The sequence below is a fragment of the Pseudomonadota bacterium genome (genome assembly GCA_018817425.1).
GTDB lineage: Bacteria > Desulfobacterota > Desulfobacteria > Desulfobacterales > RPRI01 > RPRI01.
The window spans coordinates 1-57,671 of the sequence record JAHITX010000069.1; the positions used below are offsets into that span (position 1 = coordinate 1).

At 38.0% G+C, this 57,671-nt stretch carries 54 protein-coding genes, 2 tRNA genes and 1 pseudogene (1 of these 57 running past the window's edge); 35 read left to right on the forward strand and 22 right to left on the reverse strand.

What is annotated here, in order from left to right:
• Nucleotides 1–134: 134 nt before the first annotated feature.
• Nucleotides 135–302, forward strand: a complete 168-nt coding sequence (locus tag KKC46_11950) for a hypothetical protein (GenBank protein MBU1054521.1) — start codon at nt 135–137, stop codon at nt 300–302.
• 504 nt (nt 303–806) lie between these two features.
• Here KKC46_11950 and KKC46_11955 read toward each other — a convergent pair.
• The 3 genes from KKC46_11955 to KKC46_11965 all read right to left on the reverse strand — a co-directional run bounded on the left by KKC46_11955 (nt 807) and on the right by KKC46_11965 (nt 2,635).
• Nucleotides 807–1,403 (reverse strand): DUF4124 domain-containing protein, encoded by a 597-nt coding sequence (locus KKC46_11955; GenBank protein MBU1054522.1) that lies wholly within the window; start codon nt 1,401–1,403, stop codon nt 807–809.
• Nucleotides 1,404–1,673: 270 nt separating this feature from the next.
• Nucleotides 1,674–2,084: a hypothetical protein gene (locus tag KKC46_11960; protein MBU1054523.1), complete on the reverse strand. Its 411-nt coding sequence runs from the start codon at nt 2,082–2,084 to the stop codon at nt 1,674–1,676.
• 74 nt (nt 2,085–2,158) lie between these two features.
• The gene (locus KKC46_11965) at nt 2,159–2,635 is read right to left on the reverse strand and encodes a hypothetical protein (protein MBU1054524.1); all 477 of its coding nucleotides are present in this window, start codon (nt 2,633–2,635) and stop codon (nt 2,159–2,161) included.
• A 565-nt stretch (nt 2,636–3,200) separates the two neighbouring features.
• Here KKC46_11965 and KKC46_11970 point away from each other — a divergent pair.
• Nucleotides 3,201–3,536 carry a helix-turn-helix transcriptional regulator gene (locus KKC46_11970; GenBank protein ID MBU1054525.1) on the forward strand — a complete coding sequence of 112 codons (336 nt, stop codon included), beginning with the start codon at nt 3,201–3,203 and terminating at the stop codon, nt 3,534–3,536.
• 85 nt (nt 3,537–3,621) lie between these two features.
• On the opposite strand, the gene KKC46_11975 is transcribed toward KKC46_11970, so the two are convergent.
• The 5 genes from KKC46_11975 to polA form a co-directional block, all read right to left on the reverse strand.
• Nucleotides 3,622–3,966, reverse strand: a complete 345-nt coding sequence (locus KKC46_11975) for a hypothetical protein (GenBank protein ID MBU1054526.1) — start codon at nt 3,964–3,966, stop codon at nt 3,622–3,624.
• A gap of 177 nt (nt 3,967–4,143) precedes the next feature.
• Complete coding sequence (locus KKC46_11980) at nt 4,144–4,794, reverse strand: hypothetical protein (protein ID MBU1054527.1); 651 nt, start codon at nt 4,792–4,794, stop codon at nt 4,144–4,146.
• Between the two features lie 953 nt (nt 4,795–5,747).
• Nucleotides 5,748–5,823, reverse strand: a tRNA-Phe gene (locus KKC46_11985).
• A 32-nt stretch (nt 5,824–5,855) separates the two neighbouring features.
• On the reverse strand, nt 5,856–6,632 hold the full coding sequence (locus tag KKC46_11990; GenBank protein MBU1054528.1) for a 16S rRNA (uracil(1498)-N(3))-methyltransferase: 777 nt from the start codon (nt 6,630–6,632) through the stop codon (nt 5,856–5,858).
• A gap of 123 nt (nt 6,633–6,755) precedes the next feature.
• On the reverse strand, nt 6,756–9,461 hold the full coding sequence (polA, locus tag KKC46_11995) for a DNA polymerase I (protein MBU1054529.1): 2,706 nt from the start codon (nt 9,459–9,461) through the stop codon (nt 6,756–6,758).
• Nucleotides 9,462–9,616: 155 nt separating this feature from the next.
• Between polA and KKC46_12000 the strand changes: the two genes are divergently transcribed.
• The gene (locus KKC46_12000; protein MBU1054530.1) at nt 9,617–9,841 is read left to right on the forward strand and encodes a hypothetical protein; all 225 of its coding nucleotides are present in this window, start codon (nt 9,617–9,619) and stop codon (nt 9,839–9,841) included.
• A 172-nt stretch (nt 9,842–10,013) separates the two neighbouring features.
• Here the strand turns inward: KKC46_12000 and KKC46_12005 are convergent, their stop codons facing one another.
• From KKC46_12005 to KKC46_12030, 6 genes are all read right to left on the reverse strand, one after another.
• Nucleotides 10,014–10,865 carry a VacJ family lipoprotein gene (locus tag KKC46_12005; protein MBU1054531.1) on the reverse strand — a complete coding sequence of 284 codons (852 nt, stop codon included), beginning with the start codon at nt 10,863–10,865 and terminating at the stop codon, nt 10,014–10,016.
• Nucleotides 10,866–10,873: 8 nt separating this feature from the next.
• On the reverse strand, nt 10,874–11,482 hold the full coding sequence (locus tag KKC46_12010) for an ABC transporter substrate-binding protein (GenBank protein ID MBU1054532.1): 609 nt from the start codon (nt 11,480–11,482) through the stop codon (nt 10,874–10,876).
• 31 nt (nt 11,483–11,513) lie between these two features.
• On the reverse strand, nt 11,514–11,960 hold the full coding sequence (gene mlaD, locus KKC46_12015) for an outer membrane lipid asymmetry maintenance protein MlaD (protein MBU1054533.1): 447 nt from the start codon (nt 11,958–11,960) through the stop codon (nt 11,514–11,516).
• A gap of 31 nt (nt 11,961–11,991) precedes the next feature.
• The gene (locus tag KKC46_12020) at nt 11,992–12,765 is read right to left on the reverse strand and encodes an ABC transporter ATP-binding protein (GenBank protein ID MBU1054534.1); all 774 of its coding nucleotides are present in this window, start codon (nt 12,763–12,765) and stop codon (nt 11,992–11,994) included.
• Between the two features lie 5 nt (nt 12,766–12,770).
• Nucleotides 12,771–13,574: an ABC transporter permease gene (locus KKC46_12025; protein ID MBU1054535.1), complete on the reverse strand. Its 804-nt coding sequence runs from the start codon at nt 13,572–13,574 to the stop codon at nt 12,771–12,773.
• Nucleotides 13,575–13,887: 313 nt separating this feature from the next.
• The gene (locus tag KKC46_12030) at nt 13,888–14,547 is read right to left on the reverse strand and encodes a Crp/Fnr family transcriptional regulator (GenBank protein ID MBU1054536.1); all 660 of its coding nucleotides are present in this window, start codon (nt 14,545–14,547) and stop codon (nt 13,888–13,890) included.
• A gap of 305 nt (nt 14,548–14,852) precedes the next feature.
• Between KKC46_12030 and fabG the strand changes: the two genes are divergently transcribed.
• From fabG to KKC46_12160, 26 genes are all read left to right on the forward strand, one after another.
• Nucleotides 14,853–15,587, forward strand: a complete 735-nt coding sequence (fabG, locus tag KKC46_12035; protein MBU1054537.1) for a 3-oxoacyl-ACP reductase FabG — start codon at nt 14,853–14,855, stop codon at nt 15,585–15,587.
• 20 nt (nt 15,588–15,607) lie between these two features.
• On the forward strand, nt 15,608–17,113 hold the full coding sequence (locus tag KKC46_12040) for an NAD(P)-binding protein (protein MBU1054538.1): 1,506 nt from the start codon (nt 15,608–15,610) through the stop codon (nt 17,111–17,113).
• Nucleotides 17,110–18,333 (forward strand): beta-ketoacyl-[acyl-carrier-protein] synthase family protein, encoded by a 1,224-nt coding sequence (locus tag KKC46_12045; GenBank protein ID MBU1054539.1) that lies wholly within the window; start codon nt 17,110–17,112, stop codon nt 18,331–18,333. Before KKC46_12040 ends, KKC46_12045 begins: the two co-directional genes overlap by 4 nt.
• Nucleotides 18,334–18,357: 24 nt before the next feature.
• Nucleotides 18,358–18,609 (forward strand): acyl carrier protein, encoded by a 252-nt coding sequence (locus KKC46_12050; protein ID MBU1054540.1) that lies wholly within the window; start codon nt 18,358–18,360, stop codon nt 18,607–18,609.
• A 304-nt stretch (nt 18,610–18,913) separates the two neighbouring features.
• The gene (locus KKC46_12055) at nt 18,914–19,543 is read left to right on the forward strand and encodes a 1-acyl-sn-glycerol-3-phosphate acyltransferase (protein ID MBU1054541.1); all 630 of its coding nucleotides are present in this window, start codon (nt 18,914–18,916) and stop codon (nt 19,541–19,543) included.
• Complete coding sequence (locus KKC46_12060) at nt 19,536–20,630, forward strand: SPASM domain-containing protein (protein MBU1054542.1); 1,095 nt, start codon at nt 19,536–19,538, stop codon at nt 20,628–20,630. Before KKC46_12055 ends, KKC46_12060 begins: the two co-directional genes overlap by 8 nt.
• A 12-nt stretch (nt 20,631–20,642) precedes the next feature.
• On the forward strand, nt 20,643–21,317 hold the full coding sequence (locus KKC46_12065) for an outer membrane lipoprotein carrier protein LolA (GenBank protein ID MBU1054543.1): 675 nt from the start codon (nt 20,643–20,645) through the stop codon (nt 21,315–21,317).
• Complete coding sequence (locus KKC46_12070; protein ID MBU1054544.1) at nt 21,307–23,727, forward strand: hypothetical protein; 2,421 nt, start codon at nt 21,307–21,309, stop codon at nt 23,725–23,727. The genes KKC46_12065 and KKC46_12070 overlap by 11 nt, the downstream gene beginning before the upstream one ends.
• A complete protein-coding gene (locus KKC46_12075) occupies nt 23,721–24,389 on the forward strand; it encodes a hypothetical protein (GenBank protein MBU1054545.1) in 669 nt (222 codons plus the stop codon). Before KKC46_12070 ends, KKC46_12075 begins: the two co-directional genes overlap by 7 nt.
• On the forward strand, nt 24,386–24,757 hold the full coding sequence (locus KKC46_12080) for a hypothetical protein (protein ID MBU1054546.1): 372 nt from the start codon (nt 24,386–24,388) through the stop codon (nt 24,755–24,757). The genes KKC46_12075 and KKC46_12080 overlap by 4 nt, the downstream gene beginning before the upstream one ends.
• Before the next feature lies 1 nt (nt 24,758).
• Nucleotides 24,759–25,259: an acyl-CoA thioesterase gene (locus KKC46_12085; protein ID MBU1054547.1), complete on the forward strand. Its 501-nt coding sequence runs from the start codon at nt 24,759–24,761 to the stop codon at nt 25,257–25,259.
• On the forward strand, nt 25,256–26,380 hold the full coding sequence (locus tag KKC46_12090; protein ID MBU1054548.1) for a beta-ketoacyl-[acyl-carrier-protein] synthase family protein: 1,125 nt from the start codon (nt 25,256–25,258) through the stop codon (nt 26,378–26,380). Before KKC46_12085 ends, KKC46_12090 begins: the two co-directional genes overlap by 4 nt.
• An 8-nt stretch (nt 26,381–26,388) precedes the next feature.
• A complete protein-coding gene (locus KKC46_12095) occupies nt 26,389–27,069 on the forward strand; it encodes a hypothetical protein (protein ID MBU1054549.1) in 681 nt (226 codons plus the stop codon).
• 102 nt (nt 27,070–27,171) lie between these two features.
• The gene (locus tag KKC46_12100) at nt 27,172–28,443 is read left to right on the forward strand and encodes a cobalamin-dependent protein (GenBank protein ID MBU1054550.1); all 1,272 of its coding nucleotides are present in this window, start codon (nt 27,172–27,174) and stop codon (nt 28,441–28,443) included.
• Nucleotides 28,443–29,816, forward strand: a complete 1,374-nt coding sequence (locus KKC46_12105; GenBank protein MBU1054551.1) for a lipid biosynthesis B12-binding/radical SAM protein — start codon at nt 28,443–28,445, stop codon at nt 29,814–29,816. Before KKC46_12100 ends, KKC46_12105 begins: the two co-directional genes overlap by 1 nt.
• A complete protein-coding gene (locus KKC46_12110) occupies nt 29,803–30,549 on the forward strand; it encodes a glycosyltransferase family 2 protein (GenBank protein ID MBU1054552.1) in 747 nt (248 codons plus the stop codon). Before KKC46_12105 ends, KKC46_12110 begins: the two co-directional genes overlap by 14 nt.
• Nucleotides 30,550–30,561: 12 nt before the next feature.
• Complete coding sequence (locus KKC46_12115) at nt 30,562–31,479, forward strand: lysophospholipid acyltransferase family protein (protein MBU1054553.1); 918 nt, start codon at nt 30,562–30,564, stop codon at nt 31,477–31,479.
• A 138-nt stretch (nt 31,480–31,617) separates the two neighbouring features.
• A complete protein-coding gene (locus KKC46_12120; GenBank protein MBU1054554.1) occupies nt 31,618–31,881 on the forward strand; it encodes an acyl carrier protein in 264 nt (87 codons plus the stop codon).
• 33 nt (nt 31,882–31,914) lie between these two features.
• Nucleotides 31,915–33,078, forward strand: a complete 1,164-nt coding sequence (locus KKC46_12125; protein ID MBU1054555.1) for a beta-ketoacyl-[acyl-carrier-protein] synthase family protein — start codon at nt 31,915–31,917, stop codon at nt 33,076–33,078.
• 17 nt (nt 33,079–33,095) lie between these two features.
• A complete protein-coding gene (locus KKC46_12130) occupies nt 33,096–34,139 on the forward strand; it encodes a beta-ketoacyl synthase chain length factor (protein MBU1054556.1) in 1,044 nt (347 codons plus the stop codon).
• 10 nt (nt 34,140–34,149) lie between these two features.
• On the forward strand, nt 34,150–34,860 hold the full coding sequence (locus KKC46_12135) for a hypothetical protein (GenBank protein MBU1054557.1): 711 nt from the start codon (nt 34,150–34,152) through the stop codon (nt 34,858–34,860).
• 24 nt (nt 34,861–34,884) lie between these two features.
• The gene (locus KKC46_12140) at nt 34,885–35,136 is read left to right on the forward strand and encodes an acyl carrier protein (protein ID MBU1054558.1); all 252 of its coding nucleotides are present in this window, start codon (nt 34,885–34,887) and stop codon (nt 35,134–35,136) included.
• A 5-nt stretch (nt 35,137–35,141) separates the two neighbouring features.
• A complete protein-coding gene (locus KKC46_12145) occupies nt 35,142–36,461 on the forward strand; it encodes a hypothetical protein (protein MBU1054559.1) in 1,320 nt (439 codons plus the stop codon).
• A 3-nt stretch (nt 36,462–36,464) separates the two neighbouring features.
• Nucleotides 36,465–37,652 carry an FAD-dependent oxidoreductase gene (locus tag KKC46_12150; protein ID MBU1054560.1) on the forward strand — a complete coding sequence of 396 codons (1,188 nt, stop codon included), beginning with the start codon at nt 36,465–36,467 and terminating at the stop codon, nt 37,650–37,652.
• Nucleotides 37,649–39,082: a B12-binding domain-containing radical SAM protein gene (locus KKC46_12155; GenBank protein MBU1054561.1), complete on the forward strand. Its 1,434-nt coding sequence runs from the start codon at nt 37,649–37,651 to the stop codon at nt 39,080–39,082. Before KKC46_12150 ends, KKC46_12155 begins: the two co-directional genes overlap by 4 nt.
• Nucleotides 39,076–40,509 (forward strand): acyl--CoA ligase, encoded by a 1,434-nt coding sequence (locus tag KKC46_12160; GenBank protein MBU1054562.1) that lies wholly within the window; start codon nt 39,076–39,078, stop codon nt 40,507–40,509. Before KKC46_12155 ends, KKC46_12160 begins: the two co-directional genes overlap by 7 nt.
• Before the next feature lie 12 nt (nt 40,510–40,521).
• Here KKC46_12160 and KKC46_12165 read toward each other — a convergent pair whose 3' ends face one another.
• Nucleotides 40,522–41,364: a hypothetical protein gene (locus KKC46_12165; protein ID MBU1054563.1), complete on the reverse strand. Its 843-nt coding sequence runs from the start codon at nt 41,362–41,364 to the stop codon at nt 40,522–40,524.
• Nucleotides 41,365–41,654: 290 nt separating this feature from the next.
• On the opposite strand from KKC46_12165, the gene KKC46_12170 reads away from it, so the two are divergent.
• A tRNA-Pro gene (locus KKC46_12170) sits at nt 41,655–41,731 on the forward strand.
• Nucleotides 41,732–41,832: 101 nt separating this feature from the next.
• Here KKC46_12170 and KKC46_12175 read toward each other — a convergent pair.
• From KKC46_12175 to KKC46_12200, 6 genes and pseudogenes are all read right to left on the reverse strand, one after another.
• Nucleotides 41,833–44,859, reverse strand: a complete 3,027-nt coding sequence (locus KKC46_12175) for a transglycosylase domain-containing protein (GenBank protein ID MBU1054564.1) — start codon at nt 44,857–44,859, stop codon at nt 41,833–41,835.
• Nucleotides 44,860–44,866: 7 nt separating this feature from the next.
• On the reverse strand, nt 44,867–45,895 hold the full coding sequence (locus KKC46_12180) for an ADP-ribosylglycohydrolase family protein (GenBank protein MBU1054565.1): 1,029 nt from the start codon (nt 45,893–45,895) through the stop codon (nt 44,867–44,869).
• A gap of 421 nt (nt 45,896–46,316) precedes the next feature.
• Nucleotides 46,317–47,086: pseudogene (locus KKC46_12185) on the reverse strand (hypothetical protein).
• A gap of 60 nt (nt 47,087–47,146) precedes the next feature.
• Entirely contained in the window at nt 47,147–48,481 is a 1,335-nt protein-coding gene (locus tag KKC46_12190; protein MBU1054566.1) for a putative DNA binding domain-containing protein, read from the reverse strand.
• 11 nt (nt 48,482–48,492) lie between these two features.
• Entirely contained in the window at nt 48,493–51,171 is a 2,679-nt protein-coding gene (locus KKC46_12195) for a phosphoesterase (protein ID MBU1054567.1), read from the reverse strand.
• A gap of 23 nt (nt 51,172–51,194) precedes the next feature.
• Nucleotides 51,195–51,332, reverse strand: coding sequence for a hypothetical protein (locus tag KKC46_12200; protein ID MBU1054568.1), 138 nt, complete (start codon nt 51,330–51,332; stop codon nt 51,195–51,197).
• Between the two features lie 292 nt (nt 51,333–51,624).
• Between KKC46_12200 and KKC46_12205 the strand changes: the two genes are divergently transcribed.
• From KKC46_12205 to KKC46_12225, 5 genes are all read left to right on the forward strand, one after another.
• The gene (locus KKC46_12205) at nt 51,625–52,413 is read left to right on the forward strand and encodes an AAA family ATPase (GenBank protein MBU1054569.1); all 789 of its coding nucleotides are present in this window, start codon (nt 51,625–51,627) and stop codon (nt 52,411–52,413) included.
• 107 nt (nt 52,414–52,520) lie between these two features.
• A complete protein-coding gene (locus KKC46_12210; GenBank protein MBU1054570.1) occupies nt 52,521–53,411 on the forward strand; it encodes a ParB/RepB/Spo0J family partition protein in 891 nt (296 codons plus the stop codon).
• Between the two features lie 86 nt (nt 53,412–53,497).
• Nucleotides 53,498–53,986 carry an NYN domain-containing protein gene (locus tag KKC46_12215; protein MBU1054571.1) on the forward strand — a complete coding sequence of 163 codons (489 nt, stop codon included), beginning with the start codon at nt 53,498–53,500 and terminating at the stop codon, nt 53,984–53,986.
• Nucleotides 53,987–54,063: 77 nt separating this feature from the next.
• On the forward strand, nt 54,064–54,717 hold the full coding sequence (locus KKC46_12220; protein ID MBU1054572.1) for a DUF47 family protein: 654 nt from the start codon (nt 54,064–54,066) through the stop codon (nt 54,715–54,717).
• The gene (locus KKC46_12225) at nt 54,718–55,662 is read left to right on the forward strand and encodes an inorganic phosphate transporter family protein (protein ID MBU1054573.1); all 945 of its coding nucleotides are present in this window, start codon (nt 54,718–54,720) and stop codon (nt 55,660–55,662) included.
• Between the two features lie 128 nt (nt 55,663–55,790).
• Here KKC46_12225 and KKC46_12230 read toward each other — a convergent pair whose 3' ends face one another.
• Nucleotides 55,791–57,671, reverse strand: partial view of a chemotaxis protein CheW gene (locus KKC46_12230; GenBank protein ID MBU1054574.1) — the 3' portion only. The gene runs 84 nt beyond the window's last position; 1,881 of the gene's 1,965 nt are visible here — the last part of the coding sequence; its start codon lies beyond the right edge, outside the window; its stop codon occupies nt 55,791–55,793.

A 57,671-nucleotide genomic window follows, 5' to 3' on the forward strand; every position in this document is an offset into this window, starting at 1 on the left:
GAAGAGTCCTATTTTACAATCTTTTGTAAAAAGGATCATACTTACGCAAAACAAATTAATTAAAATAACAATTTACACGTTGTTATTTATACGAAAAAGCTCAATAAATTTATATTATTTGACGGAGGTGCAACATGAATAAGATGGATAAAATAGATAAAAGTGTTGATAGAATCAGGGTTACCACTCTACTATCAGAGGAAGAAAAGGAAGCGTTAAAAGAAATTGCCTGGAAGAGCGGTAGAAGTATGAGCGGGTATATTCGCAATCTTGTGATTGAGGCAATTGAAATCAATTCTTAGACTTTTTCTCTGAAATTGCATCTATAATGGCACTAATCCACAACGGAATAAGGATAAATAATGCCCATAATGGATGGCCTCCAAAAAACCAGATAAAGGTAAATATCCCCGGCACAAGAAAAGGGCCAATTGTGCTATTTAGCATTCGTTCGAAAAGTCCAATATCTTTTTGTATATTGTTTTTCCTAAAAAGGGATGTAAGTACAATATTAATGAGATACATTCCGAAGAAGAGGGAACCCCCAATCAAAAGCGCTATTCCAATATGGTATAGATAATCTTTGCCTTCGTTACTGAACAAAGATAGTATAAAACCAATTGATAATACGATTATAAGACCTTGTGTAAATGGATGTTTGAATAATTTCTTGAATATCTGGATAGTAATATATTCCTTATATAAAATTACTGCCGGAAATAAACGATAATCATGCTTAGTGTTTTATGAAAAAGGGTGCCTTTGGCAATTCCGGTTTTTCGTTTAACCATCTGACCTACTAATATTTATTTCCCAAAAAATGTATTCATTCTTTGTTGGTGTTGTAATTGACTAATCTCTGCTTGTTGTTGTATCATTTCAGCATTCATTCTAGCTTGTTGACCCTCCATTTGAACTTTTTTAGATTCCATCTCTTCGAGTATATCCTCCGTATCCCTTTGTTGTCGCTTCATTTTAGTTTCCATCTCATCTTGTGGATTTCCTTGATTCCGAAGTTGTGCTTCCCGAAGAGTTACAATTGCTTTTAATACATTTTTTCTAAACCTTTTATCACTTGGAACTCGACTGCTCGGATCGTTTATGAGTTTTTCAACAAGGTCATCCACCTCACTGTTATCATCTTTTTCCAAACCCATTTTTTCTGATGATGATGCTTCACTGTATGAATATATTTCCTTTACTTTTACTTGATACCTTTCTGGATTTGGAGTGTTTGTTATGACTGTATTACCATCTTTATCAGTATATTTGTACATTTCTCCTGCCTGAATCGTCTGAGTGCAAATTAGAGAAAAGGCTATTAGGAAAATTATTACGATTAATATAGGGACTCTTGATTTTCTGTACATATAATTCAAAATTATGGAATTTAAGTTCTTCATTTTTCTATCCCCCTTAATGTAAGGTCTTTATAAAAGTATAGTTGTTGTCACCATTAGATTAAAGAATTAAAAAATTGTTTGTAATAGGAACCGAAATAGAATTTTGAAATGTTATTATTACTCCGGCAATTAAACATGTCCATTAATGTCCATGCAAAGCCAGTATTTGCTATAAATAGATAGCTGGAATGGCTGTATTTAGTTGCTGGTGTAATAACTTGAATATTGATACTTTGTTTTACCATTCCTCACTTGGGCTAATATATCATTTTACGGACATACATGCTTAAAAAGGCTTTCTCCACGAGAGCCCGGTTCTAACTTTACTCGTACGCCAGGAAGTTGTTTTTCTAAAAAACCTTCAAGGAGATTATAAGGGTTTTTGGAGAGACTCATACTTTCTCTTTCTAAACAGTAAATTCTTTCTATGTACGATTCACCTATTACTCCTGTAGCCTTTTCTTTTGTTCGTGTCCATACATTAACAATCTCTTTATTCTGTAATGTTAAACCAAAGATAGATTTTTTTTGAATTGGATAGTGAATACTATCCTTGTCATAGTAGTAAGTTCCATTATTGTCCTTGAAATATTCTTTCCAATCTTCACATTCTCCAGGTAATGGTGCGAAAGTTATTACAGCGAAGAGAAACCAAAATATAAAAAATCCCTGTTTAATCATAATAAAAAATCCCTGCTAAGTTTACACATTGAAATGAAGTAGTGTTCAAGTAAAGCGTCCGCTGGAGTGAAGTGTTATTTTTTTTCTATCACTAATGACTTTTTTATTTTGTTCATAGTTGTTTCAAGGAAATCCGTGTAACTATTATCATATGCAAGGGTCATTTTCACGGCTCTACTTCCTTGATAGATTACATAAATTGATATATTCATAGTTTTAGAATGTTCGATTGTTTTGTAATCAGTTCTCACACAAATAAAGCCGGAAAGCATTTCTTTTGTGGTCTTGAATGCAGAAACCTTAGTTGATGAATTATTTAATTTTGCTAATGAACTAACTAACATATTTCTACTCAAAATATCTTGTTTATTAATTTCTGATTGGCTCATGTTTTCAATATCGTCTTGAGTAAAAGTATTTCTGGTTCTTACGCTAATTCTAATAGTTGCTAAAGGTTGATTACTGACTGTAAAGTTTGCAGCAATAATTATATCATTATCACCTTGAGGAACCTTGGACAGCAATTCTGTATTAGTGTCGATTTGATCCATTATTTGCTTATCAATTATCTTCCAATGTTTGGGTATTTTAACCGAGATTCCGTATTTGAGTTTGTATAGTTCAAATCTACTGTGTTGGGGTTGAGCGACCAACATACAAGGAGAGAATACAAGAATTAAAACAATAGAAATTATTCGTAACATATAATACCTAAATAATTGCTGTATTGTTAATCAGTTTAAATTAAAGTACAAAAGTGAGGATGTATAAGTGCATATAAATCTTGCATCAGGTTGTCACCGCTATGATCTCACCGTTATATATCGGAATTCTATCAATTAAAGCATTCATACCGTACCCCCTCCTAACAGACTTAATTTAAGTTCTGGCGGTAAAAATAGTTTGTATAGCGTCAATTCCCTGTTTCTGAGAATATCCTGCAAGGTTTTGTGCTTTTTTAGGCTGAATAATAATTTATATGGGATATCCCTTTATTTGTAAAGAGTTAGCATCACTAAGACTAATAGTCAACCATTATTAATCATCTGGCCATGACTCACAGTCACTTCCATGACGGTTTTTCTTCGTATATTCTTACCTTAAAAGGGCGAGACTATGACAAATATCAAAAAGAAATTTGGTGCACACCTTTCTCAATTGCGCAATAAGGCAGGAATGACACAGGCAAAACTGGCAGAAAAAACAAATCTTAGTGTTGACCTGATAAGCCGAATAGAAAGAGGTGAACGCGCACCCTCCTTAGAAACTATTGAAAAGCTATCGAATGCTTTAAAAATAAGATTGTCAGAATTGCTTAATTTTGACGGGGAAGAAGTTACAGTATTATCGGAAAGTCCTTTTGAATCTCTGGAATTGTGGAAACTACTGAAAGGTAAACGGCCTAAGCAGATTAAGAAAATAACTGAAATTGCCAAGATCATACTGGAATGAACCATCCTGACCAATATTTTCTGAAGAGGTTTTTGGGAGATGAACCCCTATATCAGCCATTAGATCTTGTTCGGTAATATAAGCCTTAAGAGATGATGCCGGTTAAAACTTCAAAAAACACCCCTTGTTTGCATTTTGGGCATTGCATTGAATATAAATCTTGGATAGGAATAATTTCTTTATGTTTACATTTTGGGCATTCATGGGGATCTCGCTCAAGATCAATTCTTACTTCTGCTAAACATCCAAAACAAAGCATATCCGTTTCAAACCCCCCACGCTCATTAATCAATTTAAGGGCTTTTTTGTTTTGGATTGGAATATAAGGAAAACCAAAAATATCGTCTTCATTAATTTTCAAGACTTTCGCTATCTGATAAGATTCACAAGGGTGCGAACACGGGATACGGTTTTTTTTATCATCAATCACATACGTTATTCCGCCGAACGTATCTAATGTTAGTGCACACTTGTCACATTTGAAACGAATAAGAAGAGGCATGGTTTTTTAATCACTATTTTAATCACTGCGATAAAAAGAATTAGCTTGGTTTTAATCAATTCCGGCATATATAAACTGCGATTACATTTTGAATTTGGGGTACCGTTAACCCCTGGCTACCCGATTAGGCCAATATTCAGTATTAAAATCGATATTGTCAACTTCCATGGGCGAAATAGCAGCGTTTATAGTTTTTCGAAATTTTGAAAATGCATTAGGATTTCTGTTCACAGAATACCAGTTACCCCAAGGTGGCGAGAAATTTGGATTTGCAAATACAACTAAACGCCTCGCTTTCTTCCCAGTGAACTTTTTCGGAAAAGTTTCTTTGCCAAGTTCAATACCAACAATCACTTCCCATTCAATTTTCAAACGATTCAATGTTGCCAAGATAATTTCTTTACTCGGCTTTTGTTTAGGTTGGTGAAACTGCTCACCTATTTCTGGCCACCACCCTTTACCATTGGCAGAAACACCTGCTATGCTTTCAGCAACATCATAACTGGGTGATTCAGGCAAATTATTCATTAAAATAGACGAAAACCCATATTCATTTGTCCAATTGATTAAATCAATCCATCTGGCTCGGATAGCACTTGCACTTGAAAATGCTGCACCTGCCAATATCAAAGGCACGGGTGGCTTGGGTATTTGTCTATCCTCTCTAAGCATCCATGCTTTTGATAGTTGACTATGTATTTTTGCCCAATCTGTCGGCAATGGTACTGGTATTTCTGTAGAAACATTCTTTTCCATTTTTTCCCTGACCTAACAATATATGGAACAGTTTCCTCTCAATAACAGTGGTTTCTTTTTTTAAGATTAATTTCGGGTTATTTTTATCATGATTTCCGTTAGAAATCTACAAGTTTCATGAGAAGAATGCATAGTCATGGTAGGAGGTAGAAATAAAGCCTATAGATCATTTTTCTACAGCAATATCGCAGTACCTGTTTTCTCTATTTTTTTCTAAAATTTTGCCGACGATGTTTTCATATAGAGTAAACCAGATTAAAAGTATAGGGGGGGCCTTCCCGGAAGCATTCTTTTTTTGTCAGAGCGTGTAACGCATACAAGGTAGGGGTATTAAGGAGTCTCTACCCCCTATGTTTCAAAAAAGAGGTGTATGCCGGGGCTTGTTTAATAAGCATTCTTTTTCTTGCCTGGGCAGGGCGTGAAGCCAACACTCTCGATATTTGCTTCTCTGCAATCTGCTGCAATGGCTACAGCGATCACACGCACACGTTTAAAGACAAGGTGTTGAAGAAAGTAGATGAGCCTGAGCTATGTGGTAGTGTTTAAGGTCAGAAACCCAACGCTATAATGCTTGAAGCAGGTACCGGAATGCTATGAAAGATTATGAAGGTCTAAAATAAACGATTTTATCCGGGAACATTAAGAGTAAGGGGCTGGGCGAATCGTTTAACCTGGGTCGTTATAGGAAGCCGTAGCAGGGTAAACGAACCATAAGGCGGTCTATCTGATTCGGATATAGGCAGCAATCGGAATGACCAATATCGAAACAACACCCGGCAGGATTAAAAAAATTCGACTTCGTCTTAGTCGGGGATATACTATAAAGATTATTATCATAGATAAGAAAGCCTATTTCTCAAAGAAAAAATGGCATGAAATTTCCCAAAGTGGGGAGAGATTAACAGGACAAGAAAAAAGGTTAACCAGCATGTTGGCTAACCTTTTGATTTCATTGGTGCCGAGGAACGGAATTGAACCGCCGACACGCGGATTTTCAGTCCGCTGCTCTACCGACTGAGCTACCTCGGCATAGAAACTCTGTTTTAAAACAGAAGTATTATTTATTTTAAGCTTGCATTCTTGTCAAGGACTTTTTGCCCCATATCACCAAAAAGAAACTGGATAAGAGTGCATGCAGATAGGCTAGCGGTTTCCGCTCTTAAGATTCGGGGGCCAAGACCGGCTGTTAAAAAACCGCTTTCTTTGGCTTTTTCGACTTCATTTGTTGTAAAACCCCCTTCAGGCCCAAGCATTACAAGGATTTTGTTTATAACCCCATGTTTGCCACCAAGGTCTTTTATCTCAAGAAGGTTTTTTTCATTTTCCCAGAATATTATTTTAAGATCGAATCCTGGCTCAGATTCTAAAATTTCTTTAAAGGAAACAGTTTTTCCTATTTTGGGGCTTTTGGCCCGTTTGCACTGCTTGGTCGCTTCTTTTGCTATGGCTTCCCATCGTTTTGTACGATTAGAAAGGCGTTTGTCATCCGGTCTTGAAACAGAGCGTTCCGATATGAATGGTATCCATTTTGTAATGCCAAGTTCTGTGAGTTGCCGGATAAGATTATCCATTTTGCCTTCTTTAAGAAAGGATTGGGCTACAACTATCTCAAGAAACGATTCAACAACATGATTGCATTGTCCTACAATATTTACATCAACTTTTGCAGAAGAGACAGCAACAATCCTTGCTTCATATTTTATACCCGATTCATCAAAAAGCTCTATACTGTCTCCGGGTTTTAATCGAAGTACATTTATAATATGTCTTGCATCAACACCTCTTATTGAGGGATTTGTACCTGCAAGCTCGGATTGTTCAATATAAAAAAGTCTCATAGATATTTTATGATTTAAGGCGTATTCTTTAAAAAATTTTGTAAAATGACCCCGGAAAGTAAGTTCCCATCATTTCGCTTGAATCCTTGAATCCTTGACCCCTCACAAAATCACCGGCTGTTTCTAGTGCGCTTTTGCCCAGTTTATACCTGATGAAATATTTACTTTAAGCGGAACCTTAAGAGTCCAGACATTTTCCATTATATCTCTAACAAGTTCGGTGACCATATCAAGTTCTTCCGGTGGTACTTCAAAAACAAGCTCATCGTGAACGGAAAGAAGCATTGCGCTTTTAAGATTTTTTTCTGTAAAAGCTTTATCTATATTTATCATAGCAATCTTTATAAGATCAGCGGCTGTGCCCTGTATGGGAGTGTTTACCGCGATGCGCTCTGCCGCAGCTTTTACAATTTTGTTGGAGCTGTCTATATCGGGAAGAAGTCTTATGCGCCCCAAAAGTGTAGAGGTTTTTTTATTTTCATGCGCGTCATTAATGGTTTTTTCGATAAATTTGCTTACTCCTTTGTATCCCGCAAAATAATTATCAATATACGTTTGGGCCATTTTATGGCTGATACCAAGATCCTTTGCAAGGCTGAAAGCGCTTATTCCGTATATAATGCTGAAATTTATTGTCTTTGCCTGATTTCTTAACTCAGGTGTTATAAAATCCGGGAAAATCTGGAATATTTCTATAGCAGTTCTTGTATGAATGTCTTCATCTTCTAAAAAAGCTTTGATCAGTATTTCATCTTCCGCACAATGGGCAAGAAGGCGAAGCTCTATCTGAGAGTAATCGGCTGAAATAAGACTCCAGCCATTTTGGGGTACAAAAGCGCTTCTTATCTCTCTTCCCTCATCGGTTTTTATCGGAATATTCTGAAGATTGGGATTGGAGCTGCTAAGCCTTCCGGTAGCTGTTACTGTCTGGTTGAATGAGGTGTGTATTCTGTCTGTTTTTAGGTCTGCAATTTCAAGCAGTGCATCGGTATAGGTTGATTTAAGCTTGGAAAGCGTTCTGTGCCTTAATACAAGCGCCGGAAGTTCATGCTTTTCTGCAAGTTCTGTCAGTACATCCACATCAGTTGAATACCCCGTCTTTTTTTTCGTTTTCTTTTTTACAGGAAGCATCAGCTTTTCAAAAAGAACTTCTCCAAGTTGCTGAGGCGATTTGATATTAAAGGTCATACCGGCAGTTGAATAAATTTTTTCTTCAAGATCTTCTAACTGCTGTTTAAAATGCTTTGAAAGTTCTAATAACCTGTTTCTGTTTACACATATTCCGTTTGTCTCCATCTTCATAAGTACAGGGATAAGAGGCATTTCAATCTGTTCAAAAAGATCTTTGACCCCTATTTCGGTAAGCATAGGGAAAAGCACCTCGTGGGCCATAAGAGTGATGTCAGCGTCTTCACAGGCATATGAGACAGCCTTTTCCAAAGGCACATTTTTAAAACCGGATTCAGGCTTTTTCTTTCCCACTGTTTCTTCAAAAGTAATTTTTTTATGTCCGAGAAAATCAAGAGCTATCTGGTCAAGATTGTGCGCCCGCTTTGAAGGATTAATAAGATAAGATGCTACCATTGTATCGGAATATACTCCGGCAAGCTCAATGCCGTGACGCCTGAGCACTATCCAGTCGTATTTAATGTTCTGGCCTATTTTTTTTATATCGGGATTTTCAAAAACAGTTTTAAGCATTTTAATTGTTTCATCCATGCCAAGCTGTTTGGGCACGCCTTCGTATTCATGAGCCAGAGGGATATAAAATGCTTCGTGTGCTTTTAGTGATACAGATATTCCTACAAGCTTTGCTTTCAATGGATTTTCAGATGTTGTTTCCGTATCAAGGGCAAAATGGTCTGCGGATTCCAATCTTTCTACTAGTTCGGAAAGTGATTTTATGTCATCAATAATACTATACTTTTTTTCTGAAAGATCCGAATGACCGGAGAAACTTTGCTGAAGTTGCCTAAACTCCAGTTCCTGAAAAAGCGCGGATAATTTTTGGTTGTCCGGCTTTTTATAACAAAAAGCATCCTGCTCAAAATCAACAGGTACCTTTGTGTCTATTTCAACTAGCTGCCTGCTTAAATCGGCCTGTTCTTTAAATTGGATCAGGTTTTCATGCTGCTTTTTTTTGGTAATTGAATCAATATTATCATAAAGATTTTTTATGCTTCCGAAATTTTTTATCAGATCAAGAGCTGTTTTGGGACCGATTCCGGGAACTCCGGGAACATTGTCTGAGGTATCTCCCGAAAGCCCCATTACATCGATCATCTGTTTTGGCATAAGACCGAATTCTTCTTTAAAAGAATTTAAATCGGTTACTTTGTCTTTCATGGGATCCCATATGATGGATTTATCGGTAACAAGCTGTAGAAAGTCTTTGTCTCCTGTTACCATAACAGATGAAAAACCCGACTCTTCGGCCAGGTGTGCAAGAGTGCCTATAATATCATCAGCTTCATAACCTTGTATTTCTATAACAGGCAGGTTAAAAGCTTTTGTGATTTCCTTTATATAGGGGATCTGTATCTGCAAATCATCCGGCATAGGGGGCCGTGTTGCCTTGTAGTCTTTATAAAGATCATGCCGGAAGGTTGGGCCTTTGGCATCAAAAACCATAACAACATATTTGGGTGCCCAGTCTTCTATAAGCTTGATTAAAATACGGGCGAATCCGAAAATTGCATTTGTAGGAAGCCCTTTGGAATTGGAAAGATTTCTTATTGCATGGTAAGCACGATAGATGTATGCGCTTCCATCTATAAGAAAAAGGGTTTTGTCTAAATCTTTATTTTTTATTTCGGCAGAAACAATCATTTATAAGGCTCCAAAGCACCTTGACAGGGCGCTGTTGCTGTAATAACTTAGGGGTCAAGGATTCAAGGGGTCAAGGATTCGAGTGTAATAAAAAAAGTTTGTTCAATCACTTGAACCCTTGACCCCTGGAATCCTCGAACCCTATTATGATAACTATGACAAAGAATCCAACGAAACTAACATACAGAGAAAAACGCCGCAAGGCAAAAGAAAGCAATTGTTACTGCTGCAAACAGGAAGCTCCTTTTTGCTGGAGGTGCAGGTGTGGTTTTACCATATGCCAGGTCTGCATGGAAGAAAACTTCTGGGGAATGTCATGTAATGGAATTACCTGGCAGTGTCCTGACTGTGGAGGTCAGAATGGGTTAGGGAACCAATGAGCCAATTGCAAAACGCCCCATTTTGGCCGATCTCTGCGTTGGGCTCAAATTTTGCACGAAGTGAAGCATAGCGCTATCCTCGAAATACGCCATGTATTCCTGCGGTTAAAATTTTCTACCGCCTTGAGCTTGACCAAACTGAAACGTTTTGAAACAGGCTCCAGTAATTGTTTTACCATTCCAGCAAGTCTTCGGAGAGCATATTCAGCGGAGATTCATTAATATTTTTCCTGCGATTCTGGATATAAGCGTTTTTCAAACCCTCATATGGATCAAGAGAAGCTTTTTTGAATGCTTCATAATCTCCAATCTTGAAAGATGTTTTGTTTAGGGTTTGGTAAGCTGTAACACAAAGTGACAGTTCAATTGGTTCAAGATATGAAACAGGGTTTAAGAATCTATCTCCAAACATACCGAAAGAATCTTTAAGGGTAGAAGGGCCGAAAAAAGGCCAGACAAGATATATCCCGTCGCCTATTCCATACACAGCAAAAGTCCGACCCAGGTCTTCCTTTCCTGCTTTTAGCCATGTATAATTATTTGCGGCATCATCAAAACCTAAAATTCCCTGGGTACTGTTTATCATAAATCTTAAAAGCTCATGGCCTGCGATTACTATTCTACCCTGCAGGATACAATTTACAAAACGAATGGGCATTTTAATATTATAAAAAAAGTTATCTACCCCGGTTCTTACAATAGCTGGAGTTATAGCACGGTAAGCTTGTGAGGCCGGTTTTAAAGCCCAGAAATACATTTTGTCATTAAAATAATACATGGAAAAATTCCAATAATATAAAGGATCAGCAATAGTTATGGTTTCTTCTTGCCGTTCGAGTTCTTCTTTTAAAAAATCAGGCTCATCATCTAAAAAATCCTGATATGAATTATCGGATTCGGAAGCAATTAGAATTGTTTTGTTGCCATATTCCGGAGTTGACCAAATATCCGGATCGTATGCAATTAGAGAATTAGCAGAGAAAAAAAGCACGGTAAAAGCAATAATAGCTGGTAATTTATTCATAATATTTTTTAACTCTTTTCCTGGTCTTTAAGCTTTTTATTGAGCCGTTTTATAAGTTCATCAGGGGTTTCCTTTGACAAAATTTCATTGAACTGAGACCTGTAATTTTGAACCAGGCTTACACCCTCGATTTTGATATCATATGCTTTCCATTCATTATTTTTAAGCTTCATGCTGTAGTCAACAGCGATTTCTTTATTTTCCTGTATTATTTTTGTTTTCACAACCGCCTTGTTATCTGAAACAAACTCCTGATTAATATATACTACTTTTTCATTGCTGTATCCTGCCTGAATCTTATCGAGATATGCATTGCCAAGGACTTCTGCAAAAACTTCGGTGAATTCTTTTCTTTGCCGGGGAGAAAATATTTTATAGTTTACTGCAAGTGCCCGACCCCCAAGTTCTGTAAAGTCAAAGGCTTTGCGTATTATTTCCCACATCTTTTCACGCTGGGCTTTTTTTTGAGATTCATCTTTGTATTTTGGATCTTTTAAAAGGCTTAATCCTTCATCGATAGGACCTTGAAGCGAATCTAACGGGCTTAAGCCGGAAGAAAACGAAACTGTAACAAAAGTAAAAACCATTATTAATAAAAATACTATTATTTTTTTCACGCATTTCTCCTATTTAAACTGGCTCTTATTGTTAAACGCCGCCAAAAACATACTTGCTTATCAGCTCTTCAATATCAACGGCTGACTCTGTTTCGGTAATAGTATCGCCTGATTTAAGCACTATATCGGAACCACCTGGAGAGATTTTTATATATTTGTCTCCAATTAATCCGGATGTTTTAATCGAAGCAATAACATCATCTGTTAAAACAATTCCATTAGCTATTTTAATTTTAACAAGTGCTCTGGCATCTTTTTTACTCAGAGAAATGGAATCAATGGTGCCGATTTTGACGCCTGCCATCTCAACCTGGGAGCCTTTCTTAAGTCCTGAAACGGAGTTGAATTTAGCGTAGACCGGGTAATTATTGTCACTTAGCAACTCTATTTTTCCAAGCTTAATTGTAAGATAACCCACACAAATGAGTCCGAGTAAAAAAAATATTCCAACCGATGTTTCTATTGATTTTTTCTTCACATTTCCTCCAACTCAATAGTTTGAACATGTTTTATTGTTTCTTTTGGATGCATCCATTATCATTTCCGGTATAAAGTCCCTGGATAAATTCCTTAACCGCAGGGTCAGAGGACTGAGCAAGTTTTTCAGGGTTTCCCTCAAAAAGTATCCGACCTTCATTTAACATAGCGACCCGTTGTGAAATATGAAAAATATCAGGTATGTCATGACTTACAACAACTCCGGTAAACCCGAATTTCTTTTGATAATCCGATATCATTTCATGCACCGACTTTTTACGGATAGGATCAAGCCCGGTAGTTGGCTCATCGAATAAAACGGTTTCCGGATCGGTGACAAGCGCTCTTGCAAGAGCTACTCTTTTTTTCATTCCTCCTGATAGCTGTGAAGGATACTTTTCATCTATATCGTTAAGATCCAGCTGATCCATTTTATCTTTTACCCGAATGTTTATTTCGGAATCGGATAAACGGGTTGTTTCTTTAAGCGGAAGGGCTATATTTTCATATATGGTTAAAGAGTCAAAAAGAGCTGTTCCCTGAAACATATAGCTGCATTTTCTTTTTAAGGCTTTTTTTTCGGCTTTTTTCATATCCGAGAGAGGGCGACCCTCAAACAGTATGGCCCCCGAATCCTGCTCAAGAAGTCCTATTATATGTTTTAAAAGCACGCTTTTTCCACCTCCGCTTTTACCTATAATGGTTGTGATTTCACCTTTATAAATACTAAGATCGGCACCCGTTAAAACATGGTTTTCACCAAAGCTCTTATAAACGTTCTTGAATTGAATAAAAGGATCTTTCATAAACCCTACAGCAGTATTGATGTTAATACATAATCAGTTATAAGAATAGTGACACATGAAATTACAACAGCTGAAGTAGTAGAAAGGCTGACGCCTTTTGCGCCAAAACCTTCTTTTCTGGTATGTGTATAATAACCCTGAAAACAGCATACTGTTACAATAATAGCCGCAAAAACAAATGATTTGATAAAACCTCCGGTTACATCCGCCATCACAACACTGGTTTCGATGCGTGCAAAGTATGCACTGCCGCTTACACCGAGCAGAAGAGAACCCGAAATATATCCGCCGATAATACCTATAACATCAAAAAGGGCGGTAAGAAGCGGTATGCTTATCAGCGCGGCAGCCAGCTTGGGACTTACTAGAAACCGCAGGGGATTTATATCCATTGTATCAAGAGCATCAATTTCTTCCGATATACGCATTATCCCGACTTCTGCAGCTATCGCAGAGCCTGCTCTTCCTGTAACCATAATGGCTGCGAGTACCGGGCCAAGCTCCCTGATAAGTGAAAGGGCAACAACTGCGCCTAAAAATCCTGATGAGCCGAATTTTGATAGTGTATTATAACCTTGCAGGCCAAGAACCATGCCTGTAAAAGCCCCTGTAAGACATATTACAAATACGGATTTTGTTCCGATAAAATGTGTTTGTTGAAGAATCTTTTTTATTTGGAAAGGGCGGGAAAACATCAAATAAAAACTCTCGAAAAAGAAAATTGCTATTCGCCCCATTTCCTGGACTATAAATATTATCCATTTTCCAAGAGCAGTAATCGGATTTATTAAAACAGAGAATTGCGACATAATAACAAACCTTATAGCAACGAGGTTTTAAAATAACCTCCGATGTAACAACTGCAAGTTATCTAAAGCCATTACTGCTTGAATTTGCAGCAAAAAAGTTTTCAGTTTTTATTATTTTAATAATTGATTTTACTTATTAAGTAGTAGCACGATAAAAATGCAGGTGTCAATCATGATAAATATTGATGTGAAAATAAATAAGTTCTGGATATAGGCTTTCGCAGGTATGACGGTTCGGGGACTTTTTATGACTTTTGGCAAAGTGATGAATTATTGGCGTGAATCAAAAGCATTAAATATCGGATTTGGCTGATTACCAGGAATACGGAAGCTGTTTATTTAAAGTAATCTGCTTGTTTTTTACGATTATATATCCACCATATACAAGATCTTTAAAAATACGGCTGACCATTTCTCTTGAAGAGCCGGTCATATTTGCAATTTCCTGGTGAGTAAGTTTTTCTTCGATACATAGTTTTTTGCCAATAGGTTTGGCAAGATGGACAAGAAGTCTTGCCACTCGGCCGTATACATCCATAAGAGCAAGGCTTTCTATTTGTTTATTAGCTTCGCGAAGCCTTGTTACAACCCCGATAAGTAAATTAAATGCAAGATTTGGATTTGAAGCTAAAATATCTCTGATGCCTTCTCTTGATATGATCAAAACTTCTGTGGGTTCCCTGGTAATTATGCTGGCTGATCTATCCTCACCATCTATGAATGCCAGCTCACCAAAATATTCTCCGGGGCCGAAAATCGAAAGTATAACCTCTTTACCGTTTTCATCTGTAATAACTGCTTTAACTTTGCCGCTTATAATAATATAAAGAGAATCGGTTTTGTCACCTTCATTAATCAAAAGAGAATTTCTAGGAAATACCTTTTTGTTTGCTACTCTTGTAAGTTCAAAAAGTTCATCCTCATCAAGGCAGGAAAAAATCGGTATATTTTTTAATATGTTTGTGTGTTGCACTTTTGATAGTTCCAATAAATATTATTTGACAAAAATGAAAGAGACAAATTAACAAAAAACACGATAAACTAATCTATCGACTTTAATCAACAATTTTATTGTTGTCAATAAATAAGCATTTTTTTACCCAAACTATTTTATTGACGATATCTGTAATAACTTATATTAAATAAAATTTTTAATCATATATAAATCTGCTTTAGAGAATATGATAAATACTTGCAATAGCTAATCATAATAAATTGCTTTTATGGTATATTCTAAAACACAACAGCTTTTTGTGCATTAAGGGATGGCATTAGTATATGAAAGAAAATAATGGTAAAACAGCTCTTGTCATAGGTGGAAGCAGGGGAATTGGACGTGCAATTGCTCTTCGTCTTGCGCAATCCGGGTTTGATATCTGGTTAACATATCAAAGCAATCATGAGGCGGCAAATAAGGTAAAATCCGAGATAGAAACTATAGGTAAAAAATGCGAAAATATTGCATTTGATATTTCCGACCATGATGCCACAAAAGCCGCTCTTGAAAAAAAGTCGGATGAACATCCCCCACATGTAGTTGTGTTCAATTCGGGAATATCAAGAGATAATCTGATGGTCTGGATGACAAAAGAAGAATGGGATTCCGTACTTTCAGTAAATCTTGATGGATTTTATAATGTGATAAAAACAGTGCTTTTTCCAATGCTGAGGGAAAAAAGAGGGCGTATTATAGTTGTTTCATCAACTTCAGGACAAATCGGACAGGCAGGCCAGGTAAATTACTCGGCTTCAAAAGCGGGTTTAATAGGAGCTGTTAAAGCGCTTGCAAGGGAAATAGGGAAAAGAAATATTTTTGTCAATGCTGTGGCCCCAGGACTTATTTTAACTGATATGGTTGAATCTTTGGATAAAAGTAAATTGCTTCCACTTATTCCGCTTAACAGATTCGGAAAACCGGAAGATGTTGCATCTGTGGTTAATTTTTTATGCACCGAAGAAAATATGTATATTCACGGTCAGGTTATAGGTATTAATGGTGGCCTTGCAATATAAAACTTATGGAAACATATTGAATGAAGAAATATGACGATATTGTTGTAGGAAGCGGAATAAGCGGGATGACCCTTGCGCTTTTGCTTGGGATGAACGGTCATCGCGTACTGCTTCTTGAAAAAAGCAAAAATATCGGCGGTTCAATGGCCAGATTTTATAAACAGGGAATACCGCTTGATACCGGCTTTCACTTTACCGGTGGGTTTTATAAAAACGGAATTCTGGCTGATATGCTTGCTGTTCTTGGAATAAGCGATCAGATTCAGCCTGTCTTTATTACGAAAGAAGATGGAATCAGGGTAATATTTGAAGAAGATAACTCGGTTTACGATTTTCCCTTTGGTTATGACGAGAAGAAAGCAAAGATAATAGAATACTTTCCGGAGGAAAAAAAGGCTGTTGAACAATATTTCGATATGGTTGCAGATGTCTGCAAAAAAACAGTGTCGCTTGACTTGCGAAATATTTCACTTTCCCATCACTGGATTGATGAAGATTATATCAGCCTGGAGGATGTATTAAATAAGTTAACGGAAAATAACAGGCTCAAAGGACTGCTTTCAAAATACTGTATGTGCTATGGAGTAAAACCTTCGGAAATATCTTTTGCAAATCACAGCAGGGTAAGTTTCGGGCTTTATGAATCTGTTGCAAGGGTAAAAGACGGGGGGGATGCTTTTATCAGGGCTTTTAAGAAAAGTTTTGCAGATTATGATATAGAAATATGTACCGGAAGTTTTATTGAAGAATGTGCAGATGTAAATAACAATATTGTTGGAAAATTTATCTTAAATACAGGGGAAGAGATTGTTGCCGACAGATGTATTTTTACAATACATCCGAAAGCAATATTAGATGTTCTTCCAAAAGAGTGTCTTTCTAAAGCATTTATAAATAGGGTGGCTGCCTTTGAATCGTCAGCCGGCTTTTTTGCTTTGTTTGGAGTAGTACAAAATTACATTCCCACAGACAGAGACTCTGAGCCTACCATTCTATCGGTTTTTTCAACCACTGATATGAATCGGATTATAGATCCCTTATATTCCGGTAATCCGGCTCTTGTTATATTGAAGAATCAGGAAACAGTGAACGGGAAAAAGCATATGGTTATTTCTGCTCTTGAGCTTTCTTTTCCGGAACATGTCAAAGATTGGATAGATTCCGAACCGGGAAAGCGCTCTGAAGTATATCGGAGATACAAAAAAGAGCGCATAGAAAACATACAAAAAAGAATATTTATGGCTTACCCCGAATATAAAGATTCTTTTATGATATTGGATGCGGCATCAATACTGACCTTTAAAGATTATCTTAATTCGCCCGATGGTTCTGCATATGGAATAAAACAGAAAATCGGGCAGTTTAATCTTTTCGGAAAGCTTCCTGTACGAAATGTTTATGCAGCCGGACAAAGTGCGGTGCTTCCGGGAATTGTAGGCGCTATGCTTTCGTCATTTATAATAGGACGCAGCGTTGTCGGAAAAGATTTATATATTGATTTTATTAAAAAAAGGCTTGGAAGTTGAAAAGGGTTGTTATTACCGGCATAGGAGCTGTTTCTCCATTAGGCACTGATATACCTGCCATGATCAGCGGCATAGAGGCCGGAAAAAGCGGCGTTCGTTACATGGATGGTTGGGATCAATATATAGGTTTGAGAAGTCTTGTGGGGGCACCTGCTAAGCTTGAAAATGAAAAGGCTATCCCACGTTCAAGCAGAAGATCAATGGGAAGAATGAGCATATTTTCGGTTCAGGCTGCCGAACAGGCTCTTTTGGATGCAGGTATAGACCGTAAACTGCTATCATCAGGCCGTCTGGGATGCATAATTGGGTCTACCATGGGAAGTGCTGAAAGTATTAATGATACTTTTGAAATCATGATTCCCGATAAAGATCTTACAAAACTTTCTTCAATGAAGTTTTTTCAGTGTATCTCCCATACAGCTGCAATGAATACAGCCCAGCATCTGGGTATTACAGGCTATGTTCTTGCAACATCGGCGGCATGTGCTTCGGCTCTTCAGGCTATAGGTGCTGCTTACGATCTTATAAGACTTGGAAAGCAGGATGCAGTATTATGCGGTGGAGCAGAAGATCTTCACCCGACCGTTACCGGTTCTTTCGATATCCTTTTTGCTACATCAGCCGGATACAATAATGAGCCCCATAAAACGCCCCGTCCTTTTGATGCAAAAAGAGATGGTCTTGTTTGCGGAGAAGGAAGCGGTATTCTTCTTGTTGAAGAATATGAGCACGCATTAAAAAGAAATGCCAAAATTTATGCTGAAATTATCGGCTATCATACATGCGGAAGCGGAGTACACATAAGTAAATCCAATAAGGGTTCAATGGTGGCCTGTTTTAAGCAAACACTAAAAGAAGCTAAAATTAAAGCCGGTGAAGTCGATTATATAAACGCCCATGCAACAGCTACTCTAAATGGAGACAAGGAAGAGGCTGAAGCCATAAAAGAAGTATTTGGAGATCAGATTCCCGTAAGCAGCCTTAAGGGATATATGGGACATACTCTGGGAGCATCCGGCTCAATTGAGTTAATAGCAACACTTATTATGATGGAAAAAGGATGTATATATCCCACATTAAATCTTGAATCAGTTAGCCCTGAATGTGATGGTATTTTCCATGTAACTGAAAAATTAACAAGAAAGATTGATGTAATAGTTAAAAATTGTTTTGCTTTCGGAGGAATCAATGCTTCAATAATATGTAGAAAATTGAAGTAATTATAAGATAAAACGGGATATTAAATGACGGAACAAGAGATAATTAGACTGACAAATCAGGTTTTTGAAGAATCGTTTGAAATAGAAAAAGAACTATTAAAACCAGAAGTGAATATATTTCAGGATCTGGGGTTAGACAGTCTGGATGTGGTGGATCTTGTTGTGGCTTTACAGGAGAAATTCGGCGTAAAAATACGAAACGACGAGAGGATACAGACCATAAGAACGCTTCAGGATATATATGATTTCATATTTACATTAAAAGCAGAATATTGAGCCAGTTTCAAAACGTCCCATTTTGGCCGATCTCTGCGTTGGGCGAAAATTTTAATCCTCGAAATACTCCATGTATTCCTGCGGTTAAAATTTTCACCCGCCTTGACCTTGACCAAACTGAAACGTTTTGAAAGTGGCTCTATTAATACAGAGTTGCTTTATAATTAAGATGAAAGACTTTTTTATACTATTATTTTTTAATTTACTGTTTTATTTTTTCTTTATCGTTTTTTCTGTTTTTGGGATTCCACTTTTTTCTCTTATTGTAGCAATTCAGGCTCTGTTTATTTCCCATCGAAAAGCAATGAAAAAATTTCGCAGAGCTGTTGCCTGGTATGGTATTGGAGTATGCAAGGTTCTTCCATTTCCTTTTGTGCGAATAATTTTTAAGGATGTTGATGCATCAAACAATCCGGGGCCGTTTATTTTTATCTGTAATCACAGATCAGCCTCAGATCCCTTTCTGATGGCTTATCTTCCATATAAAGAAGTTATACAGGTAGTAAACATCTGGCCTTTTAAAATCCCGATACTTGGCTTTATGGCAAAAAGTGCCGGTTATTTGAGTGTAAGAGAAATGCCGTTTGAAGATTTTGAGAAAAAAACTATTGAGCTTTTAAACGAAGGTGTATCCATTGCTGCTTTTCCTGAAGGGACCCGCTCTAAAGATGGTTCGGTTGGGCAGTTTCACAGTTCAATGTTCAGAGTGGCGCTTAAATCAGGATATCCGATTGTGCCAGTATGCATTACAGGAAATGAAAATATTCCGGCAAGAGGAACACTTCTTCTAAGACCCGGGGCCATAAAAATACATAAGCTTAAACCCATAACTGATGATGAATATAAAAATTACAGCCCTTTTAAATTAAAAAACAGAGTACGTCAGATAATGATAGATGAGATTGAAATAATGGAAGGTAAAAAAGATGGCTGAATCATGCAGCCGGATATTTGACTCGCTTATTTATTTTGATGAGTATACAGGTGAAGACAGAGCAAACAGTCTTTATGCCCTTGAAATATATTTGGGAGATCCGGTTGATTTCGGGTTTTCTACAGCCTTTATTAATCCTGCTTCATTGCCTGATGAAAAACTTTCGGAAGAAGATATTTGCGATGTAATCAATCAGGCAAAATCTCTTGGTTTGAAAGTAATTATTTTTTCGGGTAAAGAAGCTGCAAGCTTTCGAAAAATGCAAAATATTTTATCTTTTGCAAAAGAGCTTGGTATTGATACCGATATCTTAAACGAAGAATATTTTTGTAATGCGAATTCCAAAAAAAATGACCCTGCTTTATGCATGCGCCACAGGTATTCTGTTGTTGTGACATCTTACGGTTATGTTTTGCCTTGTCCGGGGCTTAAAATACCTTTGGGAAATATCCGTTATCAGAAGCTAAGCGATATAATAAAAGACAGTGAAATATTATGCGATTTAAAAGACTACAAAAATAAAATAAAAGGGCCATGTCGCATATGCGAAAAAGCCAAAATTTGTTATGGATGCCGGGGCAGATCGTATCTTATTACAGGAGATTATCTTGCAGCAGATTCTTTGTGTGAAAAAAATGAAAAGAAAAAAAATAATATTATTTGTCTTCCGATTAAACTTGACGGAATAATACCTCAAATGCCTCCTATGCGAATTATTGACTCCATTGACAAATTGGCTGAACGCAGCGCCGAGTGTAGCGCATTAATAAAAGAGGGGATGCCTTTTATGGAAAAAGACGGCAGTATAGATAATGTCGCTTACTTTGAAATGATGGCACAATCTATTGCCGCACTTAATGGTTTCAGAAATATGGAAGCAACTGATTCTGCTCCGGAAGGTTATCTTCTGGGAGGAAAAAAGCTTATTATAAACTCTAAAGCAAAGGTTGGAGATAGACTTTCTATCTATGTTTTTAAGTATGCCAAGTTTGGTGGTTTCGGTATAGTAAAAGGGATTATTAAAAGAGATAACGAAGTACTTGCTTTTGGAGAGATTAAGATCTGGCATAATACGGATCAGGAATAAAAGGAACAGGCAATGTTTAAAATGATACGAATACTTACTCTTTTAATGCTGGTGATTTTATTTGCAGCATCAGGGGTGGCAGAGCAAACAAATTCTTCGGCTGATAACAAAGCCGGTTTAGATGAGGTATTGCAAAGGCTTGAAACAAAGATGGCAAAGATAAAAACCTTAAAAACCGCTTTTATTCAGGAAAAAGAGCTGGCTGTTTTTAATAGTAAAGTTGTATTAAAAGGAATGATTTATATCGAAAAGCCGTATCGGCTGGCATGGCGTGTAAATGAGCCTTTGAAATATATTATGATTATGTCCGAAAATACTATCAGCCAGTGGGATGAAGATACAAAAAAGGTTCAAAAGATTTCTCTGTCAAAAAATCCGGCATTTGAAGCAGTTATCGGTCAGATGCGGGGATGGTTTTCAGGCGCTTACACACAGCTGGTAAAAGATTATGATGTTATCCTTGTTTGCGATAAACCCGTATCACTAAAGTTTGTTCCAAAGACTGAAACCTTTGCAGGCAATGTTATTAAAAGCGTAACAGTTGATTTCAGAAAAGACGAACAATACATCCAGAAAATTTTTATTGAGGAAAAAAGCGGTGATACAACCTCACTCATGTTTGTTGACACAAATGTAAATATTGAAATTGAACCTGCCGCATGGAGGCTTATTCCCATTGCCGGATGATATAAAAATAAAATCCGAAATAAACAATAAAAAAAAGAAGTTAATTATAACCGGAATCTTTTTTCTTGTTATTGCAATATCTGTAGCCGGATTTTTTTTTGTTTCTTTTGACAACAATATGGAGTCGATGCTTCCCGAAGAAACTGAAATTATAAGAAGCATACGTTTTTTAAGAGAGTCTGAATTTTCGGAAAAGATAGTACTTTCATTAAAGCTTAATGATGTAAATAAAACGGAAACCGATCTTATAAAAGAAGTTGACCGTCTTGCATTATCCTTAGAACCTCCTTTAATCACCGAGGTGTTTTTTAATGTTTCGGAAACCAAATCTTTTAAGGATATGCTTGGTTTTTTAAAATACACACCCCAGCTTACAGATAAAGAAACTTTATTAAATATTGATTCTTTAATTAATACGGATGGAATAAATTTAGTTTTGAAAAAAAATTACATGCAGATCATTTCTCCATCCGGCATGTTTGCAACTTTGTTTGTAAGATCCGATCCTTTAGGAATAAAAAACGGGTTGCTTAAAAAATTGCAAAAATTTTCTTCTTCAACCGGTTATGAAGTCATAATAAAAGACGGCCATTTATTAAGCCGGGACAAAAGACATGCTTTAATGATACTAAAAACCCCGGTTGCGGTTAGCGACGGTTTCGGATCGCGAAAGCTTATAGCTTATCTTCATGAAAAACTTGATGCACTTCCCCCATATATTTCTTCTGATATAATTTCTGCTCATCTTCATACTATAAGCAATGAGGATGTTATAAAAAGCGATATACAGCTTACAATGATAATTGCATCAGTTGCTTTTTTTCTGGTATTTTTGTTTTTTTTCCGTGATATAAAAGCCGGGTTGGTTTTTTTAATTCCTCTTGCTTCGGTTGCGGTTGCAGTCAGCCTATCTTCTTTATTTTTGGATAAATTATCTTATTTTATTATAGGCATGGGAGCAACTATAGCCGGTATTTCAGTTGATTACGGAATACATGTTTATACTGCCATAAGATGCAGCAGCAACAGATTTGATGCTGTTAAACAGGTAAAAAAGCCCGTAATCGCAGGAACTTTAACAACAATAGGTATTTTTGCAGCTTTTTATTTTTCGGATGTTCCCGGATACCGTCAGCTTGCAGTGTTTTCTGTAATCAGCATTATTTTTTCACTAATTTGCTCACTTTATTTTCTGCCGCCTTTTGTTGAAACAAACAATGAATTTAAGATGCATGGCCTGTTTAACAGATTAGCTGTATTTTCAAAACCCGATGATAGAAAAAGCACCGCCAAAATAAATGATAAAATATGGGTTTTTATATGGGTTTTTTTAGCACTTATAATGGTTTTTTTCTTATCCAAAATTCAGTTTGATAGCGATATCAAACAATTTGACGGAAGCAATCCTGAAATATTTAAAGCGGAAGATTCATTTAAAAAAGCATGGGTAAAAAAAGATGATCCTGCAATACTGGTTGTCTTTAATAAAAATCCTGAACAAGCAATTCTTGAAACAGAACTTATATATAAAAAGGCTGTTAATAAATTTGGAAATGACAATATTTCAAGTTTTGCTGCTATATGGCCTTCTTTAAAAACAAGAAGCGAGAATGCCGTTTTTTGGGAAAAATTCTGGACCAAAGAAAAGGTTACAAAATTAAAAGAGCTTTTTGCAAAAGAGGGCAGGGCGTATAATTTTTCTGACAATGCTTTTAATCCTTTTTTTGATAATCTTTATAATGGTACTGATGTTTTAGTAAACACTGATGAGAATGAATTTTTAAAAAGATTAAAAGAAAGGTTTATTCTAAAACATGAAAAAGGCTTTTACGTATTAACTTTTTTTCCTGATGAAGAATCATATATTTCAGAATTTGCAAAAATAAGCAAAGTACATCAGGATACATTTATTGTATCAAGAAAGCAAATTTCAACAGCTCTTTCAGATGTAATTTCACATGAGATTATATATATATCTATAATTGCAGGTATTTTACTTCCTATTTTGATGATGATATTACTAAAAGATATTAAGCTGACTTTCCTTGCGCTTGTACCGGTTTTTATGGGTCTGGCGGCAGCTCTGGGTGTTCTTCCCATAGTCGGCTTAAGTTTGAATGCTCCATGTTTGATTGCAATCATGATTCTTGTTGGGCTTTGCAGTGACTACGGAATATTCATGGTTTATAAATGTAGTCATAACTACAAGACAGGTACGGAGACGGCAGTGTTTCTGGCTGCATTGACAAGTATGATAGGAACCGGCGTTCTTCTTTTTGCAAAACACCCTGTTTTATTTTCAATCGGGACAATACTTTTTACCGGTCTTTTAACGGGATTTCTTTCCTCTGTTATTGCAGTGCCTTGTATTTACAGGCTTTGGCTTACAAAAAAAGGTGTTAAATGTTAAGATATTTTGCTATTACTGGAATTTTTCTTCTGTGCTTTGCAGGCTGTTCCGGGATTCCGTTTAAAAAAGCTTCCTGTGTATCAATGGACAATGTTGATCCTGACAGTGTAATAGAAAACTTTTCGCTGGTGCTTGCCGATAAATTTCAGATAATAAATACTATCGTTTTTGAATATAAGGGGCAGACCATTTCATTTATAGGATATTCGGATATTGATACGAAAGAAAAAGTATTTACAGTGGCTGGTATAAATCCGGTTGGAATCAAACTTTTTGAACTCGTTGGTGAAAAAGATAAAAATATATTAAAATTTGCTATCGAAGAATTTACAAAAAAAGGGAATTTCGCAGAAGCTGTGGGAGATGATATAAGGAAAATATTTTTTGATCGTCTGCCTGAAAACGGGTCAAAAGTACATAAAAATGAATGTGAAATTATTTTTAGCCAAAAAGATGCTGATTTAACTACTGAATATGTTTTTGCAGGGCAAAACAATTTTCTTGTTAAAAAAAGATACCTTGTTAAAGATGATGTCATATGGTGTGTTAATTATTATGAATATAAGAATAAATTTGGCAAAGTACATCCATCCGGAATAATCCTTAATAATTACAAATATGATTACAGGTTGATATTAAGGCTAAAAGAGGTCAGGCAATGAATATCCTGATGCAACAGATAAATGAATCCATGCATGAACTTATGGAAAGTGAAGGCGGCATAACAGCCCGATTTATTTTTCTGCCTGAATTTACAGGATTTAAAGGTCATTTTCCGGACAGGCCTATTTTGCCGGGTGTTTGTAAAATTCAGTCGGTAATTGCAATGCTTGAAAAATTTCATGGAAAAAAAATTTGCTTAACTGAGATTTTGCTGGCAAAATTTGTTGCTTCGGTAACTGTAAATCAGGAAATTATAATTGTATCCACAAAAATTAATGAAGAAGTAAAAGAATCAAAGATAAAGGCATCTGTTACAAGCGGAGATACAAAGGTAGCAGAAATACAATTGAAAGTGTCAGTAGTTTAAGATGAAAAAAAATAAAGATCGCACATTATTGCGCAGAAGAAAAAACGGTTATTTCGAACGTGTTAAAGGTGTTCCCGATCCTGTTTCTGCAAGTATAACAAGACGTGTCGGATTCAGCGAAGCCGATGTTATGGGAATTTCATGGCATGGAAGATATCCCGGGTTTTTTGAAGAAGCATCTGCCGTGCTTGGAAGAAAATGTAATCTTACTTATAAAGATTTTTATGATTCCAATTTAAGGGCTCCGATAATACAGCTTCATATAGATTATTATCTTTCGCTGATGTTAGATGAAGAATTTAGTGTTACTGCTTCTCTTATCTGGAATGAAGGTGCAAGACTTAATACCGAATTTACAATTACAAAAAAAGATGAAAGTATTGCCGCAACAGGTTATACTATACAGATGTTTACAGATGCTTTAAGCGGTGAAGTTATTATAGCATCCCCCGAACTTCTTGAAAGATGCCGCAAAAGATGGTTGGCAGGAGAGATTAAATGACAAGAGCTGTAGCGGTTGCATGCGATATGGTTACATCTTATGGATGGGGTACCGATAAATGCTGGGATGGGCTTTTCTCAGGTATATCTGCCATCCGGCCAATAGAACGTTTTGCTACATTAAATATGCAAACCGGTAATGCCGGAACGATTCCGGGTTTGAAATTAAGCAAAAAAGAATCTCTTGTGATGCAGATGATAAGACCGCTTCTTTCAAAGATTGCAGTAAAAATTCCTGAAGATACTTTTGTTATTCTTGCTACAACAAATGGTGAGATTGAATATCTGCAACGCTTTGTTTTGGGCGAAGAACAAAGCGCAAAAGAAAGTCTGCCGGATTGTTTGCTTGATAAGATCATGAGGCTTGCCGGAACCTGTGGCAAAGGAACGGTTGTTTCTTCGGCATGTGCTTCATCAAGCATTGCAGTATCAAGGGCTGCTTCACTGATACAAAACAATGATTATGATAGTGTTTTAGTTATAGGCTGTGATTGTGTTTCCGAATTTGTTACAGCCGGTTTTTCTTCTCTGATGGCTCTTGATCCTGATAAGGCAAAACCTTTTGATAAAAACAGACGGGGTTTAAGTCTTGGCGAAGCAGCTGGCTATGTGCTTCTTATGAGCGAAGAAAGGTCTGTAAAAAATAATGAGAAAGTACTGGGTGAGGTTGCAGGCTGGGGTTTGTCAAATGATGCAAACCATATAACCGGCCCTTCAAGAGACGGAAGCGGGCTTTGCCAGGCTATTTCCAATGCATTACAATCTGCCGGAATATCTGAAAATGAAATCGGGTCCGTATCGGCACACGGAACCGGCACGGTATACAATGATTCTATGGAAATGAAAGCAATTAAAAAAATCTTTGGCGAACATAAATTGCCTGTTTATTCGATTAAGGGTGGAATAGGGCATACAATTGGTGCTGCGGGTATTCTTGAAATAATAATTTCATTTAAGTCTTTGAATAAAAAAATTACACCTCCAACTGTTAATTTAAATAATATAGATAAAGAAGCCATGGGCTGGGTTTTTTCATCTTCTCAATCTTATAAAAGCAATTATACTCTTTCAATCAATTCGGGTTTTGGTGGAGTTAATTCTGCGCTTATTCTTAAAAATTAGGAATTTTCATGATCGTTGTAAAGGGCATAGGTTGGCTTAACGATAAAAAATACGGATGTATCATTGGAAAACTTAAAAATTCACATGAAGGTTTTGATTCTTTGAATTCTTGTTTTAAAAATGAATCGATTTTTTTGTATCCGGTAAAAAACTTTAAAAGATTTGATATTATATCAAAAATTACATGCTTTAGTGTAGCTCTTGCATTAAAAGACGCAGGCATATCCTATTCCCATGACCGTAAACATGCACATAAAAAAGATATCGGAATTTTGGGTACCAATGAATCAGGATGCCTTGAATCGAATATTAATTACTATAAAGATTATATTGAGAGCGGGAGAATTCTTGCCAGAGGAAATCTATTTATATATACGCTGCCGTCAACTCCTATGGCAGAGGCTGCGATTCATTTCGGATTATCCGGCCCATTGCTTCATATGTCTTTTAGCGATAAAAGAATTTCTTCGATGTTGTATTTTGCAAAAAAATGCATCACCGATAAAGAAACTCCCACGATGATAGCAGTTAAAGCAGAAGAGTCTTGTGCCATAGCATTTGTTTTGGAAAAAGAAGATAATGTATTAAATAAAAAAAACTTGAATTTTGAAAATGTTGTTACAGCATCAGAAAAAGCAGTATTTGATGAGATGGTGTCAGCTTTAACGGATTTAAATTGTTTTAGCTGAAAGGGTTCCAGGGGTCAAGGATTCAAGGCATAGATGTGATTGATATCTATCTTGAACCCTCGACCACTTGAATCCTCAAAGTTTATTAATTAGAGGGATTTTGTGAAAATAAAACTGATTTATCCGAAATGGCCAAAATTAAAAAACCAGCCGGAATTTAACCTTCCTCCTCATGGCCCGGTGGTTTTTGCTGCAGCTGTAAGAGATGATATTGAAATATCGTTTTGTGATGAAAATATTGAGCAGCTTGATTTTAATGAAGATGCAGACTTGGTTGCAATGTCTGTCATGCTCACATGCCAGATGCCGCGTGCCTGGGAAATAGCAGATGAATACAGGGCGCGGGGTAAAAAAGTGATATTTGGCGGTATAGCCACAATGCTTCATGCAGATGAAACTGCGCTGCATGCCGATTCAGTGTTTGTTGGAGAAGCCGAAGGTCGTTTTGATGAAGTTTTAAAAGATTTTGAAGATGGCAAACTTAAAAAATTGTATAATTATTATCATGATTTTCCTGAGACATCATTAATAGGAACTGCAAGAAGAAGTATATTAAATCGTGAAAGTTATAATTTTCGCGGTGTTCAAATGGTCGACCTTGTACATGCATCCCGTGGCTGCAGGTTTAACTGTTTTCCCTGCTGCACCCCGTATCTTGGAGGAAGAAAATTCAGGCCGCGTCCTATTGATGCTGTAGTCGCAGAAATTGAAAGTATAGAAAACAACCGTTTATTTATTGTTGACAACTCTCTGGCCCAGGATGATGAATGGGAAAAAGCGCTGTTTAAAGCCTTAATCCCTTTGAAAAGAAAATGGATATCACATCCTATAAAAGATGATGATGAAATACTTGATCTTGCCGTAGAAGCCGGGTGCTGGTATGTTTATCAGGCGATTGTCGATACTTCCGATCACATCAGAAAAAGAATAAAACGCTTAAAAGAAAGAGGTATTGGTGTCGAAGGCACTATTATTCTTGGAACAGATGATCATGATGAAGATTATATCAAAAGACTTGTTGATTTTCTGATGGAAATAGATCTGGATCTTGCCGAATTTACAATTCTTACCCCATTTCCTCACACACCCATAAGAGCACAGCTTGATAAAGAAAACAGGATTCTTCACAATGACTGGATTCACTATACTGCAGATGAGGTTGTTTTTAAACCTGCCAGGATGAGCGTTGATTCACTTCAAAAAATGTATGAGTATGCCTGGGAGACTTTTTATTCCAAGATGTGCAAGGAAATCCAGATGGCCAGGCTATTTATAAAAGTGATAGAAAAGGAAAAACGTGATGGGACATATAAAAAAAATCCTGTTGATAAAACGCAAAAAAGAAATTTATTAAAGAACAGAGGCGGAAAATAATGAAGATACTATTGATAAGCGCAAATGTAGCAAGTACGCCATATTATGTTTATCCATTAGGACTTGGCATGGTTGCTTCGGCATTAAAGAATGCCGGCCACAAAGTGCGTCAAATCGATTTTCTCCAAAACAACATGTCCTTAGAATTGATTGAAACCGAAATTAAATCCTTTTCTCCCGGCCTTGTAGGCATTTCAATGAGAAACATAGATAATGTAAACCTTTTAAATGAACAGCGTTATGTTGATGCAGTAGAACAGATTGTTAAAAGAGTCCACAATCTAACGGAAGTGCCTGTTGTTATGGGCGGATCGGGATTTTCAATTATGCCCGAAGCAATTTTAAGTAAAGTAGGTGCAGATTATGGGATAGTGGGAGAAGGCGAAGCCCTGATGGTTCAATTTGCAGATAATGCACAAAAGGGAAGTTATCCTGAAAAACGCTGCATCCGGTCATTAAAATTTTTGAGCGGAAAAGAAATACCATCCACCTACTACGATCCGGATATCATGCAGTTTTATCTAAAAAGCGGAAATATAGCCTCTGTTCAAACAAAACGCGGCTGTAACCATAAATGTATTTACTGTTCTTATCCTCTTTTGGAGGGTCCTGCCATTCGTATGCGTGATCCTGTATCGGTAGCAGATGATATAGAGCTTTTGATAAATGATCATAAGGCCAGTTATATCTTTTTTACTGATTCGGTATTTAATGACGATGATGATGCCTATCTGGATGTTATCCATGAAATGAAGAAGAGAAATATCAATATACCATGGACGGCTTTTTTTAAACCGGAAGGATTAAAAGATAAAGATGTTTTGCTTATGAAAGAGACTGGGCTTAAAGCAGTTGAGATAGGAGCAGACGCATCAACTGATACAACATTAAAAAGGCTTGGGAAATCATTTTTGTTTAAAGATATTGCTGAATGCAATGATCTTTTTGCAAGTCATAAAGTGGCAACAGCACATTTTTACATGTTTGGCTGTCCGGGAGAAACCAAGGATACGGTGATTGAGGGTCTTGAGAATATAAAAAGTCTTAAGAAAACGGCATCATTTATTTTTATGGGAATACGGATACTTCCGAATACTATACTGCATAAAATTGCGATTGAAGAAGGGATTGTTTCAAAAGATGATTCTCTTCTTGAATCGGTATATTATATTGCTCCCGGAATTGAAAGGCAATGGCTTGAAAAGACCCTTACAGATGGCTTTTCCGGCATCAGGACTTGTGTTTTTCCTCCGGATGCCATGGACGGAAGCTTGCAGTTTTTGCACAAACTTGGTTATTCCGGATCATTGTGGGATATGCTTGTTCCATCCGAGAAAAAACCAAGAAAGCATAGACTTCATGCAGGAAAGTGATTTTAGATCAGACCGGATCTGGTGCGTAATTCCGGTTTATAACAATTGCCTTACGGTTAAAAATATTGCCGATCAATGCAGTTTATACTTAAAAAATATTCTTGTTGTTGATGATGGAAGTACTGATGCAGATATTGTCAAAATGTTTGCAGAAACAAAAATTAAAGTAATAAGACATGATAAAAACAGGGGGAAAGGAGAGGCCATAATTACTGCTATGAAATATATAGCAGAACAAGACGGTCTTTTTATGGTAACAATAGATGCTGATGGCCAGCATTATCCTGAAGATTTAAAAAAAATTATACCACTTTTACAAGATGATGAAACCAGAATTATTGTGGGTTGCAGAGATTTTGATATTAAGAACGTACCGGGATCAAGCCGTTTTGGAAGAAAATTTGCATCGTTCTGGTTGCGAGTGGAAACAGGCATCACGATTAATGACTGCCAGAGCGGTTTCAGGGCATATCCGGTAAAGTATGTATCTAAAATTAAATGTTATGGCTCACATTATGATTTCGAAGCTGAAGTTCTTGCAAGAGCTGTATGGGCAGGTCTTAAATTAAAGACAGTAGATATAGGCGTTTGGTATCCTGAGCCAAAAGAAAGAGTATCGGCCTTTAAACCGTTTTTGGATAATGTGCGTATATCACTTATGCATACAAGACTTGTCGGTAAACGTATTATGCAACTTGTCTTATTTAAAAAAAAGATGGTATCACCTTTATAAGACAGTATGAAAATGGATCGGCAAAAAATAAATAACATTGATAAGCCAGCAACCAGAAAAAGAGGAAACAGATTAGGTTTTTGGTTTTTTGAGATGTTTATCCGTATTTCCGGACTTTATGGAGCATACGGCTTTTTGTATATTGTATCTCTTTATTATATTATTTTTGACAAAGAGGCTGTATATTCCGCAAAGCCATATATAGAAAAGAGATTTCCGCAAAGCGGGTATTTTAAAAAATATCTTCATATTTACAGACTTTTTATAAGTCAGGGCAGGCAGCTTATTGATCGTTTTTCCGTTATTTGCTCTAAGAAGGATGTTTTTGATTTAAAACTTAATGGTTATGAAAAACTTAAAAATATTATACAAGAGTCTGAAAAAGGTTTAATTTTACTTACGTCTCATTTCGGAAATTGGCAGATAGCGCTAACAGCTCTTAACAAACTTGATAAAAAAGTATTTCTTCTTATGCGGGAAGAAGACAATCAGGCAGTAAGGGATTTCCTTAATGTAGGAAATGAAAAAGGAGATATAAACATAATATCACCCGAACAGGAGTTTGGCGGAGTGATTGAAATTGTGAATGCTCTTTCAAAAGGGCATATTGTTTCAATAATGGGAGACAGGAGGTACGGCTCCAAAGCATCTAAAGTAAACTTTTTAGGCGATTATGCATATTTCCCATACAGTGCTTTTGCTATAGCGGCATCGGCGAAATGTCCGGTTGTGGTACTGCTTGCTGCAAAAAACTCAGCTCATGAATATGTTGTTGATGTGACAAATGTTCTTTATCCGCAATGCAGCAGGAGAAAAAAGGATATTGAGCTTGTGCCCTGGCTGCAGCAATATGCCGATATACTGGAGGAATTTGCAAACAGATATCCGTATCAGTGTTTTCTTTTCCATGATATATGGAAAGATGAATAATGGCACTTTCGTATATTAATTCGTATATTAATTAGGGTTTTTAAGTATTGGTGTTTTTGTTGCATATTCAGTTAGAAGATGCATGCAAGTGCTTTGAAAGGTAATGAAGGAGAATGGTTGATGGAAGAAGTTAATAAAATGAATCTGGATGATATCAGAAAGCTGCTCAAAGAGCTGTTGATTGAAAGCCTTTCGTTAGAAGATATTGAGCCGGATGATATTGGTGATGATGAAATCCTTTTTGGAGAAGGGCTTGGTCTCGATTCTTTGGATGCTGTCGAGATAGTAGTACTGCTTCAGAGAAACTTCGGTCTTGAAGTAAAAGATATGAACCAGGGGAAAGAGATATTTTATTCTATAAATACTCTTGCCAAATATGTATATGAAAACACCAGAACCTGATAATCATTTAGATAAAAATATATATTATCATTTATGAAAGTAGTAATATCCGGGATAGGAACAATTTCAGCTGCAGGTTTTAATTTGGAAGAAAACCTCAATTCTATGAAAAACGGCAAAAGAAACGCGGGATTGGTTTCTCTTTTTCAAAATGTCTTGGCCTATCCTGTTCTTGAAGTAAAAAACCTTCCTGAAAAAATGGAAATGGAGGGAATACGCACTTTCTATCTTGCTCTTACTGCTGCTAAAGAGGCTTTTATTGATGCAAATCTTTCAATGCCGCTTTCAGGATTTAATGTTGGTGTTTGCCTGGGTACCACAGTTGCAAGCCAGCTTAATGATATTGATTTTTACAGTACTTTCCGTAAATTTGGTAATGCCGACTTAAAGGCGGTTGAACGCTTTTTACGCGGTAATCTTTCTGAAGCACTTGCACATTTGATAAAAGCAACCGGACCGTCAGTTACGGTTGCAAACGCATGCTCATCAGGTACTGATGCAATAGGTATAGCTCTTTTATGGCTAAGGTCCGGTATTTGTGATATGGTTATCGCCGGAGGAGCAGATGAGCTTAATCGCGTTCCTTATTGCGGATTCGGATCTTTAGGGATATTAAGTAAGTCTTTGTGTGCTCCTTTTGATAAAGACAGGACAGGCCTTAATTTGGGAGAAGGGGCAGGGATAGTTATTCTTGAAAGAGAAGATGTTTATATAAAAAGAGGAGGAACCCCGCTTTTATATCTTTCGGGATATGGATCTGCTGCCGATTCATATCATCTTACCGCACCGCGGCCTGATGGTAAAGGACTTGAATCTGCAATAAAAAAGGCCTTGTCAGATTCCGGCATATCTGCAAAAGATGTTTGTTTTGTCAATGCACATGGTACAGGCACTATAGATAATGATAAAGTGGAGAGTGCTGTATTATCGAGAATATTCGGGGAAAATATAAAATATTTTTCAACAAAGGGATATACCGGGCATACGCTTGGTGGTGCAGGAGGTATTGAAGCTGCTTATACTGCGGCAGCGCTTAAACAGCAATGGATACCTGCAAGCGCTGGCTTTATATCCAAAGGTGATCAAATACCTATTAGCCCTGTTACTGTTAATACAAATATAAGCGGTTCTTATGCAGTATCGACGTCTCTTGCTTTTGGGGGAAATAATGCTGCGATTGTTGTTGAAAAAGTTTAGATAGAATTGGTTTTAATATGTATATTTCCGGAATTGGAATAGTTTTTACACGCGGTCGCGGTATCGATTGCTTTGAAAACGCCTTAAAACAAGGTTGGGCAGACCCTTTTTGGACAGATTCGTTTCCGGCATATCGTGTATCGAAAGATATTTTATCTGACAAAACTGTATCCAAAAAGCTTAGAAGGGCGGATAAATTCAGCAAAATGGCTGTTCTGTCAGCTGTTGATGCATATAAAGACAGTGGTTTAATATTAAAAAATGATGAAAAGCTTGGAGTAGTACTTGCAACAGCTTTTGGGCCTCATACAACAACATTCAGCTTTATTGATGATATACTTGATTATGGAGATGCAAATGTATCGCCAACGAAATTTTCAAACTCCGTTCATAATGCTGCGGTTTCATATATTTCAACTGTTCTTGAAAGCCGGGGCCCGACAGTAACACTTACGGATTTTTCGTATCCGTTTCAAAATGCTTTGCTTCTTGCCGATTCATGGCTTAAAGAAGATAGATGCGAACATGTTTTATGCGGATGTGTTGATGAATTAAGCGCAGTTATGGAATATGCCTGCAAGATAAAACTGAAAACAGCAGCAGATGGAAAAATAAAGCCATTCATGTTTTCAGATTCTCCTGTTTCTGTTTTGGGCGAAGGCTCAGTTTTTTTTATGTTATCTAAAGAAAAATGTGAGAATAATTATGGCAATGTTTCTCAAATTTCTTTTTCAAAGGCATTAAAGAATAATCCTGATATTACAATTATTGATGCTGACGGCATGGCCGGGGATGAATCAGGCTATGAAGAAATATCAAATAATGGTTTGCCGATCTCCGGATATTCACCTGTTTTCGGGAGTATGATAGTAGGAAGTGCCTTTAATTTTGCGGCTGCTTGTCTGATGCTAAGAAATCAGCTTATCTACAAGTGCCCTGTTTTGGATAATAATACAAATATGAATTTATGCTCTACGATACAAGATGAAAAAATATGCGAAATAAATTGTATCAAAATATGCCGGTCAAAGAAATATTCGATAATCAATATAATAAAATAAAGGAGATGCCATGAATGTAAAAAGAAAATATATAGCAGGCCTTATTCTTGGGATTATTTTAATTTTTACTTACTCCTCATTGTTTGCAGCAGGCTTTACAGGAAAAACTTATTATACAAAAGTAAATATCTGGTATGAAAAACCCAACAGGATCTTATCGACAAATTATCACAGGGGTAATATTTTACCTATAGGAACAAAAGCTAAAATCCACAGCATAAAAGACCGCAAAATTCAATTTACCCCTGAAGGAAGCGGGCAGCTTTTTACAATTATAAACCAAAAAAATACAAGTACTATAAGTACTGATAAACTGTTTAACAGGTATTTTTCTTTAAAACAGATTAACCTCAGTGCCGGTGATTATAATAAGGCATCTGTAGCCGATATCGAAAATATTAAAAAGGGTATTATTACTATGGGTATGAGCAAGAAGGCGGTTATAATGGCCTATGGATATCCTCCTACCCATAAAACACCTCAATTATCAAGTAATGCCTGGCGCTATTGGTATGCGCGCATGCATAAAGTTAATGTGTTTTTCAAAAATGATAAAGTGTTTAAAATAGAGACTATAGGGCCTATTCCACACCCTGGATTTATCAAATCTGATGTTAAAAAAACCGGTGGCGTAAGAGAAGATGAACTAAAAGCAAAAAAGCAGAAGAAAAATGATAAAGATGCTGATGCTGAGGATTATGAAGATATAGATGTTGAATAAAAAAAATCTGGAAGAATTATTGATATGGACAAAGAAAAATATAAAGTTATCGAAGAAGCGCTAAAACTTGAGATCGCAGCAATTTTATCGCAGGATATTGGCGCAATTGATCCTGAAATCCCTTTACACGAGATGGGTCTTGATTCTCTCGGTTTTGTTGAGCTTCTTGTTATTATGGAAAATAAATTCAATATCAAGCTGATGGAATCCGGATTAACCAAAAACGATTTTAAGACTATCAAGGCTCTTTCTTTGAAAATAAAAGAATTAATTTAACTTAAATGTTATCTTTGCCATATTCCAAAACCAAGCGCTATTTAACCGGAATCGACTGGATTATTCATGTATTAAATTACATGACATTGAAAGAAACCGGCGCAGGCTTCATGTCTCAGATAGTTATAGAGGTAGTTGGCAAAGTAAATGCTGATGAGCTTTTTAAAAGTCTAAATGCTTTTATAAAAAAATATCCTGTATTATATGGTTATGCTTCAAGGGATATTAACCTTGCTCCTTACTGGAAAATCCCGGCTTTAAAAAAGACAGAAGTACTGTTTGATTCCATTACGGCCGGATATGATGATGGTTTTGAAAATATCATAGAGTTTCTTGAAAAAAAGATAAATACTGCGTTTCAAGACAAAAGGCATCATTTAGCATTTTCTTTGATCAATTCTGAAAACAAAAGCTATATTGCGATGAGATTTGATCATCTGATTTTTGATGCAGCAAATGCCGAAGCATTTATCCATTTGTTTCAAAAACAATGGATAGATGCGAAATATCCGGATAGCAATATTATCCCGGAGCCGCCCCATCTTAATTTGTGGAAACAAAAGTTTTTGGCAGGTCAGCGTGTGAATCGGGCATTTCTTAAAATAGCAGACAAAATTCCTCCGCGTGTGTTTCCTCTGCCTGCCTCAAAAAGCGGCTTTAAATTTAAAATATTATCCTTTGATAAACAAACTGCTGATGAAATTGCTGAAAAAGCATTTAATGAAGCCGGATATCTTATGCTGATGCCTTATGCCCTGGCGGTGTCGGTTTATTGTTTTAATAAGATATTTATTAATCGCTCAATTACATCCGGTGACTATGTAATTCCTGTTTCAGTTAATACAAAAAAACAGGCAAAAGAACAAAAAAGTGAATTTTTTAATAATGTTTCTTTTTTTATTTTCAAGATTAAAGCCGATCTTGCCGAAAATTTCCCCGGTTTGCTTAACTCAATTAAAGAGCAAATGTATAATCAGGTTAAAGAAGATCTTCCCGGTGATTTATGCAAGGCAAGTTTGTTGATGAGAATAGCGCCGCTTTTTCTTCTTGGCAGGCTTATGAAAATATATCTGAAAGGAGAGGTTGCGTCTTTTAGCTTTTCTTATCTTGGAGAAGCTACATATACATCTAATGATTTTATGGCGAACAAAGTGCTTAACCTTTTTCATATGCCAAGAGTTCCGATTCCACCCGGTATCGGCATATTTTTTCAACGGTCAAATGAAAGGCTGAATATAATACTTTCTTACATAGACGGCATATTGAAAAACGATGAAGCAGAAGAGATAATGAATTTAATAAGACCCATGCTTGGTGTAAAATAAGCAATGGCAATTTCCTGTGATATTCTTGTTGTTGGGGCAGGTGTGGCCGGCGTTTCTGCTGCTATCAAGGCTGCCCGTGAAGGGGCAAATACACTTCTTATCGAAAAAGATACCTTCCCCGGTGGAATTCCTGTTAATGTTATGCACAAATATATTTGCGGACTGTATTCTTCGGATTTACATGCTCCGGCGGCTACATTAAACGGAGGAATTGCAGAAGAAATATGTATTGAACTTGAAAAGCTTACCCCTGGAACAAAAGCAATCAGGATTGGAAAAGTTTATGTTTTTCCTTTTGTTACAAAAAATCTTGTAAAAGTTTTTAAGCATTTAACTGAAAAACAAACAGGCCTGAAAGTATTTTATGAAACGAAAATTAATTCGGCAATAACTGATCAAAGCAACATAAAGTGTGTAATAGCAAAACAACTTAACGAAGAGATAAAGATTTTTCCGCAAGTTGTTATTGACTGTAGTGGTGATGGAGAAGTAATCCGTTTAAGTGGTGCAAATTATGAAATATCAACTTCTGATGAGCGCCAGCTTGCGGGATTTTGCTTTAAGATTAAAGGCATAAAAAATCAATCCGAAGAAATTTCAATAAAAGTACCTTATTATATATTTCGTGCAGTAACTGAAAATGAGTTGCCGCCTTATTTAAAGTACACAAAATATTATTCCGGAAAAAATGATGATGAAGGTTTTTGTCTTATAAATATTCCTCTTAAAAGTGGTTTTGAAGAAACACAGGATATCCAAAATATTGCTGTTAAAGTTCATAATATTATTTCCGATTCAATTGTTTCATTTAAAGACTCTTATATAGCCGAAATGTCTTCTGCAATTGTTGAGCGTGAAGGATTGCGGATGAACGGGCAATATATGCTTACGAAAGAAGATGTGCTTTCTGCAAGAAAATTTCCTGACGGTATATTGAAAAATGCCTGGCCTATAGAATTATGGGATCAGGATAAAGGGCCGACTTATCAGTATATTAAAACCGGCGATTATTATGAAATTCCTTTAAGGTGCTTAAAATCCATAAATATAAAAAATCTGTATGGAGCAGGGCGCTGTATTTCCGTATCACATGAGGCTCTTGGATCAACAAGGGTTATGGGAACATGCATATCAATTGGTGAACAAGCCGGGCTTGCGGCATTTCATGACTTGTCAGGGAAAAATTCATGAAAATACTGCTTGTAAAACCTTATACAGAGCTTTTGGTTGCAAAGCGTCTTCAGGAAGGTTTTTTACATCTTGAACCTCTTGAGCTTGAAATAGTTGCAGGCGGGGTTCCGGCAGAAGATGAAGTATTTATTCTGGATCTAAGCATTGAGCGCAATCCGCTTGAAGTTTTTTGGAGCAAGCTGGTTTCTATCTCACCGGATATGGTTGGTATTACAGGATACAGTACAAATTTAGATGTTGTAAAAAGCCTTGTAAAAACAGTTAGAAGCCATGATCCATACACTATAACTTTTGTAGGAGGAGTTCATGCTACACTTCTTCCCGATGATTATGCTGTAAAAGAGATAGATATTATAGTAAGAGGAGAAGGTGGAACGGTTCTAAAAGAAATGCTTGCCCGTTTTAAAAAAGGTGAAACTTTGCATTATGAAAATTATGCTTTATCTCCTAAAGATCCTGAATTTAAGATAAAAGCCAAACTTTCGCCTCCGGTTTATCCATCTGTTGAACATATACCCCGTCCCAGAAGAGATCTTGTTCAAAGATCAAAGTACTTTTGTGTATGGACATCAAGCAAATCGAAAAAACTTGATACAATGTTTCCAAGAGTTGCGAGTATCAGAACATCTGTTGGCTGTGCTTTTGCCTGCTCTTTCTGTGTTATTCCCTTTCTTATGCATGGAAAATACTTACAGCGAAGTCCGGAAGATGTTGCAGATGAGATAGCAGGCATTGCTGAAGAGCATATTTATTTTGTTGATGATGAAATGTTTTTAAATCCTGAAAGGGTTACTAAAATTGCCGAGCTTCTTATAGAGCGTGGAATTAAAAAGAAATATATAAGCTGGGCAAGAAGTGATACTATAGTTAAATATCCTGATGTTTTTGAGATTTGGAAAAAAGCCGGCCTGGAATTAGTATATGTTGGGCTTGAATCTATGGATAAAAAACGTTTGGACGAGTATTCAAAACGAACAGATGTTGATACAAACAGGAAGGCAATCAAACTTTTAAGACAATTGGGAATAACGCTTCATGCGGCATTTATAGTTCATCCTGATTTTACTTCTGATGATTTTAAACGGCTTGAAAAAGAAGTTAAAAAACTATGCCCGGCTGAAGTTACTTTTACTGTTCTATCACCTTCTCCCGGCACTAAATCCTGGTATGACAATAAAAATAAGTTTATTTGTGACCCTTTCCGTTTCTACGATTGCATGCATTCCGTTCTTCCAACACGACTTCCATTGAAACGCTTTTACCAACACTTCGGGAGATTAAACAGCCTTGCATTACAGGCAAATCCAATCAGAGTTAATAAAATAAAAATTCCAAAAAAGGATCTATACAGAGCCATCACAGGGGGCACAAAGTATATTTTCTCCTTATATAACATTTATAAAGATTATTTGACGGATAAAAGATGGTAAATATCTTTGAAACAATAAAAAAAGAAACATCCGGACACCAAAGCAAAATTGCCGTGATAGAAGGTGATCGTAATATATCTTATATGGATCTTATTGATAGTGCGGACAAGCTGGCTTTAAACTTAAAAGATTACGGTATAAAACCTTTGCATAGAGTTGCAATGCTTTGCAATGACTGCATTGATTATATTATTATAAGTCTTGCAATACTTTCTGTAAGAGCGGTTGTTGTTCCGATATCACCTTCTCTTTCATGGGATGAAGCAGATGCTGTTTTAAAAAAGATCGATGTTAATCATCTGATTTTTGACAAATCTGCATATTCCACAAAAGATGCCAGTTTTTTATATTCCGGATATAATAATACCCGGCAGATTTTTATACACAGCAGAAATGCTAAAGAGCATGTTGATAAAGATTACTATACTGTAAATCCTGCCTTTATTAGATTTTCTTCCGGTACAACAGGTGAAAGCAAAGGAGTTGTGCTTTCCCACGAAGCTATAATTGAAAGAACGGATGCGGCAGACAAAGCTCTTTGCATGAATTATAAAGATGTTGTTATATGGGTTCTTTCCATGAGCTACCACTTTGTAGTAACAATTCTTCTTTTTTTAAGACGAGCTTCAACCATTGTTTTAAGCGGAAGTTCTTTTCCTGAATCCTTTATTGAAAGCATAAAAAATACTAAACCAACTTTTATTTATGCATCCCCTTTCCATTATCATCTGCTTTCAAATTCTGATGATTTGGCAGCTGATCAGTTATCAGACATTCGCATTGCCGTATCGACTGCTATGAAATTACCGCAGGAAACAGCGTCGGAATTTTATAACAAGTTTGGATTTGAACTTTGTGAAGCTTACGGTATTATTGAAGTCGGGCTTCCCTTTGTTAATTTTGAAGGTCTATCAGAAAAAAGAGGTTCTGCCGGAAAGGTTTTGCCGGATTATGAAATAAAAATCGAAAATCCGGACGAACATGGTGTGGGTGAGCTTTTTATAAAAGGCAAAGGAATGTTTGATGCCTATTTTTTTCCGTGGAAAAACAAAAAAAGTGTTTTATTAAACGGGTGGTTTAAAACGGGAGATCTTGGAAGTATTGATAATGATGGTTTTCTGACTATATCGGGAAGAGATAAAAACGTTATAAATTTTACCGGCATGAAAATATTTCCCGAAGAGGTGGAATCGGTTTTAAACCGCCATCCTGCTGTCAGGGAATCTCTTGTCTATGGGGTTCCAAATCCACGATTCGGTGAGCTTCCCTTTGCTAAGATTATACTTAAAGATGATATGAATTCTGATTTTGATACAAATGAGATACGCAGATTCTGTTATAATCATCTTCCTTCATATAAGGTCCCCAAAAATATCATTCCTGTGCAAACCCTTGAAAAGACTGCAAGCGGAAAGTTGAAAAGATGAGAAACGGTTGATTTATGTAATAGCCTTCTGTAATCTTTTAAAAAGCGATTCTATCATCATTTCAGCTTCCCTGATTTCTTTATCCGATTTAAAAGATGAACCGAGTTCCCTGAAAATCATATCAAAACTGGAAATAGGAGAGCGGGTGCTGATTCTGGAATAATCAACTTTCTTTTTTGCATAAAGCTTGTCTTTAAAAAAATAATTGGCAGGTGTGTCAGATGCCGGCCTGAATGGCCAGGATAGTTTAAGATTTATAAATTCTCTTATTGCATCGACAAAGCACTGATTATTTCTGATATCTTCTTCAATAATTTTTCTTTTGATGAGTTTTTCTGCCTCGGATAAAAAAGCGTTTATAAGTATGCTTTCGGTTATGATAAGTCCATAAGAGTACCAGTCCATAGAAGCACAGCGGATTATTTGTTTGAAATTATCGGGAACTATAGTGTATGTCGGGCAAAAGTAAATATTACAAGTCATACTGCCATAGTAGCTAAGCCCCCGGTAATCAATTCCATTGTTTCCTTCTGCCGCAGGGTGCAGAAGACATCCAACACGTGTTTTGTTTTTTCCGATAAATCCGATATACGGGCAATGATAAAATTCAGGAAACGGTCTTTGTTTCTTTTCCGCTGCCAGTATATTTTCACCAAATTCAATAATAGCATCAATTTCGCGTGCAATTTTTAAGAATGCTTCAGTTCTGTCCGAAAGCATTTTGCTGAGTTTTTCAAAAGACAGATCGGCAATATTATATAATCCGCAACATGCACCGCAGGAAATATTCTCATTTACCTGGCAAAGATAAACACCGCCAGGCGCAGTTTTGTCCATAGAATTAATTGTAACCATCCGGTTCCTTTTAATGTATATTTAACAAAATATAATTGTTATTATCTTAATTATTAGTTCAAATACAAGGTTTCTGTTATTTTATTTTGCTGAATAAACAATACACAGATGCAGACTTTTATAAGGGGGAATTTGGAGTGGTAGGTTTTCTTTATAAAGAGAGAATTCGCATGGATTTACTTTTGTTAAATCGGGTTGATCATATTAATCTCAAATCCGGTTAATCTGAATTTTGGAGCTATTCATATATTGACATGCTTATATCAAAGTGATAAATGAATAAATCTTGTCGGGGCGTGGCGCAGACTGGTAGCGCACTTGAATGGGGTTCAAGGGGTCGGAGGTTCAAATCCTCTCGCCCCGACCAGAATGAAACAAAAAGGGTTGAGGGCTTTTCGCAATCCTTTTTTTTGCTATAGTGTGCAACCCATTTCGCAAAACTGAACATTGTTAAAGAATTCAAAATTACTACATTAAAGCCTGACTTCCATCTATACTGGAAATGATGTCAGGTAACAGTATTTTTAGAATCCCAACCGGCAGAGAGCTCGAAAATGCAAAATTTGCAGCTTCATTTCCCGAGACATAGACACTTATAGTTCCAAAATGACGGTCACCTATCAAAAAAACAAATATAGCGGTCCTGTTTAAGACTTTTGAAGATATCAGATTGCCCCCCGGACCAAAGGTTTTGTACCTATGATCACCGGTTCCTGTTTTTCCGCCGATTATCAAGGTATTCCCTTCGGATGAAACGGCTGCATTTTTCAAACGTGAAGCTGTTCCCTGCTCAACTACATCTTGCAGCGCCTTTTTTACGATCAGAGCAGTTTCAGGTGCTATGATCTGCTTTCCATTCACCGGCGAAAGAGTCATGAGGGTTTCGTAAGGAGTGTCTTTTCCGAAACAAAAAGAACTGATTCGTTTCCTTGGGTAATAAATACCGTCATTCAAAATAATACCTATAAGCTCTGCCAGAGCAGCTGGACGGTCTCCCGAACTTCCTATGGAACTGGCGTAAGATGGGATTAGGTAGTCAAAGGGATAACCCAGACGTTTCCATTCGCGATGGATATCCTGGAATGCTTCCAGTTCAACTATAGTCCGAATCCTTTTATATTGTTTATGAGGATTTTTCGTTTTGTACAGCCAGCTATATACCTCATGGCGTTTATCTGTGCTCTGTTGAATTACTTCTTCTTTTGTTGCTTTGGGATTATTCTGAAGAAAACTCACCAGCCAGAGTTCCAGCGGATGGACATGTGTAATATAGCCGATATCCGCCAGGGAGAAATTACCCGGTTTATATCTGGTATAAAGTGTGTTGATATACTTACTCGTAAGATGGGAACCCGGAAGATGATTGCTGATAAAGGTTTCAAATTCATCTACCGAAGCTTCAGGTTTTAATAATCTAAAGGCTGCAGCCAGGCGATGGGGTATTGGGTAAATCTTCATATACAACAGTTCATTCAATTCATCAGGAGTTTTTCCCTGGTATTTGTTATAGAAGCGCCTTATAAACTGAATGCTTTCTTTGTTGACAAACTGGGATAGTAAACGACTTCTATCCGTATCACTTATTTTTTCAATGGATCGTGGTGTGATGCCGTATCGTTGGTAAACATGGTAATAAACGATATCTCTCATCATTCTGATAAATACGAGATTGACGGAGCGCTGGAATGCTTCACGCACCGATATCACCTTGAAGTTATCTTCCTTATTGAAATTGGCAAATGTATGCAAGCCGCCACCTGTAAAGAACCGTTCTCCTACACCTGCTGAATATGTCCTGTTCATGGCTGCATATAAAAGGGCATACAGAGATTTATCACTGGCCGTTGATAGAAAATCCATTGTCCACCGTGTCAAAGGATCAAGGCCCGGATCAGAGGATAACAGTTTAAGGTCGGCGTAAGGTAAATTTTGATACTGTTCGTGGAGCTTGTCTATAATATCCAAATAATGAACCAGAACGCGCAATTTGGCTGAGGAACCCATATCCAGCTTCATCTGTTCGTCCATGTTAAAGGAACCGTCAAAATTATTGGTTTGCACTCTAAGCATATTTCCTACCGGTGTTCGTTCATACAAACTTAAACTGTAGATTATTTTCGATGGGTCGCCTTTTTCAAGAAGATGGGGGCCTTTGAGCCCGGCTTTTATAATGTTTGACGGATCTTTTAGGCTATAAAGCACCTCGGTTATTTTATGTTGAAGATCTGCGTCTATTCCTGTTTTGACATCCAGGTCGAGACGATCTATGTCATATAGCCTTTCCATACCTAAAGTTGTCATCAGTTTTGACCGGATGAAATTGGTGGCTTTTTTTTGGGGGATTTCCATGGAATACAGTAGAGCCCCCTTTTTTTGAAAATTCAGTTTTGTTGAGATTGCCGCGTCTCGAATTTTGGGGGAAAGCACTCCTTCTTTTTCCAAAAGCCTGCAGTAAGTGTTTGCCAGTTCTTCAAGATCATTCCTGTGGGTGATCAGATAGGCCGAAGGACGTCGCTGGGATAGAAAAAGACTTAATACTGCTTTAAGAGCGCTTCCGATCTCAGCCGCCTTATCGGGAGGAATATCTTTTTTGCGGGCATCAAACAGCAGGTGGTTGACGGTTTTATAATCCAGCCCATACCATGCCCACAGGCCGTCTCCCAGTCCAAGCACTTCGCCGAAGCCGGGAGCCGCAGAAAGGGGTATGGAGTTAACATAATCAAGCAAAATTCGTTTGCGGGTTTGGGAGGTCTTTTCTCCGAAATAATAGGTCCGTAATGTTGAAGAAGAGATTTGTCTGATTTTATCTCTTGCTGAGTTTGTGATTCCCCTTGGTGAATGCCTGAATTTTTCTATCTGAGTGGAAAGAGTGCTGCCACCTGCCACATTGCGATTATTATCAAATATAGATAGGACAGCTTCGGATATGGACTTGAAAAGGCGTTCCCATTCGATGGAAGGATTTTGATATTGAGACTCCGTATCCAAAAGGTGGCGATTTTCTATAAACAGAAGCATGTCGGCCACTACAGGAGGGATTGATTTGAAATCAGGGTAAATACGCTCCGGGAATTTTTGAAATGATAATTGTTTGTCATGCCGGTCCAGAAGACAGATGCCGTTCTGGACTTTTTCCCTGTAGATAGCAAACAGCCCCATATCAACGCATCTCAATAAAGTAGGAGACCATTTAGCCTGTTTGGCGACGGTATATCCTTCTCCACTCATTTTAACTATCCATTCGGGAATTCTGGAATATCCCAGACGAATATCGTATGGTCCGAATTTTGGGAAACGAATATCCTTACTTTCTCCGTTTTCCAGTTCATAGGTACATTTTTTTGCAATATGCGAGAAAAGCAGCGACTGCATCCGCGAAGTTTTAATGTCCCTTACAAAAAGTTCGATACCCAGGCTGATCAAAAAGAATAACAATATATATATTAATATTCTTGAGGGGGTAAATTTTATTTTGGATAATAAATGCTGAATCATATTATTCCTATGAAGTAATCTTTTCCGCCATATTCAGCAAACGTTCATGATCGAAAAGGCCTTTGATGAGGTTTTTCGGTATTCCGTCAAGACCGACCTGTGCACCTACCAAAGCCCCGGTTAGGGCGGCACGTGCCATGTTATTCCCCCCGCCGTTTAGTGCTGACATAACGGCTTTATAAAAATCATTTTCAAAACGTGAGGCCAAATAATATGCAGCAGGCAGCATAAATCCCAAGGTGCAGGCCAGGCCGAAAAGACGGCAGACCGCCAGAGCAGGCTCAATTTTAATAGCCGGATCATTTGCCGCTTTATATGACCAGGAAGGCTGAAGCAGAGCATCATTGAATGATACTGCTCTTTTTCTATTATGGTGATCCGGCACTTCAATTACCGTGTGAATATTTTCCTTGGAGGCTTTTTTGAAAATAATTTTTGAAACATCTCCCAGATTGTTACCTTCAATAAGGCAGCTTATAATTAAACCGAAAGCAGCCGATTGACCTGCAATGAAAGGGTCGCGGTGAGTCAGCAAAACATTTGATCGTAAGGTATTCATAAGGCTTTTAATATCTCTGTAATAGTGGGCAGCCAAAACAGGTGTCCTGATTGCGGCTTCGGCTGTGTCTCCAAAGCTACCGGCTTCTGACCAATCCAGCTCATTTTTTTGCCTGGAAACCCACACATTACGCATGACTTTATCTGTGTATCTACCGCTTGAAGGAGTGCCGTCCAGTGTTTTAAGAAGATCATCGAGTCTGTTTGTAAAATCCGATTCCACATATTCACCGCAGTCTGATACTGACTCAAGCAGCATTGTTACCACCTGGCCGGTTTGAGAGTTTTCACCTGCTTTAAGGCCTGCATGGTATCTGTTTGCTTTCGGTTCAGTATAATTGTCGATCCATTCCCCGTAATCTTTCTTTAACTGGTCAAGATCGTAATACCAGTGAGGGCCGACTCCAAGCGCATCACCGATCAGAGTGCCCATTACTGCGCCCATTGCCCGATTTTGATTATCATCCATATCTTTCATCCTTATGTATGCAGGTTTTTGTTTTTTCTATATTATACACACTGCCTTTATGAACAATTTACTGCTAATATATTACGGATACAAGAGAATATTCTAAGTATTTTTTATGGATTAAAGTTTTGTTTTTATTGATAGCTTTCCGGAAGATATGCGTCTGACATTTTCGTGAAAACAATAAATTGACAACATAAATCGTGTTAATGGATTAAAAAATCAAAATTAAAAAATGGGCTAAAGATGAGGCTGTTAGTATTTTGGATAAATATTTCTACGGCACATAGACTTTGCAAATAGAATACGGACTTTTATTTCAGACTCAACAATTAATGATGAGCTTCCTAAAAGAGGTAGGGAAAATTGACCCCCCTTCAATAAAAACTCTGATAATGAGATTGAAGGATATAATTATTTCCTTACCAGTTTACTTTCCCCAGATCCCGGCTTTAACCATGCGTTGAATGAGTGCCTTACGCCGTATATTCAGCCATAAATGTTCCCAACTCTTGTTGGAAAAGCTCTCTGCTTGAATAAAGAGAATGAGCCTCAGAAAGGTCAACAAGAGCGCGGCATGCATCGTCATAGGACAAGCCTGATCCCCTCTCAACATTCTGCCGGACAGTTTTCCATGCTTTGGGGAAATTTCCGGACAGGATTTTTAGATGCGCTTCTCTTTCTTTGCGGCGCTTCATCTCACGCTGTTTCTGTTCGAGTTCTTCCTGCTCAATGCGTATCTTTTTAGCTGATTCGGCATTAATATCATTTTGTGAAGTCTCTCCGGCCTGAATTGCCGGGCTGCCGATGCCCGCACCAGCCAAAAGATCCTCATCTACCTCCAGGAACTCAGCAAGCGCTTTTTGAGCTGTGGTCAATTCTCCCAGACCTTTTATGGACATGGGCTCTAAATCATCATCTTCTGCCATTTCTTCCGTTACGGCTGACAGCCAGCCGATATAAAGACTGCGGCAATCCCCACGTAGAAGCTCATCGCGTATCGGAGCAAGGCGCACCATCCATTCCCTGCCGTCATCCATCCCAAAACGGTCGTAGTTTTCGGATTCCTCCAGACCCCATGTAATGATCAAATGGTTTTTGGTAGCCGTAAAATCCGGGATATATGTCTCCGACATTTGTTTCTTCCGATGTCAACGGCCGGTCTATTGCTAAAAACTCGTAGTATTGATATTCACTCATTGTTCTAATGTCGCGTAGTTGTTGCATGAAATGCAACAGATATCGATGTGTCTATTTCGATTATTTATTCCAGAGCCTTACCATGAAAAGCTCTTCGTCTTCGATTAAATCCGGTAATGTTCCATTATGTTTTTGCATCTCTTTGACGATTTTCCTGGGCACTCCCATGCCCATATGTTCAAGGTAACCGTAGTCCCTCATAACATCTTTAAGCAATTGATTACGGGCTGCACGACAACCTGTTATCATGCGCTGTGGCGTGATCCCGTTGGGAAGACGACCTGGGGAAATCACCTCCAAGCGATCCTCATAGATAGACAACTCTACCGTAGTACCGGACAACAGGTAATCTCGGTGCACCAGCGCATTGACGATTGTCTCCCTTACTGCCTCTTCCGGATATGTCCATTTCTGTTCACGTCTCGCGCCGTCAGCAAGTGTGGCGGTAACCCCGGAATTTCTCCTTACGAATTCAACTGCCTGTTCAACAAGACCATTTTCAACAATGCCTTCAACCCCAAACAGGGCCGTCATCGGGCCGCGAATAGAAAGACGCTCTTTTGCGGCATAATCTTTTTCCTTGCCGGGATAGGCGGCCGCATCAATTCCAGCCTGAGGTAAAAAACGATTTGGATTGGCGCAAAACAGTAATAAACCCGCAACCGTGGCTGGTTTCCTATCGTCATCTTCAATCAGAAATTCCGTATTCACAAGGAGAGTACGCCATTGATGTTTGTTATTCTCCAGCCACTGTGACTTCTTATGTTCGAAAACCTGTTCCCACTTGCTTTTATCGCCTTCATTTCGTGCCTGCTCACGAGCTTTGGCTTCCTCTTGAGCCAACCATTCGTTTGATGGCTTTTCTGGCGGAACAGCTTGCTGGCGTATTCGTTGAAAATAATCACGCAGGCGTCGATCGTCGAAATCTTCCATGGATGAGCCGGACACGCCGCGTACTTCCAAACGAAATGCACCACGCTGTTGGAATAACCGCTCCAACTCTTCGGCACTGGCTTCACGGCTCTGAGTGCCCACACGAATATAGTAAGTTCTATGGTTGTTATGCCAGACATGATGGACCGCCCATCCGCGGTCAACCTGAACAACTGCCACATCCTTGCCTGGGTCCACATCGCGGATGACTTCATAATAAGGGATAATCTCAGGGCGTATCTTATCCCTGCAAGTGGTCATTACCCACTCCTCCAGGCGATCCCTGGTTATCCCAACCACGCTGCAATCATCATCAATACCCAGGAGCACCCGTCCACCCTGTAGATTTGCAAATGCGACCAGTTCTTTAGCTAATTTTTCTGTTTTTTCTGTATCCCGCTTGAACTCAACACCTGAGTTCTCTAGATTTTTTATAAGCTCCAACAGCTCTGTCTTTGTCATATCCTTATCCCTCAGAACCCATATTTTAAACGGCGCATCTCAAAAGCGTCCTTGCCTCCTTCGAGGATTTCTTCAACCATTTCGCGGACCGCCTTTGTGTCGATGGAGCCCATATGCTCTTTCGATAGTTTGGCTTTGCCCTGATCGGCCTCACCATAGGCGGTCAACCCCAAAATTAATTCGGCGTCCCCTAAAACAGGAATGTTGGCATTATGGGTGGCAAAAATAAATTGCCGACGGCGTTTTTCTTCGCGCATTTTTGGAACGATGCCATCAGAAATGAACCGGTTATCAAGGTCATCTTCAGGCTGATCCACAACCAAAGGTGCATTCGATTCAAGCAATAAAAGAAGGAGAACCGCTGTCGCCTTCTGGCCTGTAGAAAGATCCTCGAGGGACTGCCACATGGGGGGCTGATCGTCTGCGGCAACATTCAATTTAATGGTTGTGGTTGGCGGCAATTCCAACTCTTCGATTTGCATGATAACATCTGGTTTTGCTTGGGTAATGCGTTCGGCTTGACTGGCAGGAATGCCGAATTGCCGGGAAAGGACATCCTTGCCCGTCCTACATACCGAAGTAAAAACCGGCAATGAAAAATCATCGATTTTCGTCAAAGTCTCAATTGCTTCGGACAATCGTCCGCCAATCTGATCACGCAGGAGTTGAAACAACGGCTCCCGGTTGCCGCCCGCAGTCACATCGACCAAAACACGGCCATCAAGCTTCTTGCTGACTTTTTTCGCGGCACGCTCGAAATTTCGGAACTCCTCGGCCTTGACATCCTCCCATTCTGAGAGCAGGTTGCGTCGCTCAGCATCATACGCCTGCATATCGCGCATCAACAAGGTCTGCCTTTCCTTCAGCGGGCGCAGCTCTTCAATTTGTCGTCGCAGGCGGATGAATTCTTCCCCATCAATTTTGGATTTCTGCAGGTCACGCAATATGGTCTCGTAAGCTTTCATGACCTCGGTTTTCCGATCATCACAACGCTTACGTATTTCGCCGAAGCCGGTCTGACTCCTTTTAATAGCTTGGTTCATTTCAACAGTAAATCGCGTTATATCTGCTGTTAATTGATTCAAAATTCTGGCTGCACCGCTCAAGATATCCTTTCCAGGCAGGTTTTCGAGAGCTTTTTCAGAAAGGAACGCACAATCGATGGGTAGTAAACTGTTGAACTGGCTGAGTAACTCTATGAAGGGGACTATTCGCTCCTCAGCGGTCTTTAGCACCCGTTCTTCCCGTACAAGAAGGCTTTGCTCCTTCAACTTTTCCTCAAGCCCGGCATCTTGAAACCGACGCAAAGTTTCTTCAAGAGCCGGCAGGGCAGCCAAATGTTCTTCAATTTGGGTAAGCTCTTTTTGCGTTTCAAGCAAGCGCGTGCGCGAACGCTCCAATTGCCGGTGCGCACTGCTTTTTCGTTTTGCGATGTATAGATTATGTTCAACAAAACGGTCCAGAAGCCTGGTGAGTTTATCCCGGCTTTTCGTTAATTCTGAAATCTCATGCTGCCCGTATATTTCGGTCTGGGGAACTATATCCGCAGGCGTCAGATTGAGCACGTTGCCGGTCTCGTCTTTGACAACTGGCGGATTGGGAATCGTCCGTTCAATGAGGTACTGGCGATTATCCGGGTGATAAGATCGGATCAGCATGGATACCTTTGTGCCGCTTTTCAGGACCTGGCGGATAATGCCGCTATGTGATTTTTGTGCTTCTTCGCCTATGGGGTTCATGCCGAGAACATAACGGATGCTTTCGACGATGGTGGATTTGCCGGTTCCACGTCCGCCAATGAGCACATTCAGGTTCTCGTTTAAATGAATGGCCGCACCATCCAGAAAGCCACCCTGCCAAGTTATAGCGATAAACTCGGTATGTTCTTCCGGTGATGGGTCGCTGGCCAGGCGTATCCTTGAGATCGGATCAAGAAAGGCTTGTCTCAATCCCTCTATCGTAACGTTTGACATTTTAATCCAGCAGGAAGCTCCGGGTTTTTCCAAATCCTCCGGACCCGATACATCCTGAGCGTTGATTACTGCAACTGGCCTATCGCGACGGTAGTCCGGATTTTTATTTTGTAAGATCGGCCGGACGCTGTCGGGTGCATCATCGACCGGCCCAGGCAAGGCGCAAGCTAATAGATGAGGACATGTCCAGGCATTTACCCTTGGCTGCCCGGAAAGCCGATACAAAAGCCCCCCTTCGCTAGCGACATGGGCCGCGATACAAATACTTCCCCAGCATTCGTGGGATTCCTTCAAGAACTCAGTGGCATCGTATTTTCCTGCCGGTGAGGCGGCTTCATCGTCATGGATACCACAGTCTCCAAGAATTCTCTCCATAGAATGGATATCCTTGGTGGGGTCAAACAAACAGAGCAGATGCACTCCATCCTTGCTTACTGCTTCGAATCCGGGGAACACAATAATCCCCGCTGCTTGGGCCGCCTGTAGGAGTGAGTGTGACGACCGAACGCGATAGTGATCGGTAATTCCGAGGACTTCAATACCGATTCTCTGGCATGTTTCCACTATTGCTTTATTGTAATCCTCTTCATTGCTGAATTCAGTTGTTTTATTGTGGCGAACGAGATATTCATATGGATTCACCTGAAGTGCGCAATGATAGAAACGAGCGCCGGAAGGTAAGTTTTGGGCATTTATGATTGCTTCTGTATAACTCATTTTATTTACCAACCCTTATAGCGCTATGCTAAAACCAGCTTTGGACGAATCTGATCGGGAACTTCAACGCCATTAGCGATGAATTGAATCAGACAATCCTCATATCGCAAAACATCCGGACCGGACTTTTCCAGTTTCTTCTGAATAGCCAGCTTATTCAAATCGCGGGAATTATCTTTTGATTGTGACGTACTTTATATCATCAGAGAGAACTAAATCAAGAAAATTATAAATCACTAAGTCTTCTATTAGGTTGGGTAAAGTTATTTTTTAGGCCTCACCGATTAATAAAAATCAGCACATACGTTAAATATAACTAATAAATATAATATCCCATACAATATGTATTCAGATTATGTTAACGCCCAAAAGCGATTACACAGTTATATTTTAAGGATGTTATGCATATATCCTTTTCAATCATGAAGATTTGTGTTAGAAAGCTAATTTATTATGGCACATACAATATGCATAGCGAATCAAAAAGGCGGGGTCGGCAAAACTACAACTGCAGTTAATCTTGCGGCATCGCTTGCTATTTCGGAGAAAAGGACGCTTATTGTTGATTGTGACCCTCAGGGTAATGCTACTACAGGGTTAGGTATCGACAAAACCGCTAATAAAGGCAATCTATATCATGGTATGCTTGGTGAATCGGATTTGGGAAGTATCCTTGCTGACACGGAGATTGAATACTTAAAAGCAATTCCATCAAATATCGAACTTATAGGTTTCGAGGTGGAAATGATGTCGCATGACGGCCGGGAATTGGCTTTGAAAAATCTTCTTTCAAAAGCATTCGATATGTTTGAATATATAATTCTTGATTGCCCGCCATCATTGAGTCTCTTAACGGTTAATGCGCTTACGGCTTCAAATTATCTTCTGGTTCCGCTCCAGTGTGAATTTTATGCTCTTGAAGGTCTGGGGCAGCTTTTACAGACAGTAAAACATATAAAAAGAAGTTTAAATCCTGAGCTTAAAATTGCGGGTATACTTCTTACCATGTATGATAAGAGGACTAACCTGTCTGTGCAGGTTGCTGAAGATGCAGCAAAATATTTTAAAAATCTTATATTTAAAACTATAGTTCCCAGAAATGTCCGGCTTGGAGAAGCACCGAGTTTCGGAAAACCTATAATGCTTTATGATGCTGCTTCTATTGGTGCAAAAAGCTATATCAGCCTTGCGCAAGAGATAATGAACATGGCGGGAGATGGATTTTCTTCTTCTGCCGATTAATATAATTTAACTGATTTCACCCTCATCTTTGGTCGGGGTTTATACGCCCATGGCCAGTTGACGGACTTTTTTCTAAAGCCGTCAGATTTGAATATCTGGAGATTATGATGACTAAGGATCCTGGATCGAAACTGAAGAAAAAGATTGCTCTTGGGAAGGGCCTTGGCGCCCTGATACCCGGAATTGATTCTGACTATGATAATAAAGAATCGGGAAAGCACATAGCTATCGATATAGGGCTTATAATACCCAGTCAATATCAGCCCAGGGTTCATTTTTCTGAAAACGAGCTTTTAGAGCTTGCTCAATCTATCAAAGAAAAAGGAATTATTCAGCCTCTTCTTGTAAGAAAAAGTTCCGGAGGTTTCGAATTGATAGCCGGTGAAAGAAGGCTTAGGGCGGCAAAAATAGCCGGCTTGGCCCAGGTTCCGGTTATAGTAAAAAATGTTTCCGATACAGAGATGCTTGAAATATCAATTATTGAAAATATACAGCGTGAAAACCTAAACTCTATAGAAGAAGCCGAAGCTTATCACCGCCTGATGACCGAATTTGATCTGACACAGGAAGAGGCTGCAAAACGTGTTGGAAAAAGCAGACCTGCTGTAGCCAATATCTTACGGCTTCGCCAATTGCCCCATCAGATTAAAGAGAGTATATCAGAAGGAATAATCAGCATGGGTCATGCAAGAGCACTGCTTGGAGCTGAAACGCCTGCGCTTCAGAATGCTGCATGGAGAAATGTGATTTCAAAAGGACTTTCTGTAAGGGAAACCGAAAATCTTATAAAGCGCTTGAAAACCGATAAAAGTAAAAAGAAAACAACTGACAAATCTTCTGACGACATATATTTTTCAAGTCTTGAAAATGAACTTTCCACCCATTTCGGAACAAAAGTTGCAATAAAACGGCAGGGCAAAAAAGGAAAAGTAGAGATTGAGTTCTACAGCAACGAAGACCTTGATAATCTGATAAGCCTCCTTAAGCAAAAATACTAATAGCAATTGTATTATAATTAGAAATAATCCACTATCAAAATCCATATGTAACTATGTCTCTTCATATAATAATTGACGGGTATAATTTGATTCGCCAATCATCTTTTTTGAGTTCTCTTGACCGCAAAGATATCGGGCTTGGTAGAAATGCTTTGATAGACATGCTTGCTGCCTATAAAAAAATAAAACCTCACAAAGTAATAGTGGTTTTTGATGGGGCAAATGCGCCCATGTTTTCATCCCAAAGAGACAGGTTAAAAGGGATAGACATCAGGTATTCTAAATATCCCGATTCTGCTGATACGGTAATAAAAAAGATGGCGACCGTACATAGGGAACAAGCTTTAATAGTAAGTTCGGATACGGATATTATCAAATATGCCGAATCAAAAGGGGTGGCAACTATAAGTTCTCCTTTATTTGAAACTAAGATCAAGATGGCTTCAGACTTTAATAATATGGATGATTCCGAAGTTGAAGAAAGGCAATGGCAACCTACCACTAAAAAAAAGGGGCCGGGCAGAAAGCTTTCCAAGAAAAAGAGACGAAACATTATTAAATCAAATAAGCTTTGAAAATCATAAAAAATACTTGTAATCTAAGATTCAGCGTTTGTTGAATTGGGAACTTAAATTTATGGAAGGTAACTTGTATGCTTAATTTTCTTTTTAAAAAAGAACGGCAGGTAGAATTATTGATTTATGAATATCTTGATACTTTCAAGTTAATTTATGAGAGTTTTTCACAAGCGATGAATTTTTGTTTTTTAGATGAAATAAGCTGTGAAAATTTTGATTTTTATATAAAACAAACTCATAGGTATGAAAATAAAATAACCGACATAAGCGATGAGATAAACAGTACATTGTATGCCAAGGCCCTTATTCCTGATTCCAGAGGAGATATAATGGCTCTTTTGTCCGAATTCGATATTATCTCAAGACTGTTTAAAGATATTCTTCATATGATGCAAGTCCAAAAAATTGTTGTCCCAAGTTTTATTATTTCCGATACCAGAGAGCTTGTCAAAATTAGTGTTGAGTGTTGTGAACTTCTTAACAGACAGTCCATAGCATTTTTTACAAACACCAATGGAATAAGAGAACTTCTTGGCTTAATTGATACTAATGAAAGCCATTGTGATAACATTGAAAGAAGGATAATTTCAATGATCATTGATTCCGATTTAGAGTGGTTTGAAAAACTTCAGCTAAAAGAGCTTATAGAAAAAATTGGCAATATATCAGATGGGACCGAACGTGTATCAAAACGTATAAACATATTCAGTCTCAAGAGGCGAATATAAATGCTTTCCCTTCTTGGCGGAGTGTTTATGGGTTGGGCGCTTGGTGCCAATGATGCTGCAAATGTTTTCGGAACTGCTGTTTCCTCTAAAATGGTCAGATTCCGGACAGCGGCAATTCTTGCTTCTATATTTGTCGTTTTAGGGGCTGTCATATCGGGGCGTGCCGGGATTGAAACGATTCAAGGTCTTACATCTTTTAGTTTGGAGCAGGCCGTAATATCTTCTGTTGCGGCAGCTCTTACGGTATCTATCATGACTGCTTTTAGTTTGCCTATTTCCACATCTCAAGCCGTTGTCGGATCAATCATAGGTATAGGAATATTAAACAGGCAGGTTAATTTTGACGGAATGGGCAAGGTAGTTGCCTGCTGGTTCGGAACCCCAATTGGGTGTGCAATTATTGCGATTATTCTCTACAAGTTATTGGCAATTATTTACAATAAATTTAAGCCGAACATGTTTGAATCCGATTCAATAATCAGGGCAGGAATGCTAATTGCCGGCTCATTTGGGGCATATGCTCTGGGTGCTAATAATGTTGCAAATGTAACTGCTGTTTTTGTGGGTGCAGGCAAGCTGAGCGTTTTTCAGGCAGCTCTGATAGGAGGTTTGAGCATTGCTTTTGGTATAATTACATACAGCAGAAAACTTATGGAAAATATAGGCAAGAAATTGGTAAAACTTGATCCTTTTTCAGCCCTGATAGTACTTCTTTCTGTAGGATTAACCGTCCAGATTTATTCTTTTGTAGGAGTGCCTGTTTCTTCATCTCAGGCTATTATCGGCGGAGTACTTGGCGTTGGAGTTATAAGGGGTGTGAATGCCATAAAACGTAAAATGCTTTTTAATATATTGATCGGATGGTTTTTAACACCTTTTGTTTCATGCTTTTTTGCGCTGGCTATAAATTTTGTAATCCACCTTCAATATATACCCCACCAATAACAAGAGTGGCAAGTAGTATTAAAAAAGATAGCAAAACGGCAGGGAGGTTTTGCCGCAGGCGTATATGTAATACGCCTGGGACAGAACCTTTGATGCCAACGCAGCTATAATTTGAATGCATCCTGGTATCAGGCAACCTGTGATAGCTGAACAATATCATCAGCTTGAAGTATTTTATCAATGTCTAAAAGAATAATAATTCCTTCTTTTGTTTTTGCAATTCCGAGAATGTTATTGTTGTTTGTGTTTGAGCCAAATTGCGGGCAGTCTTCCGTTTCGTCTTCCTTGATATCTGAAACTTCCCAAACAGTATCAACAACCAAACCCATAAGAGTTGAGCCGGTAAGCCCTGAAACTTCCACTACTATTATGCAGGTCCGGTCATTATATTTAAGTGGTTCCATGGCGAATTTCAATCGCATATCTATTACTGGAATAACTTTTCCTCTTAGATTAATAACCCCTTTTATAAATTCCGGCATCTGCGGAATGGGTCGAATCGGTAGCATGCCTATAATTTCCCTTACATCAAGTATTCCCAAACCGTATGTTTCATCCGATATTCCGAAACTTAAATATTTGCCTTCGCGTGATGCTTTTACTTTAAGATCTTCAATTGTTTGTATATTGTTTTCTCTTTTTCCAGTTATTATAGAGGAATTATCCGATTCTTTCATGTGTTTTATGGGAGATGCTAAACGTATGCCGGCAGGAGCATCTTTGTAAGCTATGTCTGCAAATCTTTTATCAACAAAGGTGTTAAGATCTATGCTACGGCCTATGCCCATGTTGTTTGTCATATAATTTTGGATGGTTTCAAGATCTTCTATTACAGGATAAAGATTGTCGGTTTTTATTCCTTTTGGATCAGTCAACACGCTCTTTAATAGATCTTTTTGTAAGCCCATTTGTCCTTCGGGATCTAAAAAAGATACTGCTATTTCGGATGCTTCATCAGGGTTTTGTCCGATAAACCTGCCTGCTTCGGTAAGTAAATTGCAGAATTCCTGAACAGCATCAGGGTGTTTGTTTATGAACTCATCCCTGAATACAGCAACACAACAAGGATGGTTTTCCCATATTTCGCTTGATACAAACTGCTTTTCCGCTATGCCGGCAGTGATTGCTCTGGACCCTATTGGCTCAGCAACCATAAAACCACAGCTTTCAGGATTTTCACCTAAAAATTCCGGCATTTTAACAGGGGGTATAACATCAAACAAAACATTGACGGCTTCTTTGCCCGGAATGCCAGGCTTTAAACCCATCTGTGTAAAATACATATGGGCTAACATATTATGAACGGACATTTTATGGGGGATAAAAAATGTTTTGTGTTTAAAAAACTGTTGATAGGGTTTGCGGTAATTTTTTGATTTGCTGCGGACAAATATACTGCCGTTTCGATGTGCAAACATCACAAGCTTTATTGGCGTTCCGTAGTTATATAAATCCATTGCTATCGGGGCCAGAATAAAGGCAGCATCGATTTCATCCTGTTCCAGCGCCGACTGAACTGGATTCCAGCCGGGCATGCATAAAGTCTCAAGATTAAAATGATCAGCCTTGCTTTTTCCCTTTTCAAGCATATGTTTCATAACACCAAGAGTAAGGTGATCTGTGATCTGAATATGTGCGATTCTTAAAAGAACCTTTCCATCCTTATCAAGCGTTATTCCGCTATCAGTCTTTTTAGGCTTTTTCTTATCTATGCCAAAGGCTTTTTCGATTTGATATTTAAGATCTTCAGGCGTAAAAGGTTTTGCCACTACCCCGTTAGCGCCTGCCTGCATTGCTTTTTCAACATATTCCTTATCGCCCTGTCCGGTTGCCATGATCATGGGCGTATTATTATAGGTCTCATGTGATCTTAACCATGTGAGCAGTTCATAGCCATCTTTGTTGGGCATGGCCCAGTCGCTTATAATCAGTTGAATATTTGTTTCCGATTCAATTTTTTTAATAGCATCGTCTCCATCTACCGCTTCAATGATATTTTCAAAACTTAA

Bases quoted from the DNA above. Each gene is read 5' to 3' on its own strand.
- KKC46_11950 (MBU1054521.1), top strand. From the start codon at position 135: ATGAATAAGATGGATAAAATAGATAAAAGTGTTGATAGAATCAGGGTT.
- KKC46_11955 (MBU1054522.1), bottom strand. From the start codon at position 1,403: ATGAAGAACTTAAATTCCATAATTTTGAATTATATGTACAGAAAATCA.
- KKC46_11960 (MBU1054523.1), bottom strand. From the start codon at position 2,084: ATGATTAAACAGGGATTTTTTATATTTTGGTTTCTCTTCGCTGTAATA.
- KKC46_11965 (MBU1054524.1), bottom strand. From the start codon at position 2,635: ATGGATCAAATCGACACTAATACAGAATTGCTGTCCAAGGTTCCTCAA.
- KKC46_11970 (MBU1054525.1), top strand. From the start codon at position 3,201: ATGACAAATATCAAAAAGAAATTTGGTGCACACCTTTCTCAATTGCGC.
- KKC46_11980 (MBU1054527.1), bottom strand. From the start codon at position 4,794: ATGGAAAAGAATGTTTCTACAGAAATACCAGTACCATTGCCGACAGAT.
- KKC46_11990 (MBU1054528.1), bottom strand. From the start codon at position 6,632: ATGAGACTTTTTTATATTGAACAATCCGAGCTTGCAGGTACAAATCCC.
- polA (MBU1054529.1), bottom strand. From the start codon at position 9,461: ATGATTGTTTCTGCCGAAATAAAAAATAAAGATTTAGACAAAACCCTT.
- KKC46_12000 (MBU1054530.1), top strand. From the start codon at position 9,617: ATGACAAAGAATCCAACGAAACTAACATACAGAGAAAAACGCCGCAAG.
- KKC46_12005 (MBU1054531.1), bottom strand. From the start codon at position 10,865: ATGAATAAATTACCAGCTATTATTGCTTTTACCGTGCTTTTTTTCTCT.
- KKC46_12020 (MBU1054534.1), bottom strand. From the start codon at position 12,765: ATGAAAGATCCTTTTATTCAATTCAAGAACGTTTATAAGAGCTTTGGT.
- KKC46_12025 (MBU1054535.1), bottom strand. From the start codon at position 13,574: ATGTCGCAATTCTCTGTTTTAATAAATCCGATTACTGCTCTTGGAAAA.
- fabG (MBU1054537.1), top strand. From the start codon at position 14,853: ATGAAAGAAAATAATGGTAAAACAGCTCTTGTCATAGGTGGAAGCAGG.
- KKC46_12040 (MBU1054538.1), top strand. From the start codon at position 15,608: ATGAAGAAATATGACGATATTGTTGTAGGAAGCGGAATAAGCGGGATG.
- KKC46_12050 (MBU1054540.1), top strand. From the start codon at position 18,358: ATGACGGAACAAGAGATAATTAGACTGACAAATCAGGTTTTTGAAGAA.
- KKC46_12055 (MBU1054541.1), top strand. From the start codon at position 18,914: ATGAAAAAATTTCGCAGAGCTGTTGCCTGGTATGGTATTGGAGTATGC.
- KKC46_12060 (MBU1054542.1), top strand. From the start codon at position 19,536: ATGGCTGAATCATGCAGCCGGATATTTGACTCGCTTATTTATTTTGAT.
- KKC46_12065 (MBU1054543.1), top strand. From the start codon at position 20,643: ATGTTTAAAATGATACGAATACTTACTCTTTTAATGCTGGTGATTTTA.
- KKC46_12075 (MBU1054545.1), top strand. From the start codon at position 23,721: ATGTTAAGATATTTTGCTATTACTGGAATTTTTCTTCTGTGCTTTGCA.
- KKC46_12080 (MBU1054546.1), top strand. From the start codon at position 24,386: ATGAATATCCTGATGCAACAGATAAATGAATCCATGCATGAACTTATG.
- KKC46_12085 (MBU1054547.1), top strand. From the start codon at position 24,759: ATGAAAAAAAATAAAGATCGCACATTATTGCGCAGAAGAAAAAACGGT.
- KKC46_12090 (MBU1054548.1), top strand. From the start codon at position 25,256: ATGACAAGAGCTGTAGCGGTTGCATGCGATATGGTTACATCTTATGGA.
- KKC46_12095 (MBU1054549.1), top strand. From the start codon at position 26,389: ATGATCGTTGTAAAGGGCATAGGTTGGCTTAACGATAAAAAATACGGA.
- KKC46_12105 (MBU1054551.1), top strand. From the start codon at position 28,443: ATGAAGATACTATTGATAAGCGCAAATGTAGCAAGTACGCCATATTAT.
- KKC46_12110 (MBU1054552.1), top strand. From the start codon at position 29,803: ATGCAGGAAAGTGATTTTAGATCAGACCGGATCTGGTGCGTAATTCCG.
- KKC46_12115 (MBU1054553.1), top strand. From the start codon at position 30,562: ATGGATCGGCAAAAAATAAATAACATTGATAAGCCAGCAACCAGAAAA.
- KKC46_12120 (MBU1054554.1), top strand. From the start codon at position 31,618: ATGAATCTGGATGATATCAGAAAGCTGCTCAAAGAGCTGTTGATTGAA.
- KKC46_12125 (MBU1054555.1), top strand. From the start codon at position 31,915: ATGAAAGTAGTAATATCCGGGATAGGAACAATTTCAGCTGCAGGTTTT.
- KKC46_12130 (MBU1054556.1), top strand. From the start codon at position 33,096: ATGTATATTTCCGGAATTGGAATAGTTTTTACACGCGGTCGCGGTATC.
- KKC46_12135 (MBU1054557.1), top strand. From the start codon at position 34,150: ATGAATGTAAAAAGAAAATATATAGCAGGCCTTATTCTTGGGATTATT.
- KKC46_12140 (MBU1054558.1), top strand. From the start codon at position 34,885: ATGGACAAAGAAAAATATAAAGTTATCGAAGAAGCGCTAAAACTTGAG.
- KKC46_12145 (MBU1054559.1), top strand. From the start codon at position 35,142: ATGTTATCTTTGCCATATTCCAAAACCAAGCGCTATTTAACCGGAATC.
- KKC46_12150 (MBU1054560.1), top strand. From the start codon at position 36,465: ATGGCAATTTCCTGTGATATTCTTGTTGTTGGGGCAGGTGTGGCCGGC.
- KKC46_12155 (MBU1054561.1), top strand. From the start codon at position 37,649: ATGAAAATACTGCTTGTAAAACCTTATACAGAGCTTTTGGTTGCAAAG.
- KKC46_12160 (MBU1054562.1), top strand. From the start codon at position 39,076: ATGGTAAATATCTTTGAAACAATAAAAAAAGAAACATCCGGACACCAA.
- KKC46_12165 (MBU1054563.1), bottom strand. From the start codon at position 41,364: ATGGTTACAATTAATTCTATGGACAAAACTGCGCCTGGCGGTGTTTAT.
- KKC46_12175 (MBU1054564.1), bottom strand. From the start codon at position 44,859: ATGATTCAGCATTTATTATCCAAAATAAAATTTACCCCCTCAAGAATA.
- KKC46_12180 (MBU1054565.1), bottom strand. From the start codon at position 45,895: ATGAAAGATATGGATGATAATCAAAATCGGGCAATGGGCGCAGTAATG.
- KKC46_12190 (MBU1054566.1), bottom strand. From the start codon at position 48,481: ATGACAAAGACAGAGCTGTTGGAGCTTATAAAAAATCTAGAGAACTCA.
- KKC46_12195 (MBU1054567.1), bottom strand. From the start codon at position 51,171: ATGAGTTATACAGAAGCAATCATAAATGCCCAAAACTTACCTTCCGGC.
- KKC46_12205 (MBU1054569.1), top strand. From the start codon at position 51,625: ATGGCACATACAATATGCATAGCGAATCAAAAAGGCGGGGTCGGCAAA.
- KKC46_12210 (MBU1054570.1), top strand. From the start codon at position 52,521: ATGACTAAGGATCCTGGATCGAAACTGAAGAAAAAGATTGCTCTTGGG.
- KKC46_12220 (MBU1054572.1), top strand. From the start codon at position 54,064: ATGCTTAATTTTCTTTTTAAAAAAGAACGGCAGGTAGAATTATTGATT.
- KKC46_12225 (MBU1054573.1), top strand. From the start codon at position 54,718: ATGCTTTCCCTTCTTGGCGGAGTGTTTATGGGTTGGGCGCTTGGTGCC.